This window comes from Ruminococcus sp. 1001136sp1, from assembly GCF_039841815.1.
GTDB lineage: Bacteria > Bacillota > Clostridia > Lachnospirales > Lachnospiraceae > Blautia_A > Blautia_A faecis.
The window spans coordinates 327,692-385,362 of record NZ_JBDPGY010000001.1 but is presented as its reverse complement, the minus strand read 5'-3'; the positions used below and the strand labels follow the sequence as shown (position 1 = coordinate 385,362).

At 44.3% G+C, this 57,671-nt stretch carries 47 protein-coding genes, 1 tRNA gene, 2 pseudogenes and 1 riboswitch (1 of these 51 cut by a window edge); of the genes and pseudogenes, 38 read left to right on the top strand and 12 right to left on the bottom strand.

The window, feature by feature from the left end; all coding sequences use genetic code 11:
• On the top strand, positions 1-1,522 hold the 3' portion of the coding sequence (locus ABHC48_RS01700; protein ID WP_148463459.1) for a sugar-binding domain-containing protein. The gene continues 665 nt to the left of window position 1, outside the view; the window shows 1,522 of its 2,187 coding nt (coding positions 666-2,187); its start codon lies beyond the left edge, outside the window; its stop codon occupies positions 1,520-1,522.
• Between the two features lie 157 nt (positions 1,523-1,679).
• Here ABHC48_RS01700 and ABHC48_RS01695 read toward each other — a convergent pair whose 3' ends face one another.
• Positions 1,680-2,174 carry a transposase gene (locus ABHC48_RS01695; protein ID WP_226837848.1) on the bottom strand — a complete coding sequence of 165 codons (495 nt, stop codon included), beginning with the start codon at positions 2,172-2,174 and terminating at the stop codon, positions 1,680-1,682.
• A 200-nt stretch (positions 2,175-2,374) separates the two neighbouring features.
• Here ABHC48_RS01695 and ABHC48_RS01690 point away from each other — a divergent pair, with 200 nt between their 5' ends.
• The 3 genes from ABHC48_RS01690 to ABHC48_RS01680 all read left to right on the top strand — a co-directional run bounded on the left by ABHC48_RS01690 (position 2,375) and on the right by ABHC48_RS01680 (position 3,455).
• Positions 2,375-2,662 (top strand): hypothetical protein, encoded by a 288-nt coding sequence (locus ABHC48_RS01690; protein WP_173772743.1) that lies wholly within the window; start codon positions 2,375-2,377, stop codon positions 2,660-2,662.
• 194 nt (positions 2,663-2,856) lie between these two features.
• Complete coding sequence (locus ABHC48_RS01685; RefSeq protein WP_173719200.1) at positions 2,857-3,135, top strand: type II toxin-antitoxin system Phd/YefM family antitoxin; 279 nt, start codon at positions 2,857-2,859, stop codon at positions 3,133-3,135.
• 2 nt (positions 3,136-3,137) lie between these two features.
• Entirely contained in the window at positions 3,138-3,455 is a 318-nt protein-coding gene (locus ABHC48_RS01680; RefSeq protein ID WP_173716955.1) for a type II toxin-antitoxin system RelE/ParE family toxin, read from the top strand.
• Positions 3,456-3,926: 471 nt separating this feature from the next.
• Here ABHC48_RS01680 and ABHC48_RS01675 read toward each other — a convergent pair.
• Positions 3,927-3,998: transfer RNA gene (locus ABHC48_RS01675), tRNA-Gln, on the bottom strand.
• Positions 3,999-4,428: 430 nt separating this feature from the next.
• Here ABHC48_RS01675 and ABHC48_RS01670 point away from each other — a divergent pair.
• The 6 genes and pseudogenes from ABHC48_RS01670 to ABHC48_RS01645 form a co-directional block, all read left to right on the top strand.
• Complete coding sequence (locus ABHC48_RS01670; protein WP_118583227.1) at positions 4,429-5,904, top strand: nicotinate phosphoribosyltransferase; 1,476 nt, start codon at positions 4,429-4,431, stop codon at positions 5,902-5,904.
• Positions 5,905-6,060: 156 nt separating this feature from the next.
• Entirely contained in the window at positions 6,061-11,280 is a 5,220-nt protein-coding gene (locus ABHC48_RS01665; RefSeq protein ID WP_195698872.1) for a leucine-rich repeat protein, read from the top strand.
• 29 nt (positions 11,281-11,309) lie between these two features.
• Positions 11,310-11,921 (top strand): type II secretion system protein, encoded by a 612-nt coding sequence (locus tag ABHC48_RS01660; RefSeq protein WP_195698873.1) that lies wholly within the window; start codon positions 11,310-11,312, stop codon positions 11,919-11,921.
• Positions 11,922-12,303: 382 nt separating this feature from the next.
• Entirely contained in the window at positions 12,304-13,710 is a 1,407-nt protein-coding gene (locus tag ABHC48_RS01655; RefSeq protein WP_195992616.1) for an MATE family efflux transporter, read from the top strand.
• Positions 13,711-13,716: 6 nt separating this feature from the next.
• Positions 13,717-15,030 carry an ATP-binding protein gene (locus ABHC48_RS01650; RefSeq protein WP_347505121.1) on the top strand — a complete coding sequence of 438 codons (1,314 nt, stop codon included), beginning with the start codon at positions 13,717-13,719 and terminating at the stop codon, positions 15,028-15,030.
• A 3-nt stretch (positions 15,031-15,033) separates the two neighbouring features.
• Positions 15,034-15,552: pseudogene (locus tag ABHC48_RS01645) on the top strand (GTP-binding protein); the annotation flags it as partial.
• A 335-nt stretch (positions 15,553-15,887) separates the two neighbouring features.
• On the opposite strand, the gene ABHC48_RS01640 reads toward ABHC48_RS01645, so the two are convergent.
• Positions 15,888-16,196 (bottom strand): DUF6783 domain-containing protein, encoded by a 309-nt coding sequence (locus ABHC48_RS01640; protein WP_334285139.1) that lies wholly within the window; start codon positions 16,194-16,196, stop codon positions 15,888-15,890.
• Between ABHC48_RS01640 and ABHC48_RS01635 the strand changes: the two genes are divergently transcribed.
• On the top strand, positions 16,095-16,412 hold the full coding sequence (locus ABHC48_RS01635) for a DUF6783 domain-containing protein (protein ID WP_334285138.1): 318 nt from the start codon (positions 16,095-16,097) through the stop codon (positions 16,410-16,412). The genes ABHC48_RS01640 and ABHC48_RS01635 overlap by 102 nt on opposite strands.
• Here ABHC48_RS01635 and ABHC48_RS01630 read toward each other — a convergent pair.
• Positions 16,297-17,445, bottom strand: a pseudogene (locus ABHC48_RS01630) (amidohydrolase family protein); the annotation flags it as partial. The gene ABHC48_RS01635 and the pseudogene ABHC48_RS01630 sit on opposite strands and share 116 nt — an antisense overlap.
• Before the next feature lie 308 nt (positions 17,446-17,753).
• Positions 17,754-17,850: riboswitch (purine riboswitch) on the bottom strand.
• A 229-nt stretch (positions 17,851-18,079) separates the two neighbouring features.
• Here ABHC48_RS01630 and ABHC48_RS01625 point away from each other — a divergent pair.
• The 3 genes from ABHC48_RS01625 to ABHC48_RS01615 all read left to right on the top strand — a co-directional run bounded on the left by ABHC48_RS01625 (position 18,080) and on the right by ABHC48_RS01615 (position 20,661).
• A complete protein-coding gene (locus ABHC48_RS01625) occupies positions 18,080-18,790 on the top strand; it encodes an acyl-ACP thioesterase domain-containing protein (RefSeq protein ID WP_187565832.1) in 711 nt (236 codons plus the stop codon).
• A 122-nt stretch (positions 18,791-18,912) separates the two neighbouring features.
• Positions 18,913-19,881: a Gfo/Idh/MocA family oxidoreductase gene (locus ABHC48_RS01620; protein ID WP_173716963.1), complete on the top strand. Its 969-nt coding sequence runs from the start codon at positions 18,913-18,915 to the stop codon at positions 19,879-19,881.
• A gap of 81 nt (positions 19,882-19,962) precedes the next feature.
• Positions 19,963-20,661: an L-ribulose-5-phosphate 4-epimerase gene (locus tag ABHC48_RS01615; RefSeq protein WP_118583558.1), complete on the top strand. Its 699-nt coding sequence runs from the start codon at positions 19,963-19,965 to the stop codon at positions 20,659-20,661.
• A 133-nt stretch (positions 20,662-20,794) separates the two neighbouring features.
• On the opposite strand, the gene ABHC48_RS01610 is transcribed toward ABHC48_RS01615, so the two are convergent.
• The 4 genes from ABHC48_RS01610 to ABHC48_RS01595 all read right to left on the bottom strand — a co-directional run bounded on the left by ABHC48_RS01610 (position 20,795) and on the right by ABHC48_RS01595 (position 26,321).
• Complete coding sequence (locus ABHC48_RS01610; RefSeq protein WP_347505120.1) at positions 20,795-22,957, bottom strand: glycoside hydrolase family 3 C-terminal domain-containing protein; 2,163 nt, start codon at positions 22,955-22,957, stop codon at positions 20,795-20,797.
• 99 nt (positions 22,958-23,056) lie between these two features.
• Positions 23,057-23,911 (bottom strand): carbohydrate ABC transporter permease, encoded by an 855-nt coding sequence (locus tag ABHC48_RS01605; RefSeq protein ID WP_173769643.1) that lies wholly within the window; start codon positions 23,909-23,911, stop codon positions 23,057-23,059.
• A gap of 12 nt (positions 23,912-23,923) precedes the next feature.
• Positions 23,924-24,811 carry a sugar ABC transporter permease gene (locus ABHC48_RS01600; protein ID WP_118583552.1) on the bottom strand — a complete coding sequence of 296 codons (888 nt, stop codon included), beginning with the start codon at positions 24,809-24,811 and terminating at the stop codon, positions 23,924-23,926.
• 217 nt (positions 24,812-25,028) lie between these two features.
• Positions 25,029-26,321: an extracellular solute-binding protein gene (locus ABHC48_RS01595; protein ID WP_195698878.1), complete on the bottom strand. Its 1,293-nt coding sequence runs from the start codon at positions 26,319-26,321 to the stop codon at positions 25,029-25,031.
• 420 nt (positions 26,322-26,741) lie between these two features.
• Here ABHC48_RS01595 and ABHC48_RS01590 point away from each other — a divergent pair, with 420 nt between their 5' ends.
• The 3 genes from ABHC48_RS01590 (at position 26,742) to ABHC48_RS01580 (ending at position 29,463) form a co-directional block, all read left to right on the top strand.
• Positions 26,742-27,626 (top strand): AraC family transcriptional regulator, encoded by an 885-nt coding sequence (locus ABHC48_RS01590; RefSeq protein WP_148463309.1) that lies wholly within the window; start codon positions 26,742-26,744, stop codon positions 27,624-27,626.
• A 228-nt stretch (positions 27,627-27,854) separates the two neighbouring features.
• Entirely contained in the window at positions 27,855-28,709 is an 855-nt protein-coding gene (locus ABHC48_RS01585; protein ID WP_118583547.1) for an alpha/beta hydrolase, read from the top strand.
• 259 nt (positions 28,710-28,968) lie between these two features.
• Complete coding sequence (locus ABHC48_RS01580) at positions 28,969-29,463, top strand: hypothetical protein (RefSeq protein WP_195698879.1); 495 nt, start codon at positions 28,969-28,971, stop codon at positions 29,461-29,463.
• A 444-nt stretch (positions 29,464-29,907) separates the two neighbouring features.
• Here ABHC48_RS01580 and ABHC48_RS01575 read toward each other — a convergent pair whose 3' ends face one another.
• Complete coding sequence (locus ABHC48_RS01575; protein WP_173719187.1) at positions 29,908-30,123, bottom strand: PTS ascorbate transporter subunit IIC; 216 nt, start codon at positions 30,121-30,123, stop codon at positions 29,908-29,910.
• Entirely contained in the window at positions 30,123-31,139 is a 1,017-nt protein-coding gene (locus tag ABHC48_RS01570; protein WP_173719186.1) for an SPFH domain-containing protein, read from the bottom strand. Before ABHC48_RS01570 ends, ABHC48_RS01575 begins: the two co-directional genes overlap by 1 nt.
• A gap of 200 nt (positions 31,140-31,339) precedes the next feature.
• Here ABHC48_RS01570 and ABHC48_RS01565 point away from each other — a divergent pair, with 200 nt between their 5' ends.
• The 18 genes from ABHC48_RS01565 to ABHC48_RS01480 all read left to right on the top strand — a co-directional run bounded on the left by ABHC48_RS01565 (position 31,340) and on the right by ABHC48_RS01480 (position 51,265).
• Positions 31,340-32,479, top strand: a complete 1,140-nt coding sequence (locus tag ABHC48_RS01565) for a helix-turn-helix domain-containing protein (RefSeq protein ID WP_173769637.1) — start codon at positions 31,340-31,342, stop codon at positions 32,477-32,479.
• A gap of 30 nt (positions 32,480-32,509) precedes the next feature.
• On the top strand, positions 32,510-32,614 hold the full coding sequence (locus tag ABHC48_RS01560; protein ID WP_295262299.1) for a glycerate kinase: 105 nt from the start codon (positions 32,510-32,512) through the stop codon (positions 32,612-32,614).
• On the top strand, positions 32,611-33,468 hold the full coding sequence (locus tag ABHC48_RS01555; protein ID WP_195698881.1) for a transporter substrate-binding domain-containing protein: 858 nt from the start codon (positions 32,611-32,613) through the stop codon (positions 33,466-33,468). Before ABHC48_RS01560 ends, ABHC48_RS01555 begins: the two co-directional genes overlap by 4 nt.
• 129 nt (positions 33,469-33,597) lie before the next feature.
• A complete protein-coding gene (locus ABHC48_RS01550; protein ID WP_195408907.1) occupies positions 33,598-34,389 on the top strand; it encodes an amino acid ABC transporter permease in 792 nt (263 codons plus the stop codon).
• Positions 34,389-35,132: an amino acid ABC transporter ATP-binding protein gene (locus ABHC48_RS01545; protein WP_118583574.1), complete on the top strand. Its 744-nt coding sequence runs from the start codon at positions 34,389-34,391 to the stop codon at positions 35,130-35,132. Before ABHC48_RS01550 ends, ABHC48_RS01545 begins: the two co-directional genes overlap by 1 nt.
• Positions 35,133-35,290: 158 nt before the next feature.
• Positions 35,291-36,130 carry a S1-like domain-containing RNA-binding protein gene (locus tag ABHC48_RS01540; RefSeq protein WP_173718338.1) on the top strand — a complete coding sequence of 280 codons (840 nt, stop codon included), beginning with the start codon at positions 35,291-35,293 and terminating at the stop codon, positions 36,128-36,130.
• A gap of 793 nt (positions 36,131-36,923) precedes the next feature.
• Positions 36,924-40,424, top strand: a complete 3,501-nt coding sequence (locus ABHC48_RS01535) for a DNA polymerase III subunit alpha (protein ID WP_195698882.1) — start codon at positions 36,924-36,926, stop codon at positions 40,422-40,424.
• Between the two features lie 206 nt (positions 40,425-40,630).
• Complete coding sequence (gene pfkA, locus ABHC48_RS01530; protein ID WP_118583954.1) at positions 40,631-41,620, top strand: 6-phosphofructokinase; 990 nt, start codon at positions 40,631-40,633, stop codon at positions 41,618-41,620.
• A gap of 197 nt (positions 41,621-41,817) precedes the next feature.
• The gene (locus ABHC48_RS01525; protein ID WP_173718341.1) at positions 41,818-43,209 is read left to right on the top strand and encodes a potassium transporter TrkG; all 1,392 of its coding nucleotides are present in this window, start codon (positions 41,818-41,820) and stop codon (positions 43,207-43,209) included.
• Between the two features lie 75 nt (positions 43,210-43,284).
• Positions 43,285-43,941 (top strand): TrkA family potassium uptake protein, encoded by a 657-nt coding sequence (locus ABHC48_RS01520; protein ID WP_118583956.1) that lies wholly within the window; start codon positions 43,285-43,287, stop codon positions 43,939-43,941.
• 15 nt (positions 43,942-43,956) lie between these two features.
• Positions 43,957-44,739, top strand: a complete 783-nt coding sequence (locus ABHC48_RS01515) for an RNA methyltransferase (protein WP_118583958.1) — start codon at positions 43,957-43,959, stop codon at positions 44,737-44,739.
• 88 nt (positions 44,740-44,827) lie between these two features.
• On the top strand, positions 44,828-45,262 hold the full coding sequence (locus ABHC48_RS01510) for an NfeD family protein (RefSeq protein WP_118583960.1): 435 nt from the start codon (positions 44,828-44,830) through the stop codon (positions 45,260-45,262).
• Position 45,263: 1 nt separating this feature from the next.
• Positions 45,264-46,205: a stomatin-like protein gene (locus ABHC48_RS01505; RefSeq protein WP_187565826.1), complete on the top strand. Its 942-nt coding sequence runs from the start codon at positions 45,264-45,266 to the stop codon at positions 46,203-46,205.
• Between the two features lie 23 nt (positions 46,206-46,228).
• Entirely contained in the window at positions 46,229-47,230 is a 1,002-nt protein-coding gene (gene argF / locus ABHC48_RS01500) for an ornithine carbamoyltransferase (protein ID WP_187565825.1), read from the top strand.
• Positions 47,231-47,277: 47 nt separating this feature from the next.
• Entirely contained in the window at positions 47,278-48,114 is an 837-nt protein-coding gene (locus ABHC48_RS01495; RefSeq protein WP_243243659.1) for a biotin--[acetyl-CoA-carboxylase] ligase, read from the top strand.
• 126 nt (positions 48,115-48,240) lie between these two features.
• Positions 48,241-48,591 (top strand): DUF6145 family protein, encoded by a 351-nt coding sequence (locus ABHC48_RS01490; protein WP_118583962.1) that lies wholly within the window; start codon positions 48,241-48,243, stop codon positions 48,589-48,591.
• 128 nt (positions 48,592-48,719) lie between these two features.
• Positions 48,720-49,724, top strand: a complete 1,005-nt coding sequence (gene dusB / locus ABHC48_RS01485) for a tRNA dihydrouridine synthase DusB (RefSeq protein WP_330608469.1) — start codon at positions 48,720-48,722, stop codon at positions 49,722-49,724.
• 176 nt (positions 49,725-49,900) lie between these two features.
• The gene (locus ABHC48_RS01480) at positions 49,901-51,265 is read left to right on the top strand and encodes a M20/M25/M40 family metallo-hydrolase (RefSeq protein ID WP_187565823.1); all 1,365 of its coding nucleotides are present in this window, start codon (positions 49,901-49,903) and stop codon (positions 51,263-51,265) included.
• A gap of 72 nt (positions 51,266-51,337) precedes the next feature.
• On the opposite strand, the gene ABHC48_RS01475 is transcribed toward ABHC48_RS01480, so the two are convergent.
• Together ABHC48_RS01475 and ABHC48_RS01470 are read right to left on the bottom strand one after the other, a co-directional pair.
• Positions 51,338-52,579 carry a hypothetical protein gene (locus ABHC48_RS01475; protein WP_187565822.1) on the bottom strand — a complete coding sequence of 414 codons (1,242 nt, stop codon included), beginning with the start codon at positions 52,577-52,579 and terminating at the stop codon, positions 51,338-51,340.
• 34 nt (positions 52,580-52,613) lie between these two features.
• Positions 52,614-53,699: a polysaccharide pyruvyl transferase family protein gene (locus ABHC48_RS01470; RefSeq protein ID WP_187565821.1), complete on the bottom strand. Its 1,086-nt coding sequence runs from the start codon at positions 53,697-53,699 to the stop codon at positions 52,614-52,616.
• Between the two features lie 181 nt (positions 53,700-53,880).
• Here ABHC48_RS01470 and ABHC48_RS01465 point away from each other — a divergent pair, with 181 nt between their 5' ends.
• The 3 genes from ABHC48_RS01465 to ABHC48_RS01455 all read left to right on the top strand — a co-directional run.
• Positions 53,881-54,117 (top strand): purine biosynthesis protein PurH, encoded by a 237-nt coding sequence (locus ABHC48_RS01465; protein ID WP_118583972.1) that lies wholly within the window; start codon positions 53,881-53,883, stop codon positions 54,115-54,117.
• Between the two features lie 263 nt (positions 54,118-54,380).
• A complete protein-coding gene (locus ABHC48_RS01460; RefSeq protein ID WP_195698883.1) occupies positions 54,381-55,586 on the top strand; it encodes a bacterial transcriptional activator domain-containing protein in 1,206 nt (401 codons plus the stop codon).
• 254 nt (positions 55,587-55,840) lie between these two features.
• On the top strand, positions 55,841-57,671 hold a 1,831-nt coding region (locus ABHC48_RS01455; RefSeq protein ID WP_195698884.1), incomplete at its 3' end, for a hypothetical protein.

Genomic DNA, 57,671 nt, shown 5'->3' with positions numbered 1-57,671 from the left:
AAAGAATCTGGAAACTGCGTCTTTGAAGTGGAGTATTACAGACTGCTTTACCGGAGCAGTAGTCTTTTTAAAGAATGAGGATCTGGTCGGCACACAGTCATGCAATGACCCTGAACCGACCGTTGCCAGCCTGGATGGAATACTCTCTCATGTCCGTCTCTGGAATACATGGGATAAAGGAACGCCTTTTGTCTACCGGGTAAAAGTTGCTCTCTGTGCAAAAGATGGCTCAGTAATGGAATCTTACGAGGAGACAACTGGTTTCCGGAAAATTGAGATGCATCGCACACCGGAAATGACAAAATTTATTTTAAATGGAAAAGATTTCTACATGAGAGGAACAGCCTATTTTCCAGATGCATATGTTTCTGCAATGAACGAAGAACGTTATCGCAGAGACTTGCTGCAAATAAAAAACAGCGGCTTTAATATGCTTCGTGTACACGTACACGTAGACCTTCCAGTTTTCTATGAGCTATGTGATGAACTTGGCCTTGGAATTATGCATGATTCTGAATATAACTGGATGCATCCGGTGGACGAAGCATTTGCAGACCGTTTTATCCATATTTACCTGGAAACTGTCGATATGCTAAAAAAACATCCTTCTCTGTTTTGCTGGATCTGCATGAATGAACCAGGTAATCTTACATTAAATCCAACTCCGGATATGGATCGGGCTGACTGTGATGCAATGAAGGTAAGCCCAGGTCCAAAGCTGTTTGCAGCAGTATGCGAGCATGATCCAAGTCGTCCGGTCATTAAAGGTTCCTTCTGCGTAAATGATCCAGACAGCGGAGACAGTCATAACTATACCGGTTCACTGGACGGTGCAGAGGGGCATTACAGTGATATCTATGGAACAACAGAAAAAATGAATACAGAGTTCGGCTTTGATGCACCGCCATGTATTGATAACCTGAAAAAAATGCCACCCGTTTACCGCCGTTTACAGCCAATACTGGAAAATTTGGATTCAATCGGACAGTATCAATATTATTTACTGAAATATTTTATTGAACATTACCGTATGCAGAAGTATAAACCAAACGCAGGCTATGTACAGTTCTTATTTAATGATATGTGTCCGCAAACATTTTACGGAATTTATGATTACTGGGGGCTTCCGAAAAAGGGTCTGCAGGCTGTGCTGGAAAGCAATATGCCAATTGGAATATTTTTAAAATTTAAAGACAAGCTGGATGCAATTTATGCAGTAAACGATTACAGTTATCCGCTTGGAACCTGCCAGGTAGGCTACAGCATTACTGACGAAACAGGCAAAGTAGTAGCTGAGGATGTGAAAAGCATTGTCATAGCAGAGGATTCTCTCACAAAGCTCTGGGATTTTGACGGAACGATTCACAGTGGAAACGTCTATAATGTTGCACTGTGGATAGAGCAGGATGGAAAGCTTCTGGCCAGAAACGAATACCATGATGTATTTTATATGCCAGAGCATACACCTGGCCATCCGGTTCATATGAGCCATGAAACTGGATGCAGAATTTACTGGGCGTAATGATGGAACGTAACGTGGTATAGGGAAAAAGGGGATGTGAAAAAACTCGATTGAGTTTTTTCGCATCTCCCTTTTTGTACCTGTTGTGTATAAATGATTGAAATCATGCGCAAAGAAAGCGCACTTCCCCTACCCCATAGAAATTCTTTTTTTGAATCTATGCGGCAGTTCTGTTTCTCATCTTTTTTTTCTGATATTTATATAGATTGTGGCCTATCGCCACAAGTAAAACTTCCAGTTTGACTGAATGAATACCTCTTCGGACAATTCTCTTGTACCAACGGTCGTTTTTCATAATTCCGAAAGTGCCTTCTGCTTGTATCGAACGGTTCATTCGTAATAATGCACCGTGGATACTTTCTAGGTTTTCGATTACTTCCTGATGCATGGAAGTTAATTCCTGATTGATCCGAACGGTTCGATTCTTATCTGTCTTCTTACATTTCTCTGCATATGGACATCCACTACAGTCTTCGCATTCATACAATTCTTCCTTACGTCCGTATTGATTTCCCCTCACATTTTTTCTGTATAAAAAATGGAATGCTTTATCGTTAGGACATCTCATGACACCTTGCTCATCAATTCTGAAGTTAACTGCACGAAATGGATCTTCATGATATTTCTCATCTTTAGTTTCCTTTTTAAACATTGGAAATTTCATGTACTTTTCAATTCCGTTCTGTTCACAGAAAATATAATTGTTGTATGAGCCATATCCAGCATCTGCCACAGGATATTTGGGATAGAATCCATAAGTTTGTTTGAAGTGCTCCATCAAAGGAACGAAACAATCCATTTGAAACAAGGGAAGCTGCGGAATGGTACAAAGATAATAAAGAGACTGCGGATTTGCAAAGAGATTTGGATGAACAAGGAATAGGTGATCTAATAGAAGATGACACAGAAGAGGCAAATTTTCAGGCTGTGTATAATGGGGAGTATTACGAAATAGAATGTATTGATATTTCTGGATTGGAAGAAGATGCAGAAGTGCATCTTAAAAATGGAGATGAAATTGAAGTTAAAGAGATAATAGATATATTGGAAAAGAGGAAAAATAGTAAGGCAGACAAAGAGTTCGAGGAGGAACTAGACAATTGCTTGTTAAGGAATGTGAAAGGCTATACGATTAGTTAAGTTAATTACAGATCAAGAGAAGTTATGTTCAATTACTACTGGGGATGTCGAAATGAGGTATTAATCGACATCCCCTTTTGGGGTGCTAGAACAAATGAAGAATTCTAAAATTTATGAATGGAATTGACTAAGAAGTTGAAAGTATAGACATTAAATGATATAATTTTCATATATAACAACAGGAGGTGCGTATTATGTTTGCTATGCAGGAAACTATCAGACCATCGGCGGATTTAAGAAATCATTATAATGAAATCTCAAAGCAGTGCCGTGAGGGAAAAGAAGCTGTTATCATAACTGTAAATGGAAGAGGTGATACGGTGTCTTTGTCCTATGAAGAGTATAAGAATATGAAATCAAGAATCGAATTGCTTGAAGTCCTTGCTGAAGCTGAAGACGATGTAAAGAATGGTCGTGTTGCGCCGATCAGTGAAACCTTTGATGATTTACGTGCTATGCTGCAGGAGGGCTGAGTTTGAAATACAATGTTGTTCGTACTGATACCGCAGATGCTGGTCTGCGAAAGATTGTATTATATATTGCACAAAATTTCGGCAATGATGTGGCATTGAAAAAGTTAGACGAAATAGAAGATCGTATACGACAGCTGGGAGAAAATCCAGATCTTGGAATTGATCCAAGATACCTGGTATTAAAGCGTCAGGGCTATAAGGTATTGATTCTTGAAAAAGACCTTGTATTTTATAAAGTTAATGAAGCCCGAAAGGAAGTTATTATATATGCTGTCGTAGACCAGAGACAGGATTATTTGAACATTATCCGAGGGCTGTGAGGCAAACGCCGAAATATAACTGACCAAGTAAGTCAATTAAGGTTCGCCTTCGGACAGAAGAATAAGCGGTGGGAGTACTAAAATGGATTTGTGCACTTGAAGCGTGGAAACTGTCTTGATTATGAGGCGAAAATATCACAAAAGTAAACATAATTTTTTGTGCAAAAGGTAGAAAAAGTAGAATTTTGTCGATTTTTAGCCGATTTTCTTCATTTTTCCTGTTTTCAGCACCTTTTGGCAGCAACGTCATTTTAAATTGACCTATAATCGTTCCAAAATTGACCTATCACATCTGAAAACCACCGAAAATGTAGTAAAAATCAGTAAGCCAAATAAGGAAAAAATCGCCTTTCAGAGCCACGAAAAAGCGTTTCAGAAAAAATTTTAAAAGTCCTGCAAAGCCAGTAAATACGCGGCTTCCGGAAATTTCATAATACGAAAAAAGCACCTCATCTGAGGTGCTCCACTTAGCAGGGCTACAAGGATTCGAACCTTGAAATGACGGAGTCAGAGTCCGTTGCCTTACCATTTGGCGATAGCCCTATGTGTCTTAGCAAGTCGTTTCTCGCTTGCGACATGTTGTATTATATATCAATGCATATATAAAAGTCAACCCCTTTTTTCAAATTTTTTTAAAAATTTATTCAATTTCTGTGAAGCCTTGATTTTTCGAGGAAAAATTAAGATTTCGCTTTTCTTTTTCCTGTGCATTTTGAGATGAATGTGTTATAATCAAGCAAAATATACGGAATCGCATAGGTCGTTGGCGGGACGCTTTTGGAGTTTTTTTCGACACACTCTAAGGTAGTAGTGCCAGAAACTTTTTTACTTTATAAGAAATTACTTCGCTTTGTTCCTGTGAGTCTATGGTTACCGTATAAAATTTTTATAATTAAACAGCCTGTCTGGAGCCTGTTTAAAATTATTCAGGTAATTGGTTCTCAGACTGGCCTCATTAATAAGGAGAATAAACATGAGAGCAAATAACCTGACTCTGCTCACGGATCTCTATGAACTTACCATGATGCAGGGGTATTTTAAGAACCCAACTGACCAGACTGTCGTATTCGACATGTTTTACCGTGATAACCCATGCGGAGGCGGTTTTGCTATCTGTGCAGGACTGGAGCAGGTAATTGAATATATTGAGAATCTGAGATTTACAGACGCAGACATTGAATATCTTCGCGGTCTTTCCATTTTTGAGGAGGATTTTCTGGAATATCTTCGCTCCTTCCATTTTACCGGCGATATTTATGCCATCCCGGAAGGCACTGTTATTTTCCCAAGAGAGCCAATGGTGAAAGTGGTAGCACCGATTATGGAAGCTCAGCTTGTGGAAACTGCGATTTTGAACATTATGAACCATCAGAGCCTGATTGCTACCAAGGCAGCACGTGTCTGCTATGCGGCGAAAGGTGACGGAATCATGGAGTTCGGTCTTCGCCGTGCCCAGGGACCGGATGCCGGTATTTTTGGAGCCCGTGCAGCTGTGATCGGTGGTTGTGTCGGAACATCCTGTGTGCTTACTGGTCAGATGTTTGACGTGCCAGTGCTTGGAACCCATGCACATTCCTGGATCATGAGCTTCCCGGATGAGTATACTGCATTCAAGACATACGCAAGAATGTACCCGGATGCATGTATCCTTCTGGTAGACACTTACGACGTGCTGAAATCCGGTGTTCCCAATGCAATCCGTGTATTTGAGGAAATGCGGGAGGAGGGAATCCAGCTGAAAAAATATGGTATCCGTATCGACAGCGGTGACCTTGCTTACCTTTCCAAAGAGGCATATAAAATGTTATCGGCAGCTGGTTTTGATGATGCGACCATTTCCGCATCCAGTGACCTTGACGAATATCTGATTGAGAGCTTGAAAGCCCAGGATGCCAAGATTAATTCCTGGGGCGTTGGAACACGTCTGATCACTTCCAATGATAATCCGGCATTTGGCGGTGTATACAAGCTGGCAGCAGTGAAAAATCCTGAGACAGGTGAATTTGTTCCGAAGATCAAGCTTTCTGAGAACACAGCTAAGGTAACAAACCCTGGAAATAAGACAGTATATCGTATTTACAGCAAGTCCACAGGCAAGATTAAAGCTGATTTGATCTGTCTTGCTGACGAGAAACTGAACCCAGATGAAACTATGGTAGTATTTGACCCGGTTGACACCTGGAAAAAAACTAAGATTCTGGGCGGTACTTACGAGGTTCGTGAGCTTCTGGTTCCGGTTATTAAGGAGGGAAAACGCGTTTATACGTCTCCTTCAGTAATGGAACTTCGCGCAATCTGCCAGAAAGAACAGAGCACTCTCTGGGACGAGTCCAGACGATTCTCCAACCCACAGAAGGTTTATGTGGATCTTTCTCCGAAGCTTTTTGAGGTGAAGAGAGAGCTGATTGAGGAGATGAGCCGTAAGGATCTGGAGTTTGAGGAAGAGTAATTTAATAAGAAAATAAATGGGGCAATGTATCAGCGGAAACGATACATTCGCCCCATTTTTTGTTGAAATTAACCAGAAAAGTGCAGAAAAAAACATAGTGTACAGAATGTAAAAATGGTAAACTGTAGGAAAGGAAATTTTTTACAGGAGGAGTGTATGAAAAAAAGAAAATCCATTGGTCTGTGGGTGGGAATCTGTCTTCTGTTTCTGGGAATATTTGGAAGTGTAAATGTTTTTGCTGCAGTGACAGAGGGAAAAGCCGGGGAAATACTTACTGGGGAGTATGCAGTGATTATTAATACAGATACATCTGATTCGAGGAGCGCAGGCACACTGATCTTTGATGACAGTGGAAGTACTGCGTCAGTTTCAAGTGGAAGTGAGCTTCCCGCAGCTCAAAGCCTGGCCGGGCTGAATGCAGGGAGCACCAGCTCAGTCACTGCGTTGAAGGAAAAAAGCGCTATTTCGTCCATTACATCAGCAGATGAGACTGACGATGGTATATCCGTCCAGGCAGCGACTACCACTTATGCAATAGGAGAAGAGAAATATATTTACAGAAGCAATGGCAGCGGCAAGACCTATATATGTATTGGGATTGGTGAACATTGCTATATCTGGATGGACAAAAATATGAAAGCGGATTATGATGCCGCTGGAAAAACATCTCTCATAGCATCAGACATGGCGAGCATTTATGACAGACAGCCCTATCAAATCCTGAAAACACTGGCAGGAGGCGATCTTCCCTGGGAAGATGGATCCGGCAAACTCTCTATTGTGCTGGAAACCTTAAGCGGCGCAAGTGGTCAGTTTCAGTATGATGAGGGAATTACAGCAATCCATATCAACACTCCGGCGGCAGCATCCTATGTTTCCGGTGAAATGACCAGAAGAAACGGTCTGCTGGTTCACGAGGGACAGCACGCAGTATTCTGGCTGAAAACAAAATTCAATGCCTCCGAGAAATATATGTGGATAAACGAAGGTCTTGCAGTAACGGTCATGGATTATCTGTGGGGCGGTACGGACACAAATGGCTGGATGAACGGAATTGCAGGAAGTACCGCTATTCGTAACGGCTCTTCCTTGATGTATAAGAGTTATCGCGATGATATTGCCCAGGACTATGGAATGCCATACCTGTTTGTCAGATACGTAATTGACCGTATGGTAGGAAGCTATGAGCCTATGGCTGTGTTGCCGAGATTTTATACAGTAGATGCTTCCTCCCTTACCTGTGAAGCTTATCTGGAGAAGGTAACAGGAATTCCGTTTAAAACACTTCTTTCAGATTTTTATACAGCTGTGGCAGCAGGAGAAGCTTCTGGTATATACAGTTTTCCAGGCGATCGGATAGCGGCAAAAAAGGCATCTGCATTTCCGGTATTTTCCGGAGACAGTGGCTCAAAATATTCCATTCCGGCAGCTTCCGCGATCCTTGTGAAACTGAAGGATGGAAAATTTACAGTCCCATCTGATGGGGAAAGCGGAATTGTTTATCGTGTAATAGGAAGCCGGACTTCATTTGTGAAACCAGCTGGCGGAAATGGTACAAGCAGCAGTCCTTATCAGATTGATTCTCTGGATGATCTGAATTTGATTGAGGAAAATCAGGGCGCATATTATCAGCTGACCTCAGATATCCAGACACAGGGAAGAATTAATTTTACCATCTCTTATTTTGGTGGAACGTTGGACGGAAACGGACATACAATCTATGGACTGAAGAAGCCTCTGATAGCCATGAATCAGGGAAAAATCAGGAATCTGCGCATAGTTGCAGATTTTAATGATGATATGCAGAACGTGCAGGGCATCATCACACAGTACAATGAAGGAAATATTGAAGACTGTATGGTGACAGGAACGATTAGCGGATATATGGGCGGAAACGGAGCTGTTGTATATCCGGAATTTGGCGGAATTGCAGGTGAAAATGCACTTGCCGGAATTATTTTTGGCTGCACATCAAAGCTGAATGTTAATTTGACAATAGCTCCTATGAAAAGCCGGGTAGGTGGAATTGCAGGTCTGAACATTGGTACTATAAGCAAGTGTGTCAGCACCGGTACGATTCGTGTTACCCAGACAAACGGAAACGAATATCCGGTCTATGTGGGCGGAATTGCGGGAGAAATCCAGAAGTTTGGGGGCATGGGTGGTGTGCTCAAAGAATGCCTCCATGCAGGAAAAATCACAGTAACTGCAGCAAACAACCGTGTAGGACAGATGTGTGGAACTGCTGCTGATAATGTACTCAGCTCTTCTTACGGTTTAAGCGGACATGTGCTGAACTGTTATGGAAAGAGTGGAGAGGGGAATCTTGTCGGCGGAACTGATGCTTCCATTGGAACAGGTGGACTTCTCACAGAGGCACAGATGAAAGATTCCAAATCTTACGTGGGCTGGGAGTTTGGAACTGACTGGAAGATTTCAGAGGATGGTTTGCCAGAGCGGGTGGAGAATCCGGAGATTACTTCATTGGAGGTAAAAAACAACTGGACTTCCTGCTACGTGGGAGAAAAACCCTGGTATTGGGGCAGGCTTTTGATAAATGGTACAACTTATTCTGAGATTACAGCCGATATGATAAGCGGCTTTGACAGTTCTGCTGAAGGAACTACTCATGTTTATGTAGAATATAAGGGCAAACAGGTTGCTTATTCAATGGAAGTTGTTGCGCCGAAAACCAGTGATATCAGCAGCATTGTAATATCAGGACAGCCGAAGAAATCTTATGTGGAAGGAGATGTATTCAATCCATCCAGAGCCAGCATGTATGCAACGATTGGTGGTCGTCCAGCTTATATTTACAGTGGATTTACCTATGACAAAACAGGTGCACTGAAAACCTCGGATACGCAGGTTACTTTTGATTACTTTGGAGCAAAAATACCGTGGACGATTACGGTTGCAGCGAATGCACCAGCAGCTTTGACTATGCTTGCAGCTCCTGAGAAACTGAATTATGTAGCTGGAGATAAACTCGATCTGACCGGAGTGAAGCTTCAGATTACATATAGCAATGGAAAAGTATCGCCGGTTATTACAAGGGCTGATCTGAATACTTATGGAATACATTTGGCGCTTGGAAGTGGAAGCGGTTCATCGGCAGTGATTGATAATGGCAGAATAACAGAGTCATCAGATAATGGAAAAGATCTTATTGCTTATGCGACTGATAAGCTGCCAGGAGAATATGGTGCCGTGATCGCTGTGCTTGGAACAATGAGCGTAACAGAACCATTGGCGATTACAGATACTGAGCTGTACGCGGTTACAGGAACTGGAAAAGAGCAGTGGATATATTCAGGCTTTGTTACAGGTGGAAGTGGTAAGTATGAAACTCAGGTTGTTTCTGAGAATTTACCAGCTGGTTTAACTGTTTTTGCGGTTCCTGGCGGAGGCTCTTATGGAAGCAAATACTTTACTTTTTCCGGAACTGTCACTGCACCAGTGGGAATTTATGAGTCACAGTATAAAATTGTGGATACAGGAACAAAGGCAGTTTTGCCAGTTACAATAAAAATTATAGTTACGGCTTCTAATGAGGCAAGATTTTATAGTTTTGTACTTAACAAGGCGTTTAATTCCCAATTAAAAGAGGATGTTGTTGGGGAAATTGATAATGAGAACCGTAAGATTACGCTGCGGTTGCCAAAAGGAACTGATGTTACCAGGCTGGCACCGAATATTGATTATGGTTCTGGTACAGGAACAGCGGTAGCAGATGAGTTTACCAGTGGAAGATCTCATGATTTTACAAATCCGGTACAGTATGTTCTGACAGCACCAGATGGTGTAACGAAGATAACATATACGGTTACAGTTGTTTTTTACGATGAAACGCAGGGTGGTTCCGGGGAAACTGAGCATACGCATACCTGGGATGCCGGAGTTATAACGAAAGAGGCTACCACTTCAAGTACAGGAATTAAGACATATACTTGTACTGTGTGCCAGAGTAAACGCGAAGAGGAAATTCCGAAGTTGGTTGTTTTACCGACGAATACGCCAGTACCAACGGCAACGCCGACGAACACGCCGGTACCGACAAACACACCGGTACCAACGGCAACGCCGACGAACACGCCGGTACCGACGAATACGCCAGTGCCGACAAACACGCCAGTGCCGACGAATACGCCAGTACCGACGAACACACCGGTACCAACGGCAACGCCGACGAATACGCCAGTGCCGACAAACACGCCGGTACCAACGGCAACGCCGACGAACACACCGGTACCAACGGCAACGCCGACAAACACGCCAGTACCAACGGCAACGCCGACGAACACGCCGGTGCCGACAAACACGCCAGTACCGACAAACACGCCGGTACCAACGGCAACGCCGACGAACACGCCAGTGCCGACGAATACGCCAGTACCGACAAACACACCAATACCAACGGCAACGCCGACGAACACGCCGGTACCAACGGCAACGCCGACAAACACGCCGGTACCAACAGCAACGCCGACGAACACGCCAGTACCGACAAACACGCCAGTGCCGACGAATACGCCAGTACCGACGAACACACCAATACCAACGGCAACGCCGACAAACACGCCAGTACCGACGAACACGCCAGTGCCAACGGCAACGCCAGTGCCGACGAATACGCCAGTACCGACGAACACACCAATACCAACGGCAACGCCGACAAACACGCCAGTGCCGACGAACACGCCAGTACCGACGAATACACCAATACCAACGGCAACGCCGACGAACACGCCAGTACCGACAAACACGCCAGTGCCGACAAACACGCCAGTACCAACGGCAACGCCAGTGCCGACGAACACGCCAGTGCCAACAGCAACGCCGACAAACACACCTGCGCCGACTGGATATAAAGTGGGCACAACAGTGAAACATCCAGCGACAAACGGATATTATAAAGTTACCGCCACAGACACGGTAGAATATATAAAACCGATAAAGAAAAAGGTAAGCACTGTCACAATTCCAGACAGCGTAAACCTGAAGGGCGCGAATTACAAAGTAACCTCAATAGCCGCCAAAGCATTCAAGAGCAATAAATACCTGAAAAAGGCTATCATAGGAAACAATGTAATCCAGATTAAAAGCTATGCCTTTTATAAGTGCACGAAACTCTCTTACGTACAAATTGGCGGCTCAGTAAAAGCGATCGGAAAACAAAGCTTTTATGGCTGCAAAAAGTTAAACGAAATGAGAATCTACACCTCCCGCCTGAAAGCCAAATACGTAGGCTCCAATGCCTTCAAAGGCACTCCATCCAGGATGAAAATCTACGTCCCCAGGAAAAAGGCAAAGAGCTACAAAACGGTTTTTGTAAAACGAGGCATAAGCAAAAAGATTGTAATAAAGAAGATGTAATATTTGTTTGCGTTATGGGGAGGTCTTGTATGAAATACCGAAGCAAAAACGGTTTTACACTAGCGGAACTATTGATTGTAGTTGCAATTATTGCGGTATTGGTTGCTGTTTCAATCCCGATTTTTAATGGACAGCTGGAAAAAGCACGCAGGGCAGTGGATATGCAAAATGCGCGAATTATTAAGTCGGCATTGACGAATGCATATAATGAAGGACGAATGGATATTCCAAAGAAAGCTGTAGGACAAGAAAATTCAGGCTGTGGTGTCTGGGTTGTGATATGTCGTAGCACAAGTGAACTGCCAGACGCATATACTTCAGCTATGTTAAATGGAAAAAGTATCTATTGTGGAGCAAATTCCGGAGTTACAGTAAACGGTGTAAAAAGCAATAATTGGAAGTCGTATAATACTGGTGTTGAAGCCGTATTAAAGGAGGCCGGTTTAAATTGTGATACTCTGAAAATTAAAAGCAGAAACGATAAGGAGAAAGGCTGGGATTGGATTGTTATAGAAGTCGGGTTTGCAAAGGAGCAGTTTTACTCACGTATTTATAGTGGCTTTAAAGGGGATAAATCGGGTATGGAAGTTGTAGAAGCTGGATCTTCAAACATCGAAAAAGCAATAGGCGGATCAAATTAATGTAACAAGAGAATATATAAGGGACTGTAATAGATGCGTGCTGCGTATGAAGTGACATTCATCTGTTATAGTCCCTTTTCTCTTGACATTTTTCCACGTAATGTGCAAAATAAACCTATAAAGTTCAAACAATTTCAGGAGAAATTATATCATGAGACAGGAGTTTTTACACTTAAAGGCACCGGAAAACTGGAGTTAGAAGACACTTTCCGGCCAGGATGCCCTACGCAGCAGTAACCCATTCTGCATAAAAACAACCTTCTAAAATGGGGACTGTCTGAATGTCGAAGATTACCAGATTTCCATAAGAAATGGAACAATTTGTACTGACAGAACAAGAGTATTATAAAAATATGAATTAAAAAGAAAGTTGTGAAACAAAATGAAACGAATTGATTTTGAAAATGGCACGGTAACCAGAAACATTTTCAGCGCTGCAATCCCCATGCTGGTGGCGCAGATACTCAGTCTTTTATATAATATTGTAGACAGAATCTATATAGCCAGAATCCCTGAAGTGGGAACTACGGCGCTTGGCGCAGTCGGTTTATGTTTCCCGTTAATCGTGATTATCACTGCCTTTGCCAATCTGTTTGGCAGTGGCGGCGCGCCTGTTTTTTCTATAAACAGAGGTATGAAAGACAACCAGAAAGCGCAAGAGGTGATGAATACTTCCTTTACTATGGTGTGCGGAAGCGGGATCATTCTGATGATAACAGGTATGCTTTTTGCAAGACCTCTGCTGGTACTTTTTGGAGCATCTGAGGATGCTTTGGTTTATGCATATCCCTACATGATGATCTACCTGATCGGAACGGTTCCATCCATGATCGCCACAGGAATGAACCCATTTATCAATGCACAGGGATACGCGACAACTGGCATGCTTTCTGTAGCAATTGGTGCAGTCGCCAATCTGATCCTGGATCCATTATTCATTTTTGTGCTTGGTTTCGGAATCAAAGGAGCTGCCATTGCGACTGTTCTTTCCCAGTTCCTATCAGCTGCTTATGTACTACTTTTTCTTGAAAAAAGAGCGGAAATGAAAGCTCGGCTTTTGAAAAAAACAGAGCTGAAAAGCTGCAAAGAGAATGCAAAAAACATTGTCAGTCTTGGTACTGCAGGCTTCATTATGCAGCTGACAAACAGCCTGGTAACCATCTGCTGCAACAATGTTCTGGGGGTCACCGGAGGGGATGTTTACATATCTGTTATGACTATCGTATCCAGTGTCCGTCAGATGGTAGAGACGCCGATTTATGCTATAAATGAAGGAACATCACCTATTCTGAGCTATAATTATGGGGCAAAAAGACCGAAGCTTGTCCGCAAGGCAATGGTCACTCTGGCAGTAATGGTTCTGGTTTATACAGCAGTAATGTGGAACGTGATTATCTTTGTTCCGGATTATCTGATTGCCATTTTCAGCTCCGATAAGCTCTTGATAAAGGATGCAGTTCCGGCACTGAAAACCTACTTTGCAGCCTTTATTTTTATGGATCTGCAGTACATTGGACAGACTGTTTTCAAGTCTTTAAATAAGAAAAAACAGGCCATTTTCTTCTCGCTTTTGAGAAAAGTTTTTATTGTAGTTCCGTTGACATACCTGCTTCCCTACGTGTTTAAAATGGGAACTCACGGAGTATTCCTGGCAGAGCCGGTATCTAATGTAATTGGCGGAAGCCTTTGTTTCGTTACAATGCTGCTGACTATATTGCCGGAATTAAAGAGGCTGGAAAAGAAAAACGGAGAGGCAGACCGCCTCTCGGGGGACTTTAAAACGAGGTAAAAATATATGGAAAATACAATTATAATCGCAATTGTAAGTTTTCTCTGTATCCTGGCTCATGTCCCCACTCTGATCCTGCGAATTGTTCCGTTTCACGAAAAAATCTCAGATAAAGACAGGATCAGACTGACTGTAATCTATGCAATTGGTCTGGCTGTGGACTTCGGAATCTGCATGTGGGTGGGAAATTACCGGGAAATTGACGTGCCGTTTTATAAGATAAATCTGATTGCTTTCTGTATTGTAATGGCTGCTGTAAATATCTGGCTTGTCCCTGGATACACCAAGGTGCATTTGTTTGTATTTGGAATTGTGGCAGATATTGTCATGATTGCACTGTCAATCGGAGCTTATGTCAGTTCACTTTTGGGAATGCAGGGAAATGCGATTGGAATTGCAGAAACCAGCGCAATTGCAATTGTAGTGTATGCGCTTCTATATCCGCTGCTTAGCAGCCTGCTCCGTTATACAGTAACACCATTCCTTGAAATTGAATGCCAAAATTATTGGGAGACCTTATGGTTCATTCCTATTGCCATGTTTTTTTCCAGTATATTTTCAGAAGGAGTGGATATCTACACTACCACTTTTCCCCAAATGTTGAGTAAATGTCTGATCGGCGTCGCCACATTGCTGATTTGCTTTGCGGTGTCTTATGATCAGCAGCATTTTCTGAATGAAAAAGAACTGAACCGGCAGATCGATCAGCAGAAAGGCTACTATCATGCGCTCACGGAGCAGGTTCTGGCAGAACGTGAAGCACGCCATAATTTTCGTCATCAGGTAGCAGCTATTAAAGGTTTTCTTGATAAAAATGATATGGAGGGCTTGCGGGGATATTGTGATGATCTGGAACTGGAAGAGATGGGAAAAGTAACAATTCCATATACAGGAAACGCTGCGGCAGACGGCGTCCTTTATCATTACGGCTGTATTGCCAGGGCGAAAAATATCGAGTTTTCCGTATGCTGCTATCTGAAAGATATTGCTGTTCCGGACACTGATTTTTGTACAATTCTGGGCAATGCCCTGGATAATGCGGTGACTGCCGCCGGTCAGTATGAGGGAAAACGCTTTGTTGAAGTTGCTACGGAGAAGAAACACGGCATGCTTCTGATTACGGTAGACAATTCTTTTGATGGAATATTATTCCAGGAAAATGGGAAAATTTACTCAAAAAAACGGCAAAACAAACAGGAAGGAATCGGCATTCTTTCCATGAAAAAACTTTGCGAAAAACATGGCGGAGCCAGTCGCTTCGAAGCGGTCGGCAACAGGTTCCAGGCCAGCTTTATATTGAAAAGTGAGGTTGAAGATTAAAAAATGGTTAAAGTTGATTTAATTACAGGCTTTCTTGGCTCAGGAAAAACGACTTTCATAAAGAAATATGCTGCATGGCTGATGAGTCAGGGGCAGAATATTGGAATTCTGGAGAATGATTTTGGTGCAGTGAATGTGGACATGATGCTGCTTCATGATCTGGAAGGTGAGAACTGCGAGCTGGAAATGGTTTCAGGTGGATGTGATGCGGACTGCCACAGAAGACGTTTCAAGACCAAGCTGATCGCAATGGGAATGTGCGGATATGACAGAGTTCTCATTGAGCCTTCCGGGATTTTTGATGTGGATGAGTTTTTCGATGCCCTTTATGAAGAGCCGTTGGATAAGTGGTATCAGATTGGAAATGTGATTACCATTCTGGATGCCAGACTGGAGGAGAAGCTGCAGCCACAGGCAGAGTATATTCTGGCTTCAGAGGCGGCTGATGCAGGTTGTATTGTTCTGAGCAAGAGCCAGGAGGCATCTGAGGAAGAGATTAGTGGAACTGTGAAACATCTGAATCGCGCACTGGAAAGCGTGAAATGCAAACGACGTTTTACGAAAAATGAGATACTGAATAAGAATTGGGAAAAGTTTACAGATGAGGATTTTCAGAAGATTTTCAACAGCGGGTATGTGATGGAAGATTTCGAGAAACAGTGTTTTGATGAGAAAGAAGGGTTCCAGTCATTGTATTTTATGGAGCTGAAGATTTCCGAGACACAGTTGGAGAAAGCAGCGCATCAGATTCTGGATGATCCGGAATGTGGGGATGTTTTCCGAATTAAGGGCTTTGTGAAATTAGAAGAAAATGCTGCCGCGGTAACCGAAAACGAAAAAATGAATTCGGGCTCCGCTCAGAAAGTGTCCGCCGACAATAACTGGCTGGAATTAAACGCCACCCGTAAAGAATTTTCCCTAAGGCCCATTTCCGCAGGCCAGGAAGTCGTGATCGTGATCGGGGAGAATATGAATGAGGCGCGGATACGGGAGTATCTGGGGACAGCGAATATTAAGTAACCGCCATATTGACTAGAGCGTGTTTGAAAAATTATTCCCGCAATCTGTACGCCCCACTTTGCGGGAGATTTCACCCGAATTCGGTTGCCGTAGCCCGCTACGGCGCCCTCATCCGAGCGAAATTTCCCACAAATTGTGACGCACATCTTGCAGAAAGCCTTTTTCAAATACGCTCTAGATTACCATTATTTAAGAAGATATCAAAGCGTAATTTTGAAAATCTGAAATTTAAATTACTTTCCGTCCCTGTACATATTTCCCAACCAAATTGCGGTCGTCGGACAGATAAACAAGCCTTTCCAGTCTGTCACGGGTGGAGATTTCCTGAGGATGACGGATATTGCTGTCGTCCAGAATCATAGCGTCGAATTCATAGCCTTTTTCGAAGCTGCCGACTTTTCCGAAGAAGGAGCCACCACCGATCGTGGCCATGTAAAAAGCTTCTTCCAGAGTAACCGGGGCCTGGGTCTGGTCCATCAGGCGCCAGCGGAGCTTGGAAACCTGGATGGCATCGGCAATTGCGCGGAACATGGAAAGGGAAAATCCACCGGCAACATCAGTTCCAAGACCTACGTGAAGTCCCATGTCAAGATAACGGCGGATGGGAGCGATTCCGGAAGCAATGTCGGTGTTGGATTCCGGGCAATGGGCGATGTAAACACCCTGGTCTTTGATCATCTGGATTTCCTCATCTGTGGAATGAACACAGTGGGCCATGATAGTAGGGCATGTATTGCTGCTTGCAGAAGCAGGATTGGAGACTTCTTCATTTGCTGCAGGTTTCGTTCCAAACAATCCAAACATATCATACGCATCCCCATAAAATCTGCTTGTGGGACAAAGCTCCTTTACCCATGCAATTTCCCCGAAATTTTCAGACAGATGAGACTGAATTGGAATGTGGTATTCCCGCTGGATTTTTCCCAGCTCGGTCATCAGCTCATCAGTACAGGATGGGGTAAAACGTGGGGTTAGGATCGGGTAGGTGTGGTCGTAACGTCCCTTGATCTCTTCCAGCCACTGGCGTGTATCCTGTGCAGAAGCCTGTGCGCTTTTCTCCTGAAGCTCCGGTGCTCCATTGCGATCCATATTTACTTTTCCAACCATAGTTGTCAGGCCGCTTTCCTCCAGCATGTCCATGAGAAGCTCCGTTGCCGGACGGTGCAAGGTGGCGAAAATGCAGGCTCTGGTGGTGAAGCTGTGCTTTAAGTCATCCACGAAAATGGAGTAAGCCTTTTTCGCATAGGACAGGTCAGCGTACTTGGCTTCCTGTGGGAAAGTGATGGTGTTCAGCCAGTCCAGCAGCTCCAGATCCATGCCGGTTCCGCGGTAAGCGTACTGGGGAGCGTGCAGATGAAGGTCAGTGAATCCTGGGATGATCAGTCGATCACCCATGTCTTCTACCGGAATGTCCTTATATTCTGCCGGAAGCTGGGAAAAAATACCAGCACAGAGACTGTTTTCACAGACTACATAAGAGTTTTCATGAAAAACAAGTTCTTTCTGATTCTTGCTGTAACAAATTGTACCTTTCAAAGCAAACAAATCTTTTTTCATATCAGACCATCCTTTCTGCCAGAGGCGAGGCAAAGTAAAACTCCGGGATAGTTTGCGGCTGAGAACGTACTGCCGGAAACATGCAAAATGTGATTTCGGGCTGATTCAGCAATAAAAAAACCACCCGGAAAATGCCATACCTGCATACCTCTTCGCATGCAGCTTATAGACAACTATTAGGGTAGTTGGTAGAAACGTCCAACCAGATTATGGACATATATAAGCGTTTGCTGTTTTTATTTTATACCTTTATTGTACATGGTAAAGGGTGCAGAATCAAGGGGATTTTCACAAAAAAAATCTACATTTTCATATCTTTATTGCTGGATTTGTTATATAATGAAGTAAAATTTGCGGACAAGAAATTAGAGCGTGTTTGAAAAAGGCTTTCTGCAAAATCTCCCACAAAGTGGGGCGTGCAGATTGCGGGAATGATTTTTCAAACAGGCTCTAGAATGGAGATTGACATAACATGAGTTACAGTTTTAAAGGCCGTGTCAGATACAGTGAAATAGGCGAAGATGGTTGCCTGACTCTTCCTGGAATTCAGAATTATTATCAGGATTGCTGCACCTTTCAATCTGAGAATATAGGGCAGGGAATGAAGGCGCTGGAGGAACGCCAGAGAGCCTGGGTGTTGTCATCCTGGCAGATTGTGGTGAACCGATATCCGGGATTGGGAGAGTCGATTGTGGCATCAACGGCGCCATATGGCTTCAAAGGCTTTCTTGGAATGCGTAACTTCACTCTGAAAACAGAAGATGGAGAGCTTTTATCCTATGCAAACAGTATCTGGACCAATATTGATACAGAGACCGGTCTGCCGGCCAGACTTACAGACGAAGACACCAGAGGATACGAACTGGATGAAAAGCTGGAGATGGATTATGCGCCACGTAAGATTGCCCTTCCGGAAGGGATGGAAGCTCAGGAGTCTTTTGCAATACAGAAACATCATCTGGACACCCATCACCATGTTAATAATTGTCAGTATATTCGCATGGGGGCAGACTATCTGCCAGAAGGCTTTGAAATCCGCCAGATGAGGGCAGAATATAAGAAGCAGGCACTGCTTGGAGACGTTTTTTATCCGGCAGTGAAGCTGGAAATGGGAAAGGTTACGGTTGCGCTTTCCACGGAGAATGGCGAACCTTATGCGATTGTAGAGTTTATGTCTGCATGAGGTGAGACTATATGAATATCATGTGAGCGAAATAACTGTATCGCTTTAGAGATATCTCCATACAGGGAGGTCAGTTGAGAATGGCGAAACAGGAAATTTTATTAGAAAGGCGGTTTACATAAATGAAAATTGGAATACTTGGAGCTGGAGGAATTGCAGTTCAGATGGCGAAAACAGTAGCTGGAATGAAGGATGTGGAGAATTACGCAGTGGCAGCCAGAAGCTTTGAACGGGCGCAGGCTTTTGCCGAGAAATACGGTTTTTCCAAGGCTTATGGCTCTTATGAGGAAATGCTTGCAGACCCGCAGGTGGATCTGGTTTATATTGCAACCCCTCATTCCCATCATTATCTTCATGCAAAGATGTGCCTGGAGGCAGGAAAAAATGTGCTTTGTGAAAAGGCGTTTACTGTAAATGCAGACCAGGCAAGAAAGCTTTTTGCCCTGGCGAAAGAGAAAAACCTGCTGATCACAGAGGCAATCTGGACCAGATATATGCCATCCAGAAAGATGATCGATGATATTATTTCAAGCGGTGTGATCGGTGAGGTGACAGCTGTTACAGCCAATCTGAACTATGCCATCAGTGAGGTGGAACGTATCCGTAAGCCGGAGCTGGCAGGCGGTGCGCTTCTGGATGTTGGTGTTTATACCATTAATTTCGCAAGCATGGTTCTTGGGGATAAGTTGAAGGATGTACAGGCAACTGCTATTTTCCGTGAAGGTGTGGATATGCTGGATACGATTGCTATGGTATTTGAAGGCGACCGCATGGCTACCTTGCAGTGTGGTGCCCGTGAAATTTCTGACAGAATGGGAAGTATTTTTGGAACCAAAGGTTATATTCAGGTGCAGAATATTAATAATCCGGAGAAAATCACAGTGTTTGACAAGGAGCATAAGGAGGTTGCAGCTTATTTGCCTCCGGCACAGATCACAGGCTATGAGTATGAGGTTGAGGCCTGCGCCAGAGCAATCGCACAGGGCGAAAAGGAATGCCCGGAAATGCCTCATGATGAGACTGTGCGTGTGATGGAGATCATGGATGGAATCAGGAAATCCTGGGGCTATGAGATTCCGCTTTATGAGTGATGAAATTTTATGAAAACTATAAGATACAAGTTTTTATGAAAAATATAAGATATTTGCATGTATAAAAAGGAGGATACAGCTATGCTTGAAAAATTAAAAGAAGAAGTTTACAAAGCAAATATGGACCTGCCGAAATACGGCCTGGTTACTTTTACCTGGGGAAATGTAAGTGGAATTGATCGTGAAAAAGGTCTTTTCGTAATCAAGCCAAGTGGTGTGGAATATGAGAAACTGACACCGGAAGATATGGTAGTTGTAGACCTGGAAGGTAATAAAGTAGAAGGTAAATATAACCCATCATCTGATACTCCGACCCATGTAGTTCTGTACAATGCTTTCCCGAAGATCGGTGGAATCGTACATACTCATTCCTCCTGGGCTACCAGCTGGGCACAGGCCGGCCGCGCAATTCCATGCTATGGAACCACTCATGCTGATTATATTTACGGTGAGGTTCCATGCGTCCGTAATCTGGATAAGAGTGAGATTGCGGAAGCTTATGAGAAGAATACTGGTATTCTCATTGCCGACTATTTCAAGAAGAGAGATTATGAGGCTGTTCCGGCTGTTCTTTGCAAGAATCATGGTCCTTTCACATGGGGCAAGGATGCGCACGAGGCAGTGCATAATGCAGTAGTTCTGGAAGAGGTTGCCAAGATGGCTTCCCGCTGCGAGCTGATCAATCCGAATGTGAAACCTGCTCCGCAGGAGCTTCAGGATAAGCATTACTATAGAAAACATGGTGCAAATGCTTATTATGGACAGGAAAATATTGAGTGAAAACTGAGATGAATTGCGTGACCGCTGTTTGTACCTTGAGATAGGTATGAATGGCGGTTACTTAATATTCGATGCTTTTAAAGGAGGAAAAATATAAGACGAACAACTAAGATAGTAGTTCGCCTTATAAAGATTATTTACTATATTCAATTTCCACTGGTTTCACACCTGCAAGTTCCATACTTCTCTTGTCCGGCTGCGTACAGCCAACGTAAATATGGAAGTGGCTGCCGTCCTCTGTTCTTGCTCCAGTTTCATCTACTACGGTGAAGGCCTTTGGAGCAATGGAAAGTGTGACGGTTTTTGTTTCGCCTGCTTTCAGGAAAACAGGAGTGAAAGCAGCAAGCTCCGGGTTTGGAACGGCCAGAGAAGAATCTGCATTCTTTATGTAAACCTGAACCACATCCCGGGTATCAATTGCGCCCTGGTTGGTGACAGTGGCCTGGATTGTAACTGGTGCTGCTGTGGTATTAGTGCCGCTTTCGAAACCTGCCTTGCCGGAAACACTTGTACCATTTGTGTCGGCTGCGCTGTTTTCACTGACAACTGCATCTGTCACTACTACCTTCCCATAAGTCAATCCATATCCAAATGGGAACTGCGCCTTATTCTCCATATAGCGGTAAGTACGTCCCTTCATGGCATAATCTGTAAAATCCGGAAGCTCTTCCAGGGTATTGTAGAAGGTCACTGGTAATTTGCCGGATGGGGAGACATCTCCGAACAGTACTCTTGCGGCGGCTTTTCCACCTTCAGCACCTGGGTACCACAGAACCATCACTGCATCAAAATGTTCTTCTGCATAAGAAAGATCAATGTCACTTCCTGCCATCAAGCAAAGAACAACCGGTTTGCCGGATTCAGCCATGGCTTCCATCAGATCCAGCTGAACCTGTGGAAGCTGCAAGGTCTCTTTGTCACCGGAAGCATAGCTGTTTCCGGTATCTCCTTCTTCACCCTCCAGTGTTTCATCAAGCCCCACGCAGAGAATTACGATATCGCTGTTTTCTGCAACGATTTTCGCTTCCGCAAGTCTGTCCTGAGTAAAAGCAAGATGCTCGGTGCGGTCGCGGAAAAGGTCACATCCTACAGAGGCAAGCACACGTACATCATCTCCAAGGTAATCCTGAATACCTTCCTGGATCGTGCAGTAGCGGGAAGCTGTACCGTGATAATTGCCTACCAGAGCCTTACGGCTGTCTGCATTTGGTCCAACGATTCCAACTGTTTTGATCTTCTCTTTGTTCAAAGGCAGGATCCCATTGTTTTTCAGAAGTACAAAGCTTTCTTCAGCAGCCTTTTGGGAAAGTGCCAGATGGGCAGGTGACTCCACCTCAGAATAAGGAATTTTGTCGTATTCTGTTTCTTCAAATAATCCCAGCAGATATCTGGTAGTGAAAAGGCGGATGGCGGATTCCGTGATGGTATCCTCGGAGATCAGTCCTTTTTCATAAGCTTTCAAAATGTGAAGATAAGTGTTTCCGCAGTTCAGATCGCAGCCATTGTTCAGTGCTAATGCAGCCGACTCTGCCGGGGTGCTGGTTACCATATGATGCTCGTGGAAATCCTTGATGGCCCAGCAGTCGGAAACGAAATATCCCTGGAAGCCCCAGTCGCCGCGAAGTATTTTCTGAAGGGAAGGACTTCCGCAGCAAGGCTCTCCGTTGGTGCGATTGTAGGCACCCATGAAGCCTTCCACGTCCGCTTCTCTGGTTAAAGCTTCAAATGCTGGGAGGTAAGTTTCTTCCATATCCTTCGGAGTTGCGATTGCGTCAAATTCATGGCGGATGGCCTCCGGACCGGAATGGACTGCAAAGTGCTTGGCGCAGGCAGCGGCTTTCATAACTTTGCCATCGCCCTGGAGCCCTTTTACAAAAGAGACTCCCAACTCTTTCGTAAGGTAAGGATCTTCACCGTAAGTTTCATGTCCCCGTCCCCATCTTGGATCACGGAAAATATTTACGTTTGGCGACCAGAAGGTAAGACCTTTGTAAATGTCACGGTCTTCTTCCTGGGAATATGCATTGTATTTGGCACGACCTTCGGTAGCAATGGTATCTGCAATCTGTCCCAGAAGTTCGGTGTCAAAAGTGGCGCCAAGTCCAATTGCCTGCGGGAAAATTGTGGCCTGTCCGGCGCGGGCAACTCCGTGGAGCGCTTCATTCCACCAGTTGTAGGCGGGGATGCCAAGCCGCTTGATTGCAGGTGCGTCATAGCGTAGCTGACTTGCTTTTTCCGCTAAGGTCATCTGGCTGACCAGTTCGGTCGCTTTTTTTCTAGCCTTTTTTCTATCCATAATGTTTCTCCTTGTTGCAAAACATTGAGCCATATAAGGTTTGTGACCCACAAATAGCAGGTTACGTTGTAAAGCGAGTGTGAGTTTTCGGGCTGCATATCATCCTTTTACTGCACCTGTGGTAAGACCTTCTACGATCTGGTTACTGAACAGTGAGTAAACAACAACGGTAGGTGCGATTGCGATAATGATCGCAGCAAACATCTGCACATAGTTGGTTGCGTAAGGACCAACGAAATAGGTCAGTGTAACCGGCAGTGTCTTTTTCATAGGATCAGAGATAAATACCATGGCAAGAAGCAGCTCGTTCCAGTTGTTGATGAAGGTCATCAGACCGGATACGAAGAAACCGGTTCTGCAAAGTGGCAGTGCGATCCGGAAAAAGCATCCGTAGATTCCGCAGCCGTCAATGGCAGCAGCCTCGAACATTTCTCCTGGCATGGAACGGAAAAATCCGGTAAGCAGGAAAATGGTCATTGGCAGGGAGAAGGTAATATAAGGAATCATCAATCCGCCCTGGGAATTGGTAAGACCAAGTTTCGCAAATCTTACAAAAAGAGGAATCAGAACACAATGTACTGGAACCATCATTCCGATGAGGAAGAAGGTGTGCATGAATTCCGATAATTTCCAGCGCATTCTGGCGATGGCAAAAGCTGCCATAGCGCCGAAGAAAAGACTGACAATCAGGGTAGCGCCGCAGACGATGACAGAGTTTATAAGGGCGGTGCCAAGTTTTCCCATCTGCCATGCCTGCGCATAGTTTTCAAAATGAAATACCTCTGGCAGGGAAAATGGTGCGGACATAACACCAGCGTTATCTTTCAGAGATACGGACAGCATCCACAGAAGCGGAGCCAGATAAATAACTGCCAGGATCACCAGCAGGATATAAATCACTACGATTACCGGTTTTACCGGCTTTTTCGGAGCTTTTACTTTTACGTTGCTCATTTTCCCACCTCCTTATGACTCGTAAGTTTCAACTTTGATGACTTTCTTTACCAGAAGGGTTACAAGCAGGCAGAGCACCAGGAGAACTACGGAAATGGCGCTGGCGTAGCCGTATTTGAAATAGTTGAAACCTTCTGCATAAAGTTCAGTTGCAAGGACTTCTGTTCTGTGGTTCGGACCACCCTGAGTCATGTTGTAAACCAGGTCGAAGAACTTCAGAGAACCGATACAGTTCAGGGAAAGTGATGTGATCATCATTGGTTTGATCAGCGGAAGGGTAATGTAGCGGAATGCTTTTACCTTTGACGCACCGTCTATATAGGAAGCTTCATAAATGTCACGGGAAATTCCGGTGATCTGTGCCATATAAAGCATCATGTTCTGACCAAGGTACTGCCACAGGGCAACAAATGCGATAACCCACATGGGAAGTACAATAAATCCGGTAGAGTCCATCAGCCACAGAGGTCCTTCAATGCCGAATTTGGCAAGAAGATTGTTGATACCGATTCTCGGATTGAAAAGGAAAGACCAGAGAAGTCCAAGTGCTGCGGAGGAAAGTACGCATGGAAGATAATAAATGTTCTTGAAAATGTTACGGCCTTTCGGGATGTTGGTGAGCATAACAGCAAGTAAAAGACCGAAGATCTGCTGTGTGACTGCTGAAAAGATCATGAAAAAGATGGAGTTTTTCAGGGCAATACGGAATGTGGCGTCACCGAAAAACAGTTTCTTATAGTTTTTTAATCCCACAAATTCAGGGGGTGTAAGTGCTGCGTAATCGCAGAGTGAGTAGTAAACCATTTGTATCGTCGGGATGATCAGGACCAGAAGGAACATGATCAGCGCCGGGGCGATAAATACGAAAATGGCTTTTTTGTCGCGCAGAATTTTATCCATAATATCTCCTTCCGTCAAATGTGTGCGGTTTTACTACTAAAGAAAACCGAATGATAGCAAAGAATAAGCCGTTGTCTGCATGAGTATTGTATTGATTTTGGTGGGCTCGCTGACTGGCGATAACCTTTTTAGTAAAAAGACTGCCGCGGAACATGCCTTAGTCCGTTCCGCGGCAGCCATGTGCCTGGGTTTATAACTTATTTTTATAAGGGAGGATTTATTCCCAAACGTTCTCCTCATAGAATGTCTGTACGGTCTGGAATGCTTCTTCAGGTGTCTGGTTTCCAAGGAAGATGTCAACCATTGCGTTATCAAAGCAGTCACCAGCTTCTACAGATGCAAGGGACTCATTGTAGAATCCGAATGTACCAGTTGCTTTGGCCATGATATCCTGAACATATTTCAGCTGTGCAGGAGCTTTGTCATAGTCGATCTCAAGGTCTTTGACGATTGGGAATTTGCCGCCGACTTCTGCTGTGTATTTCTGAGCTGTCTCGTCTGTGAACATTTTCATAAGAGCGATAGCTGCGTCCTGATGCTCTGTTGTGGAGCTCATAAGAAGGTTATCAGTCTTAACAATCATACGGTTCGGGTCATTTGCACCGTCGATTCCAGGGAACTGGAATACACCACATTTGGACTCGAAATCCGGGTTGTTACCATTGATCTGTGCGATTGCCCAGGAACCCTGAACCAGCATAGCTGCTTCGCCGTTATAGAAAGCTGCTGTAGCCTGGTCGTTGGAATCTCCGGCTGCTGTAGCCTGGAAATACTGGGAAAGGTCTTTTAACTTGGTGCCTGCTTCGATACAGTTCTCGTCTGTCCAGTTAGCGGTATGGTCTGCGATAGCTGCAAGGTCAACGCCTTGACGGTCACACAGATAACCGGCGATCATGGATAAGCACCATGCGGTACCAGCGGAGCAGGAGATTGGTGTGTAGCCGGCATCCTGAAGCTTCTGGCATGCAGCAATCAGTTCGTCGTATGTGGTAGGAACTTCTACGCCAGCATCTGCAAACATCTCGGTGTTGTAGTAAACGCAGGCTGCTGCGAAGTTGGTAGGAACTGCCATGATCTTTCCGTCATAGGTCATTCTTTCGAAGATACCATCTGTAAAGGATGCGTACCAGTCTGCTTCCTGATTCTCAAGGATATCGGTAAGATCAGCTGCTGCGCCTGCATTTACATATACGTCCATGTTTGGACCAGGGTTACAGATGTAAACGTCCGGTGTCTGTCCGGCTGCGATCAGTGCGTTCAGCTTGCCATCATACTCTTCCAGGTTGGTGGTGATCGGAGTTACGTGATATTTGCCATCGTACTCTTCGTTGAAACGATCAATGACTTCTTTGTAACCTTTGGAAATAAGATCTTCCGTAGCTTCCAGGTCATCCCAGAACATCCATGTGATTTCTTCAACATCATCAGCATAAACCGGTACAGATGTAACCAGTGTTCCAGCTGCCATTGCTGCAGCTACTAATATTGAAAGTGCTCGTTTCTTGTTCATATTGAACCTCCTTTTAAAAATTTAGATCTCGTATTTGGTAATTCTTACTATAGCAGAGATTGCCTGGGTTTTCTTTCTAATTCTTGTTTGTTTACTATCAATTATTGCTATCTAAAATTGTACAAAAACAAGTACATGTCAAAGTATATAATTTAAAACATAGAAAATTATGCAATATAGACAAAGATAAACGATACTTATTTAGATTTAAAATATAAATTTGGCTATATATTGATAAAAAAAGCAATATTTGATACAATACAAACATATTGAAAAACGCAATATTTGAGAACTGAATGACAATATTTGATACTGACCGTCGGAAAATGATATATGTTGGGAAAATTCAAACATGCTCTGGTAAAAGGGTGAAACTCAGGAGCATTATAATAAGAATATACAGGGAAGGAGCATGGGGAAATGATACATAAGCTTAGTGGAATACATGAAACAGTAGATTTCCGGGAGGATGAGCAGGTTTGTCTCTATTATAATGATGAATACGAGAATTACCCACCGCACTGGCATACCTCCTTCGAGGTACTTATGCCAATCGTAAATGGCTATAAGGCACTGTGCGGTGGAAAGGAATACAATCTGCGTGAGGGGGATGTGCTGATTATCGGTCCGTGTATGCTTCATGAGCTTTTTGCTCCGGAAAGCGGAGAGCGGATTATTTTTCAGCCGTGTCTGAACAATATTTCTACCAAGGAGCTGAACTTGCTTACTATGATTATAACCCCGGCTACTTTGATTACACCGGAGGGGTATCCGCAGATTTATGAAAAAGTAAAAACGCTTATGCTGGAAATCAAAGAGGAATATTTCGGTGAGTCTCCCTATCTGGAAACTATGATTATTTCGAAATTCCTTGAGATTCTTACATGCGTTGGAAGACAGCGTGTAAATGCACATACTGTAGCGGGACAGCAGAAAGAAAACGGAGCAAACAGCAGGCAGAAGGAATATGTGGAGAAGTTTATCCTGGTTACAGATTATATTAACAATCATTTTGCGGAAGATTTGAGCCTGGAGGGAGTGGCTTCCCAGGCAGGATTCAGTAAGTATCATTTTTCCAGGTTGTTTAAGCAGTATACAGATTCTACGTTTTATAAGTATTTGAATCAGAAGAGAATTGAATTTGCAAAAACGTTGCTGCAGGATCCGGGAGTGAGTGTGACGGAGGTGGCATTTAAGTCAGGCTTTTCCAGTCTGTCGGCGTTTCTTAGGATGTTTAAGCTGATGAATAATTGTACGCCTACGGAGTTCAGGGAGATGTATGACAGGACGAAGATGGGGAACTAGAGCGTGTTTGAAATAGCAGGTGTCAATTTTATTTAGGTATTGATTTCTTATAGGAAGAAAATTATTATGGCATTAGAGCCTGTTTGAAAAAGCATTATTGCAAACTGCACGCCAAAATTGTGACGCACGTCTTACAGAAAGCTTTTTTCCAAACATGCTTTAGGGGATAAGCTGGTTATTCCTGACATTATAAAATGAACGAAATATATACAACAGGAGGCTCGCGAAATGATTCACGAAAAAATAGAAATCCAATTGAAAGATTCTGAGTTTAAAGCAAATTTATTTACATATTTCCTGGATAATTCCCCGGAGATCGAGCCGGAGAGAAAGAGATCGGTTGTGCTGATCTGTCCTGGCGGCGGCTATCAGATGACTTCTGACAGAGAGGCAGAAGCTCTTGCTGTCAGATTTATGGCAATGGGCTATCATGCTGCGATTTTGCGCTACAGCGTTGCTCCGGCACGTTTCCCGGAGGCGCTTCTTCAGCTGGCTACAGCAGTTGCAATGCTCCGTGAAAATGCAGAAAAATGGCATATTGATACAGAGAAGATCGTAGTCCAGGGTTCTTCTGCTGGTGGACATCTGGCGGCAAGCCTTGGTGTATTCTGGAACAAGCCCTTTGTTGCAGAAGCTTTGGGCATGGACTCCGAAAAGTTTCGCCCCAATGGGCTTATGCTCAGCTATCCGGTAATCACTTCTGGCGAGAAAGCACATAAGGGTTCTTTTGAAAGCGTTCTGGGAGAGGATTATGCAGATGAAGAGAAACGCAGATTCCTGTCCCTGGAATATAATGTTACGAAGGATACCCCGTCGACTTTCCTGTGGCATACAGCACCGGATGATACTGTACCGGTAGAGAACTCCCTGCTGTTTTTCCAGGCACTTCACGCTCTGGATATTCCGGCAGAATTGCATATTTATCCAGTGGGCAGTCATGGTCTGGGACTTGCCACTGCAGAAACAGCATGCCCCAATGGCTATGGAATCCAGGCAGAATGTGAGAGCTGGATTCAGCTTGCCGGTGACTGGATGAAGCACCTGTTTGAAGCGAAGGAAGTCGTAAAGGCACCTTGGGAATAAAAAGATGGGGTGTTGGTGAAATTTCCACAGTTGGTAAGAATATGAAAGTAATAGAAAATATAGATTAGGTGAGTAGAAGCTTTAAAGTCCGTTGCCTTGGGGATTCCCAGACAGTGGACTTTTTTCCTGTTCTGAAATGTGTTGCTGCAAATCATGCGTGGCGTGATTATAGCACAGAACAAAATGTACTTCAAGTATTGTTTTTACATTATTTTGCTGATATACTTTTTTTATCTTAAATATACGGGAGGTGAAAGAAATGTTGACGAAAGAAGATCTACAGGCGATTGCAGGATTGCTGGTGCCCATTGAGACACGGATTGGGAATTTGGAAAGCCGTTTCGATAATTTGGAAAGCCGTTTCGATAATTTGGAAAGCCGCTTCGACAAGTTGGAAAGCCGCTTCGATAATTTGGAAAGCCGCTTTGACAGCTTAGAAACTCGCGTTGACAACTTCGAAAGCGAAACCAAGAGGCGCTTTGAGAATCTGGAAGCGAACTTGCGCAGCGTAGACAAGCATGTATGTGAATTGGATGCATCAGTATCAGAATTGCAAAGAAGTGTAAAAGAACTCTGGCTTCATGTGGAGAACACTACAGACTGGAAGCTTCAGGTTGTAGCAGAGAATCATTCCAATCTTTTACAAAAGCTGGAAGAACAACAAAAGAGATGGGAAACGCAGGAAAGACTTTTATTTTACGTGAACAAACATGAGAAAGACATCACCGCGATAAAGCAGAGGCTGTGTATGTGATTGACAGAACCATTCATACATAAGAATGGCTGTAGAAATACTCTCAAAAAAATGAAATATAAAATGCATCAGAAAAACGTAATAGAAAAACAAAATAGAAAAACGAAACAGAAAAATACATATAGAGAAAGCAAATTGCAAGTAATATATCATTTTATAGAATTATAGAAATACTAAAATACAAAAGATAAATTAACACAAAGAACGAAGAAAATAAGCTTAACAATTATAATTATAAGCGTTAAATACCATACAAAACAGAATTGGTGTTCAGAGCATTCAGAAAGTCATTACCCTCTGTGCACGAATAGATAAAAGCGGGGAGTACAGCACTGTTGTTATAACATCTGTACTCCCTGATTTGTTTAAAATGTGAAAAATTTGTATTGTTTTATAATTGTCGATAGTGGGTTTGGCAAGTAGAAGGGCTTTTTATGCTGGAAATCATGAGATATCCAGTTCCGGCGGTTTATCCATCGTGTCGGAAACGTATTTCCCATTTTTCTTGCGCTGGCGGACACATTCGGTGAGCAGATATTCAATCTGCCCGTTTACGGAGCGGAAATCATCCTCCGCCCAGGCTGCAATCTGGTCATAAAGCTTGGCAGAAAGCCTGAGCGGGATCTGTTTCTTAGGCCGGGTATCTCTGGTTTCAGCCATTAGTACAGACTGCCGGAATTAACCACCGGCTGGGCATCGTGATTGCCGCACAGCACTACGAGAAGATTGGAAACCATGGCAGCCTTCCGCTCCTCGTCAAGTTCTACCACATTGTTTTCATTCAATCGCTCTAATGCCATTTCTACCATACCAACAGCACCGTCTACGATCATCTTTCTTGCGTCGATGATAGCGGAAGCCTGCTGTCTCTGCAGCATAACCGCTGCAATCTCAGGTGCATAAGCAAGGTAGGTGATGCGGGCTTCAATAATTTCCAGACCGGCATCTGCTACTTTCTGCTGGATTTCATCACGGATGCGTCCGGCTACGATTTCACTGGAACCGCGAAGACTTCCCTCATCTGCTACACCATCCCCAGTGGTATCTACATTGGGTGCTACGTCATAAGGGTAAATTCTCACGATATTTCGTAGCGCGCTGTCACACTGCAAGGAAAGATATTCCTTATAGTTATCTACGTTGAAAACAGCTTTCGCAGTATCTGTTACACGCCACATAACGGCAATTCCGATTTCTACCGGATTTCCCAGGCAGTCGTTGATCTTCTGACGGTTGTTATTTAAGGTCATGATCTTCAGGGAAATCTTTTTGTTTACATATGTACTGCTTGTGGAAGCGGAAGTTCCGGTGGCCAGTGTGAGAACGGATTTGGCGGCATTTCCTCCATCTACGTCACCGCTCTGGTTCAGTCTCGTCTTTGCAGCCGGGTTTACAGCTGTACAAAAAGGATTTACCCAATAGAAACCGTCATTCTTTAAAGTTCCCACATATTTGCCGAATAAGGTGAGTACAAGGGCTTCCTGCGGCTTCAGCACTTTAAGGCCAAGGAACGGGATCCATCCAAGTGAAGCCCAGATGATACCGATGACCATAAGGGGAATCTGTTCGAAGGCTGCGCCGAATATTACAGCGGCTGCGGCCACGGCATAGAGCAGAATAAACAGCACCATCATTCCCATACCATTTTTCTTGTTGTCCAAAACTTTTTCTTTCATAGCAATCCTCCTGATAATGAAAATTATCTTTTACGAGATATAAATATGATATCATTTAGATATCAAAATGTCAATACATACAAGAGAGTTATAGAAAATTTTTCGTTTTTTTCCAGGTAAACAAATCGTCGATTGACGAAAATCCACATTTTAGTGTATATAAGAGAGTAACGCAAAAGAATTATGGAGGATATCATATAGTGGACACAAAAAGGTTTGGGGCATTTATTTCGGAAAGAAGAAAAGAGCATCATATGACACAGGCCGATCTTGCCGGAAAAGTCGGAGTGACGGATAAGGCGGTCAGCCGTTGGGAGCGGGGACTTGGATTTCCGGATATTAATACAATGGAACCATTGGCTGAGGCACTGGATGTATCGCTTTTGGAGCTGATGCGATCAGAAATGCAGACAACCGAAGGGGCTAACGTGAAAAAAGATGAGGCAGCAGAAAAAGATGGGACAGTAGAAATGAATGAAGCAGCAGAAAAAAACGGGATGGCAGAAAAGAGAGAGAAAGCAGAGAAAAAATACACGTCTGCAGAGGTGACTGAGATGATGCAATCAATGGAAGAAATACGAAAACAGCAACAGCATCAGGATAAAATCGCAGGCTATCTTGCGATACCGGTAATTCTGCTCATTGTGGCTGTGTTTAAATTCTCTGGTCATGCAAACCTTGGCGGTGCGTTATTTGCCGGGCTTCTTGGCGCGGGAGCTGCTGTGAGTGGATATTATCTGTGGGTGAATCGGGAAGATAAGGAAAGCAAAAGAATTTATGGATTTTTTACAATCACTCTGACCGGCATATTTTTCACAATATGTTCTTTCCTGGTTCCTGACGGATTCTGGGAACAACATAGACAGGAAGCAAGTCTCATCACATGTCTGGTGAATCTGGCGATTGTGATATACGCATTTGGATTTGCAGTAAAGAGAATGTGCAAGGAAAAAAAGAACCCGGTACTTATTGCTGTTGTGGTGGTTCTGGAGATTTTGATAACGGCGTGGACTTTACATGGCTTTGCTGCCAGGTCCATAGAAAATGCCATGGGAACCAGCAAGGGGGATGTGGCAGAACAGTACGCAACACAGCTGTTGCTCAATGAAAAAAATCTTGAAGAAGACTGGATACGGGGATATAGTTATGTTCAGATTGATCTGCATCCGGATATCTACCGTGTAGGTTTTTCCTATTATGCAGATCAAAAAGACGCAGAAGTGGGAAAAGAAAGCATATATGGCTATGATATTCAGGTGGATTCTGATTATAAAATTACGATAAAAGAAGGAAGTTCTGCAATTGGAATGGATTTGTGGAGTGAAAAAATAGAAGGGTAGATCGTATTTGAAAAAACGGGAGAAAAGAACATGAAAGTAGTAATTGCAATTGATTCATTCAAAGGGAGCATGAGTTCTATAGAAGCGGGTGAAGCTGCCGCAGCAGGCATTCGGAAAGTATATTCGGAAGCATGAAGAAGAGCTATTTATGGAGAAAAATGACAAGTGGTCTTATGGCAGCAGCTGTTACCGTGACAGCAATGCCGGGACTTGGACTTACAATGGTACAGGCAGAAGAGAAGAAAACATTAAAGGTAGCAATGGAGTGCAGCTATGCACCATACAACTGGACACAGCCAGATGATTCCAACGGAGCCGTTCCCATTTCTGGAAGCTCAGATTATGCATATGGTTACGACGTTATGATGGCGAAAAAAATCTGTGACGAGCTGGGATACGATCTGGAAATCGTGAAACTGGACTGGGATTCCCTGGTACCGGCTGTCCAGTCTGGAAAAGTTGACTGCGTAATCGCAGGTCAGTCCATTACATCCGAACGTCAGCAGATGGTAGATTTCACAGAGCCATACTACTATGCATCCATTATTACCCTGGTAAAAAGCGACGGCGATTATGCAGATGCAAAAAGTGTGGCAGATCTGAAGGGCGTTACCTGTACTTCCCAGCAGAACACTATCTGGTATGATTCCTGCCTGCCGCAGATTGAGGTCGCAAACATTCTTCCTGCACAGGAAAGTGCGCCTGCCATGCTGGTTGCCCTGGAATCTGGAAAATGTGACGCTGTTGTAACTGATATGCCTACCGGAATGGCTGCCTGCGTAGCTTACCCGGATTTCAAACTTCTTGATTTCTCTGGCACAGACGGAGATTTTGAGGTATCAGATGAGGATATCAACATTGGTATTTCCGTACAGAAAGGCAATACAGAGCTTCTGGATGCCCTGAACAGCGTACTGGATAAAATGACAGAGGATGATTACAAAGAAATGATGGACGAAGCAATTTCCGTACAGCCGCTGTCAGAGTAAGGGTTACAGTGATTTCGCTGCATTTGAGTCTGTTTGAAAAATCATTCCTGCATTTTGTAAGATTCACTTTGCAGGATATTTCGCAGACGGTCTTTGTAAATAAAGTCGAGAGAGATAGGAGAGAAAAATATGCTTCCTGAAACCTTCTGGGGCCGGATCCAGTATCTGCTCCAGCAATACGGCTCCTCCTTTTTGTCAGGAGCCGGAAATACAATGATCATAGCCATTGTAGGCACCTTTTTAGGGTGCCTTATTGGCTTTATAGTTGGAATTATTCAAACAATTCCTGTAGATAAAAGAGACTCCGCCGTTAAAAAGACACTGGTTGGATTTTTCAAATTTATTATGGCATGCTACGTGGAATTTTTCCGCGGCACCCCAATGATGGTACAGGCCATGTTTATCTATTACGGAAGTGCTTACCTGTTCAATATCAACATGTCCATGTGGTTTGCGGCATTTTTCGTAGTATCTATCAATACCGGAGCCTACATGGCAGAAACCGTCCGAGGCGGAATCCTTTCTGTTGACGAAGGTCAGACAGAAGCTGCAAAAGCAATCGGAATGACGCATGTACAGACTATGATGAACGTAATCCTTCCACAGGCATTGCGCAACATCATGCCTCAGATTGGCAACAACCTGATCATCAATATCAAGGATACCTGCGTTCTTTCCATTATTGGAATTGTAGAACTTTTCTACACAACAAAAGGCGTAGCCGGAGCCTATTATACTTACTTTGAATCCTTTACCATCGCTATGGTAATGTACTTTATCCTTACTTTTGTATGCTCCAGACTGCTCCGCCTGCTGGAACACAAGATGGAAGGTCCGCAGAATTATGACCTTGCCACAACGGATACACTGGCTCACACAAGTGGTCTGTATTCCTACCCTAAGAAGAAGGAGGAGAAATGATCATGAGTGAAAAAATCCTTGAAGTCAAGCATCTGGGAAAAGCATTTGGCAGCAATCAGGTACTGAGAGATATTGATTTTTCCGTAAGTCCGGGAGACGTGACGTGCATTATCGGACCGTCCGGTTCTGGTAAATCCACGCTTCTTCGCTGCCTGAATATGCTGGAAACTCCATCCACCGGAGAAATCAATTATCATGGAACTGACATCACCAGTAAGAACGTAAACGTTCCGGAATACCGTTCAAAGGTAGGTATGGTGTTCCAGAATTTTAACCTTTTTAACAACATGACTGCTCTGAAAAACTGCACCGTAGGTCAGGTAAAGGTTTTGAAAAAGAGCAAAGAAGAGGCAGAGAAAAAAGCTTTGTATTATCTGGAAAAAGTAGGTATGGCGCCGTACATCAACGCCAAACCCAAACAGCTTTCCGGAGGTCAGAAACAGCGTGTGGCAATCGCAAGAGCCCTTGCCATGGAGCCGGAAATTCTTCTTTTCGACGAGCCAACCTCCGCGCTGGATCCCCAGATGGTAGGCGAGGTTCTGGAGGTTATGAGAGACCTTGCACACGAAGGCCTGACCATGATCATCGTCACCCATGAGATGGCATTTGCCCGTGACGTTTCCAAGCGTGTAATCTTCATGGCAAATGGCGTTATCGTAGAAGACAGACCGCCGAAGGAACTGTTTGAGAATCCGAAAGACCCGCTGACAAAAGATTTCCTGAGCCGCTTCCGCAATGCATGAGCCGGAAAGTCGCTTTGCAGATGGGGATTCTGCATTTTTTATCCTTACTTCAATAAGTTAATGTTCACAGTGGCGGTAAATGTGTGCTATACTGGACAATAGATTGGGAAGCTACTGAGAAATTTTATATTTAACCGTAATTGAATTAAGGAGAATCCATGATTGAAATAGGAAAAAAACAGAAGCTTATTGTGGCAAAGACCGTAGATTTCGGTGTTTACCTTGCAGAAGATAAAAATGCAGGCCAGGAAGACAGAGTACTTCTTCCAGCCAAACAGGTTCCGGAAGGAACCAGAGAGGGCGATGCACTGGATGTATTTATTTACAAGGATTCCAGGGACCGTCTTATTGCAACCACCAGAGAACCACTTCTTCAGGTTGGACAGACTGCTGTTCTGAAAGTCCTTCAGGTAACCAAGATCGGTGCATTCCTGGATTGGGGCTTAGAGAAAGACCTGCTCCTTCCATACCATGAGCAGACCAGCCGTGTGCGGGAAGGACAGGAGTGCCTGGTAGCCCTTTATGTAGATAAGAGCAGCCGTCTCTGCGCCACCATGAAGGTATACCATTACCTTTCTACCAGAACCCCATATGTAACAGGTGATTCCGTAAAAGGGCGTGTCTACGAGATCAGCGATCGTTTCGGTGTTTTTGTAGCTGTTGATGACAAATATTCCGCCCTGATCCCAGCCAGAGAAGCCAGCGGCAAATACCGCCCGGGCGAAGTCCTCGACCTTCGCGTTTCCGAGGTGAAAGAGGATGGCAAGATGAACGTCACAGACCGTCAGAAAGCCTACATCCAGATTAACGAAGATGCCGAGAGCGTCCTTAGCATAATCGAAGAATTCGCCGGCGTCCTCCCCTTCGATGACAAAGCCTCACCAGAAGTGATCAAACGCGAATTCGGACTCAGCAAGAATGCCTTTAAACGTGCTGTGGGACACCTTCTGAAAGAAGGGAAGATTGAGATTAAGGACAAACGCATCTACAAGAAATAATGGAATCTGATACACCCTTTATTGGAAAATAATAAAACCTGCATACCATATTGGAATACCCAAAATATGGTATGCAGGTTTTTTCTCTAAAACACGAACGGGTGTTTACCGGGGCTTGAACTTGTGTTAAACTATTTATTAATCATACTTGCTATTTAATGTGTTGGTCGTTATTCCGGACGCGATTTCACAATGTATATTCACCGCCGCGCGTCGCAACGTTTCGGCAAGCTAATGACTAACTACGACTAAGACGCTCAGGAAAGCCTTCGCGCCTAAGTCTCCGTAAGTCATGGATCTCGCCTCCACTAAAACCGCTCCTAAAATGCGCGGCTTGCGAATATACATTGCAAAATCGCTGGTTACTGGAAAGGGAAGAAAGAAACAGTAACGACAACAACGCGGGTGGGGTGAAGTAGTTGGTATCCCGCAACTTTATTGTTTTTTGCCAATCTATCATTGCCAAGAAAGTATCGGGAAACCAATCACTCCCCCTCCCCCTTCGTAAAAAGTTCTTATATAACATCAGTCCCAGCCAGTACATAGCATTTGGGCAATGTGTATTACTCCAGCGAGCCATTTTAGGCGCGTTCTTAGCGGAGGCGAAATCCAGCGCTTACGGAGACTTATGCGTGAGGGCTCTCCCGAACGCATTAGCCGCAGTTAGCGATTAGTTCGCTGGAGCGTTGCGCCGGCGAGTGAGTAATACACATTGCCCAAATGCGTCCCTCCTGAAAAACTTTTCACCCTCCCAACACACTAAATAGCAAATTTGCGAAGAAGGAGACACACAATGGCTTTTACCCACCTCCACGTCCACACCGAATACTCCCTGCTGGACGGTTCCAATAAAATAAAAGAATACGTTGCCCGTGTAAAGGAGCTTGGGATGGACAGCGCGGCCATCACAGACCATGGGGTCATGTACGGCGTCATCGATTTTTACCGGGCAGCGAAAGCAGCCGGAATCAATCCGATCCTTGGCTGCGAAGTCTATGTAGCCCCTGGTTCCCGCTTCGACCGCGAGATCGGCAGTGGCGACGACCGTTACTACCATCTGGTACTTCTTGCCGAGAACAACCAGGGCTACCAGAACCTTATGAAAATTGTATCCAAAAGCTTTAAAGAAGGCTTTTACTATAAACCACGAGTAGACCTGGAGCTTCTCCGGGAATATCACGAAGGTCTCATCGCGCTGAGCGCCTGCCTGGCCGGTGAAGTAGCCCGGTTCCTTAACAGAGGAATGTACCCGGACGCTAAGAAGGCGGCCCTCCGCTATCAGGAAATTTTCGGCGAAGGCAATTTTTTCCTAGAGCTTCAGGATCATGGAATTCCGGAACAGCAGAATGTAAACCAGCAGCTTCTGCGCATGCACCAGGAGACTGGAATTGACCTGGTAGCCACTAACGATATTCATTACACCTACAAAGAAGATGCTGATCCTCACGACATTCTTCTGTGTCTCCAGACAGGGAAGAAGCTGTCCGATACAGACCGTATGCGCTACGAAGGCGGTCAGTACTACGTGAAATCCGAGCAGGAAATGGCGGCACTTTTCCCATATGCACTGGAAGCCTTGGAGAACACACATAAAATAGCAGAGCGCTGCCACGTAGAAATTGAATTCGGAGTTACCAAGCTGCCAAGATTCGACGTTCCCGAGGGCTACACCTCCTGGGAATACCTGAATAAGCTCTGCTTCGAAGGTCTGGAGCGCCTGTACGATCCGGTTACCCCAGAGCTACGGGAGCGACTGGAATACGAGCTGAACACTATCAAAAACATGGGCTATGTTGACTACTTCCTCATTGTGTGGGATTTCATCCATTATGCCCGCAGTAATGGCATTGAGGTAGGCCCCGGACGAGGCTCCGCAGCCGGAAGTATTGTTGCATATACCCTTGGAATCACCTTACTCGATCCAATTAAATACGACCTTCTGTTTGAACGTTTCCTGAACCCGGAGCGAGTATCCATGCCTGATATTGACGTGGATTTTGGATTTGAGCGAAGACAGGAAGTAATCGACTATGTTGTACGGAAATACGGCAAAGACTGTGTGGTTCAGATTGTTACATTCGGTACTTTGGCAGCCCGCGGTGTTATCCGTGATGTAGGCCGTGTCCTCGATATGCCATATGCCCAGGTAGACTCCATTGCGAAAATGGTTCCTGCCAAAATACCGAACGTGAAGCTTGTCACAATTGACAAAGCCATGGAAGTAAACCCGGAACTGAAAAAAGCATACGACGAGCAGCCGGATGTGCATCATTTGATTGACATGGCTAAACGTCTGGAAGGTCTTCCAAGACATACCTCCATGCACGCTGCCGGAGTTGTAATCAGCCAGAAAGACGTCTCCGAGTATGTGCCCCTTTCACGCGCGCAGGACGGAACCATCGTCACCCAGTTTGTCATGACAACTCTTGAGGAGCTGGGACTTTTGAAAATGGATTTCCTTGGCCTTCGAACCCTGACTGTAATCAACAACGCAGTAAAAAATGTAAAGAAAAATTACGGCATATCCCTTGATATGCAAAAGATAGATTATAATGACCAGAAAGTGCTGGATTCTCTTGGAACAGGTCGTACTGACGGTGTGTTCCAGCTGGAGAGCGGCGGAATGAAAGGATTCATGAAAGAACTGAAGCCACATAGCCTTGAGGATGTAATCGCCGGAATTTCCCTGTACCGCCCAGGCCCTATGGACTTTATTCCCCAGTATATCCGCGGCAAGAACCGTCCAGACACCATCCACTATGATTGTCCTCAGTTGGAGCCAATCCTGAAAGCGACTCACGGTTGTATCGTGTACCAGGAGCAGGTTATGCAGATCGTACAAAGCCTTGCCGGATTTACCTTGGGACGAAGCGATCTTCTTCGCCGAGCCATGTCCAAGAAGAAACTTAACGTTATGGAAAAAGAACGCCAGGCTTTTGTCTATGGAAATGAAGCAGAAGGTGTTCCTGGATGTATTAAGAATGGAATTGACGAGAAAATCGCAAATAAGATTTATGACGAAATGATCGATTTTGCACAGTATGCATTTAACAAATCCCATGCGGCGGCATATGCCTATGTTACGTATCAGACTGCCTTTCTGAAATACTATTATCCGGTAGAATATATGGCTGCGCTGATGACCTCCGTAATCGACAAGCCTACCAAGGTTGCCGAGTATATTCAGGTCTGCCGTCAGATGAACATTCCAATCCTGCCGCCGGACATCAACAAAGGCGAGTATGGCTTTTCCGTATCAGGAGGCTCGATCCTCTATGCGCTTTCCGCAATCAAGAGCGTAGGGCGTCCGGTCATCGAGGCTATTGTTGCAGAGAGAAAAGAACATGGCGTGTACCTTTCCGTGAAGAACTTTATTGAGCGGAATATTGAAGCTGTGAACAAACGTGCCATTGAGAACTTTATTAAGGCAGGCGCCCTGGATTGTCTGGAAGGAAACCGTCATCAGAAGATGGTCGTTTTTGGTCAGATCGTAGATGACATTTCCCGAAACAAGAAGCAGTCTATGGCAGGGCAGCTCAGCTTATTCGACATTGCCAGCGAAGATGAAAAAAAAGAATTTGAGATTCGTATGCCGAATCTGGAAGAATATGACAAAGAGACGGTTCTGTCCTATGAAAAAGAAGTCCTTGGCATATACCTGAGCGGTCATCCTCTGGATCGCTACCGTAATATGATGGAAAAAATGATTTCCGCAAGAACTATCGATTTCCAGCCATCAGATGAAGATGACCGTGAAGGTGGTGAACCGGATGAGTCAAAAGTACGGGACAATCAGAAAGTCATCATCGGAGGCATGATCACAGAGAAAAACGTGAAGTATACCAAGACAAACAAAGTGATGGCGTTTCTTACCGTGGAGGATCTGGTTGGAACTGTAGAAGTCATGGTTTTTCCAAGAGATTACGAGAAATGGCAGAATATGATCAATGAGGACGCCAGGGTATTCATCCAGGGACGCGTATCTGCCGAGGATGACAAGGCCAGCAAGCTGATCCTGGAAAAGGTACGGCCTTTCTCCGATATTCCGAGAGAACTCTGGATCCAGTTTGAAAGTAAGGACGATTACAGCCAGAAAGAAAAAGGGCTTCTGGAGGATCTACGGAATTCTCAGGGTACAGACACTGTCGTTATTTATCTGAAAGATGTAAAAGCAATGAAAAAACTGTCTGCTGCATACCATGTAAATCTGCAGGATGAATGGCTTGCACAGATGAGTAAAAAATATGGTGAAGGCAATGTCCGGGTTGTAGAAAGAGCTCTGAAGACGCTTTAAAGTGAAGAATCAGACAAGCATATGGAAAATTATGGTAAAATCACGGAAAACAGAGTGTAATTTCGGCAATTACTTAAGGAAAGAGTCTTGAAAAACCTTTGAAAATGCTATAAACTAATGCTGAATATGTGTATAGAAAAACGAGGGCGTTTCCACTGAAAATGGAGACACAGCTCCCGACGATTCATAAGATGGAGGAGATTATTATGGCAGAAAACAAAGTTAAGACCATTGGTGTCCTTACCAGCGGCGGTGACGCTCCTGGAATGAACGCTGCAATCCGTGCAGTTGTAAGACGTGGACTTTCCAGCGGACTTAAAGTAAAAGGTATCCAGAAGGGCTATAACGGCCTTTTAAACGAAGAGATCATCGACATGACAGCAAGAGATGTATCCGACACCATCGAGCGTGGTGGTACAATTCTTTACACTGCAAGATGTGCTGAGTTCCGTACAGCGGAAGGACAGCAGCGTGGTGCAGAGATCTGCCGCAAGCACGGTATTGACGGACTTGTTGTAATCGGTGGTGACGGTTCCTTTGCCGGAGCCCAGAAGCTTGCCAACCTTGGAATCAACACAATCGGAATTCCAGGAACCATCGACCTTGACATTGCATGTACAGAGTACACCATTGGTTTTGATACCGCTGTAAATACTGCTATGGAAGCAATTGATAAGGTTCGTGATACATCTACTTCCCATGAGAGATGCAGTATCATCGAGGTTATGGGACGTGGAGCCGGCTGGCTTGCACTGTGGTGCGGTATTGCCAACGGAGCAGAGGATGTTCTGATCCCTGAGAAGTATGACTATGATGAGCAGAAGCTGATCAATAACATTATTGAGAGCCGTAAGATGGGTAAAAAACACCACATCATCATCAATGCAGAGGGTATCGGTCATTCACAGGCTATGGCAACTCGTATCGAGGCCGCTACAGGAATCGAGACACGTGCTACTATCCTTGGTCACATGCAGCGTGGTGGAAGCCCAACATGTAAAGACCGTGTATATGCATCCATGATGGGTGCTATGGCAGTAGACCTTCTTCTGGAAGGCAAGAAGAGCCGTGTTGTTGGATACCGCCATGGTGATTTCGTTGATTTCGATATCAATGAAGCTCTTGCAATGGAGAAGAGCGTCACTCCATATATGTGGGAGGTTTGTGAGTCCCTTTCTCATAACTATAGGAAATAACAGTGATAATACGGTTCACTTGTCTCAGGGCATATTTCCGACTGGGTTTTACAGTATGTGATACACATTTTGCAGAAATCCTTTGAGCTATGTGCCGACGGCAGGTGAACCGTAATTATAAAAGAGTCATTGTTCCTGACATTCTGCAGCAGAATATTTTGCAAAAGATGCTGAGGGCAGTGGCATAAAGGAAGCTTATGTTCATTCAAAACCTGCAATATAAATTGCATAAACTGAATACGGCACAGATCATTACCCTCAGCTTTGCGGGGGTAATTTTTGTAGGAGGATTAATTCTGTGGCTGCCTTTCTGTACGGCAGCAGGCCAGACCACTTCGTTCTCCGATGCTATGTTTACAGCCACCACCTGCGTATGTGTAACCGGTCTTGTGACTGTGACCACAGCCACTCACTGGAGTCTGATTGGCAAACTGGTGATCCTTTTGCTCATACAGATTGGCGGAATTGGACTGATCGCACTTGCAAGCGTTATTTTTATTTCCCTGAATAAGAAGATCAGTCTGAAGAACCGCAGAATGATCCAGGAATCCTATAATCTGGAGCAGATGTCCGGTCTGGTAACAGTGGTGAGAAAAGTGGTTCTCTGTGTGTTTGCAGCAGAAGGAATCGGAGCCGTCGGCTATGCATTCTGCTTTGTACCAGAGTTTGGACTGGTGAAAGGTCTGGGACAGGCTGTTTTTACAGCGGTTTCAGCCTTTTGCAATGCAGGAATCGATCTTTTGGGAGAGAACAGTCTGGCAGACTATGTAACCAATCCTCTGGTGAATGTGACAACTATGGGATTAATTATTGCTTCTGGACTTGGCTTTAACGTATGGTGGGATCTTGGAGAAAGAATAAAGCTGGTTTTTCAGAAGAAGCTTTCTCCTGGCAGATTATTCCGGACCCTTCGTCTGCAGAGCAAGCTGGTTTTGACTACAACCGGGATTTTGCTCCTTGGTGGGACAATCTGTATTTTACTGTTTGAGTATAAGAACCCGGACACACTGGGAAGTCTGTCCTTTGGACAGAAGCTGATGGCAGCGGCATTTCAGTCTGTGACCACAAGAACTGCAGGGTTTTTTACAGTTGCTCAGGGGGCGCTGACCAGCGGAAGTGTAATGATCTGTCTGTTTCTTATGCTGGTTGGAGGTTCTCCTATGGGGACTGCCGGCGGAGTGAAGACGACTACACTTGCAGTGCTTGTGATGAGTATTATTGCCAACCTTCGGGGAAAAAAGGATGTAGAGGTTTATGGGAGAAAGATTCGCAGCAGTTATATCCGTTCTGCGCAGGTAGTTGTGGGAATGGCGGTTAGTGTGCTGCTTATTTCCGTGCTGGGGATTTTTGCAATTATGCCGGATGCACCTTTTGTGGATGTGCTGTATGAGCTTACTTCTGCAATTGGAACCGTAGGTCTTTCCAGAGGACTGACCGCGGTCCTGAATACACCGGCCAAATGGATCGTTATTTTTACCATGTATCTTGGAAGAATCGGTCCGCTGACACTGGGCGCGGCAGTTGTATCCCGTGCGCAGAAGCGAACTAAAGATGTACATCTGGCAGAAGAGAATATTATGATAGGATAGAAAATGGCGTCTGTGGACGACATTATCCCGCATGAAAGTCCGTTGCTTTCATAGCAGATTTTAAAGGAGATTAGAATGAGCGGAAAATCCTTTGCAGTCATTGGATTGGGGCAGTTTGGAATGACCCTGGCGAAAGAGCTTGCGAATGCAGATTATGATGTTTTGGCAATTGATGATAAAGATGAGAATATTCAGGAAATTGCAGATACTGTCACTTATGCAGTTCGTGCAGATGTGCGCGAGCCTGGAATTCTGAAATCCCTGGGCGTGCAGAACGTAGACGTTGCGATTATTGCGGTTGCAGAAAATATGGAAGCCAGTATTACAGCTACCATGCAGGTGAAGGACCTGGGCGTCCCGCTTGTTCTGGCGAAGGCAATGAATTCCCTTCATGGCCGGATCCTGGAGAAAATTGGTGCTGATCAGGTAATATATCCGGAGCGTTCTATGGGAATCCGCGTTGCCCGTAATTTTACAGCCAGTGGATTTGAGGATGTGTTTGAGCTTTCTACGGAGTTCAGTATGGCAGAATTCCGGATCCCGGGTGAATGGGTGGGGAAAAGTCTTTCAGAGATCAGGCTCCGTGAGCAGCATCATATAAATCTGGTTGCAGTGAAGCATGGAGATTCTGTAAATGTAAACCTGAATCCTGCGGAGAAGCTGGAAGCGGGTTGTATTCTGGTTGCAGTAGGAAAGAACGAGGATTTGAATAAATTCCGAAAGCCGCTGTAACAGGGAGGATAATTTATGATAACCAGTGCAAATAATACACAGGTAAAAAATATCATACAGTTAAACCAGAAGGCCAAGGCCCGCAGGGAACAGGGGTTGTTTGTGGCTGAGGGACGGAAAATGTTCGGGGAAGCTCCAAAGGACTGGATTTCCAGGGTTTATGTGACAGAATCCCTGACTGCAGATGAGTCCCTGATGAAGCAGGTCATGGAGCTTCCGGAAGAAAAAAGAGAAATCGTGGCAGATAATGTTTTCCGCCAGATGTGTGATACCAGGACTCCACAGGGAATTCTTACAGTTCTGAAGAAACCGGTGTGGACTGTGGAAGATATTTTAAAAGGAGATGCTCCTTTGGTAATGGTTCTTGAGGATCTTCAGGATCCGGGAAATGCAGGGACTATTTTCCGAACAGGTGAGGGTGCTGGTGTTTCCGGTGTTTTTCTTACGAAAACCTGCGTAGACATTACCAATCCAAAGGTCATCCGCTCAACAATGGGATCTGTTTACAGAATGCCTTTCCTATATGTGGAGGATGTGGTATCATTAAAAGCGGAACTGGAGCAAAAAGGTATCCGTACCTTTGCAGCCCACCTGAAAGGAAAAAATTCCTATGATCAGGAGGATTATCAGGGCGGCACAGCATTTCTTATTGGAAATGAAGGAAACGGGTTGACGGAAGAGGCAGCAGAAGCTGCTGATTGTCTCATCCGGATCCCCATGTGCGGCAAGGTGGAGTCCTTGAATGCAGCTATGGCTGCAGGAATTTTGATGTATGAGGCTGCAAGGCAGAGACGGTAGGGTTAGCTGATCTGGAATCTGTCTGCTGAAGTATATCTGATGACGTATGGCAGATTTTGACAATCGCTTATCTGAAAGGGGGAGTCTTATGGAACCAATTATCTGGCTGGGAGTCCTGGCTGTGCTTCTGGTTATTGAAGGGCTTACCACGGCACTTACTACGATCTGGTTTGCAGGAGGCGCACTTGCTGCCGCTATTGCAGCCGGCATTGGAATGGGAATCGTGCCGCAGCTTCTTCTGTTTTTCTGTGTTTCACTGGTGCTGCTGTTTTTTACAAGACCGGCAGCTCTGAAGCTTATGAGAAAAGACACAGAGAAAACAAATGTGGAAGGTCTTCTTGGAAAAAAGGCTGTCGTGATCCAGAAGATCAATAATCTGGCCCAGACAGGTCAGGTCCGCATCAATGACATTGAATGGATGGCCCGGACATCCGATGACAGCGTAACAATTCCGGTTGACACTGTAGTAATCATAAAAGCAGTCCACGGCGTTAAATTGATCGTGGAGTCAAAGGAGGCGTAATATGGGAAGTATCTTATTTTTGCTGATCGTCATTATTCTGGTGCTGTGGATCCTGGCATCCTGCATCCGCATCGTACCCCAGGCATATGCGATCGTACTTGAGCGTTTAGGCGCTTACCAGGCAACATGGGGAACCGGCGTACACTTCAAACTTCCATTTGTAGAGCGTGTGGCAAGAAAAGTCAATCTGAAAGAGCAGGTTGTAGATTTCCCACCACAGCCGGTTATCACAAAAGATAACGTAACCATGCAGATTGATACTGTTGTATTTTTCCAGATCACAGACCCGAAGCTGTACGCATACGGCGTTGAGAATCCGATCATGGCTATCGAGAATCTTTCCGCGACTACATTGCGTAACATTATCGGTGATATGGAACTGGATGAAACCCTGACCTCACGTGAGGTGATCAATACCAAGATGCGTGCTTCCCTTGACGTGGCAACTGATCCATGGGGAATCAAGGTAAACCGTGTAGAGCTTAAAAATATCATTCCTCCGGCCGCTATTCAGGAAGCCATGGAGAAACAGATGAAAGCAGAGCGTGAGAGACGTGAGGCAATTCTGATCGCAGAAGGTGAGAAGAAGTCCACCATCCTTGTTGCAGAGGGTAAAAAGGAATCTGCAATTCTTGATGCCGAAGCTGAGAAGCAGGCTGCTATCCTTCGCGCGGAAGCGCAGAAAGAGCGCATGATCAAAGAGGCAGAAGGTCAGGCAGAGGCAGTTCTGAAGGTTCAGAAGGCGAATGCAGAAGGTCTTCGTATGATCAAGGAGGCAGGTGCTGACAATGCAGTTCTTACCCTGAAGAGCTTCGAAGCTCTTGCGAAAGTGGCAGACGGCAAATCTACCAAGATTATTATCCCGTCAGAGATCCAGAACCTGGCAGGACTGGCAGCTTCTTTGAAGGAAGTTGTTGTGGATGAGAAGGATAAAGAAAAGTAAGAGGAAGATAGAGGAGGATTATTATGAACTTAAAAGGCAGAAATTTTTTGACCCTGAAAGACTTTACACCAGAGGAAATTCTGTATCTTCTTGATTTATCCGCTGAGTTAAAGGCAAAGAAAAAAGCCGGTGAGCTTACCGAGTATTACAAAGGCAAAAATATTGCCCTGATCTTTGAGAAAACCAGCACCAGAACACGTTGTTCCTTCGAGGTGGCAGCCCATGATCTTGGAATGGGAAGCACCTATCTGGATCCAACTGGCTCCCAGATCGGCAAGAAAGAGAGCATTGCAGATACTGCGAGAGTTCTTGGAAGAATGTATGATGGTATTGAGTACCGTGGATTTGGTCAGGAAATTGTAGAAGATCTTGCAAAATATGCAGGAGTTCCGGTTTGGAACGGTCTGACAAACGAATATCATCCAACACAGATGTTAGCAGATATGCTTACCATTCGTGAGCATTTCGGATATCTGAAAGGAATCAAGCTGGTTTACATGGGCGATGCCCGTTACAATATGGGTAACTCCCTGATGGTAGCCTGCTCCAAGCTTGGTATGCATTTCGTAGCCTGCACAAGTAAGAAATATTTCCCGAATGAGGAGCTGGTTGCTCAGTGCAAAGAGTACGCAGCAGAGTCCGGCGCAACCATTACTCTTACAGAGGATGTAGAGACTGGAACGAAGGACGCAGACGTTATTTACACAGATGTATGGGTATCCATGGGTGAGCCGGATGCAGTATGGGAAGAGAGAATCCATGATCTGACACCATACAAGGTAACATCTGCAGTTATGAAGAATGCAGGGGAGAAAGCAATTTTCCTTCACTGTCTGCCAGCATTCCATGATCTTAAGACAAAGATTGGAAAGGAAATGGGTGAGCGCTTCAATCTGACTGACATGGAGGTAACAGACGAAGTATTCGAGTCTCCGGCTTCTAAGGTATTTGATGAGGCTGAGAACCGTATGCATACCATTAAAGCGGTTATGGTTGCTACACTGGGAGAGCCTGAGAATAAATAATTCGGCTTCCAGATAACAATGAATTAATGAAAGAAAGGGTATCTGAAATGATTTCCGAAAAAGAATCATATGAAGAAATTGTTACAGACGGTATCTATAACGAAACCACAATTGCAGATCAGATACATACAAAATGGGCGGGCAAAACCGTCCATTTTGCAAGAGAAACAGATTCTACCAATTTGTGGATCAAGCGTCTGGCGAAGGAAGGCGCATCAGAGGGAACTCTTGCACTGGCAGAATTTCAGTCGGCAGGAAGAGGAAGACTTGGCAGATCCTGGGAGGTACCAGAGGGTACGTCGGTTATGATGAGCATTCTTCTCAGACCGAAATTTGAACCTCAGTATGCACCAACCCTTACCCTTGTAATGGGTATGGCTGTGGCGAAAGCAGTGAAGAGTCTTGGATTTGATGTAAGTATCAAATGGCCCAATGATGTGGTGGTTTCCCACAAAAAAATATGCGGAATCCTTACCGAAATGGGGGTTCGCGATGGAAAAATTGACTATGCAGTCATCGGAGTGGGAATTAATGTAAATATCAAAGAGTTTCCGGAGGAGATGGCAGACAAGGCTACATCCCTTTATCTGGAGAGCGGCAAGGAATTTGACAGAAGCCAGATTCCCGGGCTTGTGATGGAAGCTTTTGAGGAATACTATGAAAAATTTGCAGCGACCTGTGACCTCAGTGGGCTGAAAGAGGAATATGAAAGTATTCTTGCTAATTACAATCAGCCGGTGCGTGTGCTGGCGAAAGAGCCGTACGAGGGCGTGGCCAGAGGGATTACAGATGGCGGAGAGCTGTTGGTAGAGAAAACTGATGGAACGATTGTAGCTGTCAGCGCCGGTGAGGTTTCGGTTCGCGGGCTGTATAGCTATGTGTAAGGCTATTGTTTAGGCACATTTTCGCAAATGATATTCCCCACTGATTGCGATAATCCTACAGTGAATGGGGCATATCACTTGCGAAAATGTTGTTGACACAGATGAAAACAGAAAGGTGGGACTTAATTGTATCAGGAGAATGTAGTGCTTTGCGGCGCAAGCGCCTATGAACAGAAATATTACTTTAATAAAGACTTTGATTCTCTGCCTGATCATGTGAAGAAGGAACTGCAGATCATGTGTGTTCTTTTCACAGAAGAGATTGGCGGAATTTTCACACTGGAATTTGATGATCACGGAAACCTGCAGTTTAAAACAGAGGCTACGGAAGCTGATGGATTTTATGATGATATTGGCGGTGCACTGAAGATTAAAAAGCTGCGTGTGGAGAAAGAGGAGCTTCTGGAATCTCTGGAAATGTATTATCGTGTGTTCTTCCTTGGGGAAGATGTGGATAAAGAGAAGACAGAAGAGTAAGCTGTGTGGATAAACTGATAAACAGGGAAAATAGCAGCTCATCAGATGTGACATTTGAGTTCACGAAGCGAGTAATTGTTGAAAGGATTGAATAGTTACACATCAAATATGAAAGTAATTAAGGTGATATGAGTAGTAATTTAGATTCTAAGTTGAGATATGAGCTTCCAAAGAAGATGAAGTGGAAAGTTGGAAATGTAGAGATCCCTAACCGGTTCGTCCTGGCACCAATGGCGGGCGTTACCGACCTGGCTTTTCGCAGGCTTTGCAAGGAGCAGGGCGCTGGGCTTCTCTGCATGGAGATGATCAGTGCCAAGGCTATTTCCTATAAGAACAAAAATACCAGGGCTCTGATGGAAATCGACCCGGTGGAGCATCCTATTTCCATGCAGCTCTTTGGAAGTGAGCCAGAGCTGATGACGGAGGTGGCGAAGGAAATCGAGGAGGAGCCTTTTGACATTCTGGATATCAATATGGGATGCCCGGTGCCGAAGGTGGTAAATAACGGTGAGGGTTCAGCTCTTTTGAAAAATCCGGAGCTGATCGTGAAGATTGTGAAAAGCATTTCTTCTGCCATTCAGAAGCCATTGACAGTGAAAGTTCGTATCGGTTTTGAGAATGAGCCGGTGGATATTGTGGAGATTGCAAAGCGCGTGGAGGATGCCGGGGCAGCAGCTATTGCAGTTCATGGACGGACACGGCAGCAGTATTATTCCGGGATAGCAGACTGGGAGACCATTGCCAGGGTTAAAGAAGCAGTTTCCATTCCGGTGATTGGAAATGGGGATGTGGATTCGCCGAAAAAGGCGGAGAAACTTTTCCGGCAGACCGGATGTGATGCGGTGATGATCGGGCGTGCTGTGGAAGGAAATCCATGGATATTTCGGGAGATGAATCACTATTTTGCAACAGGGGAAGAGCTGGCAAGACCTTCTCTGGCAGAGGTGAAAGCGATGATTCTGAAGCATGCACGGGCTCAGATTGAAATGAAGGGTGAATTCATCGGGATCCGGGAGATGCGCAAGCATGTAGCATGGTATACAGCAGGGATGCCCCACAGTGCAGGGCTTCGCAGGGAGTCCAATAATATTGAGAGTTATGCGGATCTGGAGAAGCTGCTGGAGAGATTATAATTATGTTCAGTGGATCCGATTCTGCAAAAAATCATTTCAAATGTAGTGTTGACCAGATGAGTGGAAAACCGCTGTATGGTGATAAAAAGATAATAATCAGACGTATGAGAGTCAGGAGGTTTGGGCTGGGAAGGCTGGAACTTGCTGACTTTTTCTATAGTTGAAAGGGAAAGATTATGGATAAATTACTGAGATATAACGGTGTGCAGGAAGCACTAAAATTTCTGCGCGAAGATGATGAAAGAACTTTGCAGGAGCACCTGGAAATGTGCCAGATTCCTGCGCCTTCCTATGAAGAAGGGGAGAAAGCGGAATATGTCCGAAAGAAGATGGTGGATGCCGGTCTTTCAGAGGTGCACGTTGATGAGGTGGGAAATGTGCTGGGAACCTGGAAAGGGACTGGGAATGGACCGCGAATTATGGTTGCGGGACATACAGACACTGTTTTCCCAAGGGAGACAGACCTTACTTTGAAGAAAGAAGGCGAACGCTACAGCTGTCCGGGAATCGGAGACGATACCAGGGCGGTAGCGGAGCTTCTCAGTCTTGCAAGAGCAATGAATGCTACAGGCATTCGCGGCGAGGGAGATATTGTGTTCTGTGCAAATGTGTGCGAAGAGGGACTTGGTGATCTGAGGGGAATTAAGCATGTATTTAAGGATATGGCAGACACAGAAGGGCGCTACGACGGTTTCGTTTCCATTGATGATAAAAAAACCTCTGGAATCATTTACCAGGCAGTAGGCAGCGAGCGCTATCTGGTAACTTTCCACGGAACCGGCGGACACAGCTTCACCGGCTTCGGAATTCCCAACCCGATTCACGCAATGGGAAGGGCGATTGCGAAAATCAGCGATTTCCAGACACCAAAGAATCCGAAAACTACTTTCAGTGTAGGCGTAGTAAACGGCGGCACGTCTGTAAATGTAATCGCGGCAGAGTGTTCTATGCTGGTGGATCTGCGCTCTGTGGATGCAGGGGAACTTGAGAAATTATCCGCAAAACTCCACCAGGCAATAGAAGAAGCCGTGAATGAGGAAAACGCCCGCTGGGGATATGGAACTTTAAGGTCTGAGAGTACAGGAATCCTTGACGACAATAATATGACAGCGAAAAGCAGTGTGGGAGATACAGCTGGCGCAGTGCCAGTGAATGCTGATAATGGAGACAGGGAAACCTCAGCAGAAGATGACCGCATTACAGTCACCTTCGAACAAAAGGGCAGGCGCCCTGCTGGTACCCAGGAAAAATCCTGCCAGATTGTCCAGGCTGCAAATGCTGCAAATCAGGCCATTGGCATGGAAACCCTGTACATCGGTGCCGCCAGCACAGACGCCAACATCCCCATCAGTCTTGGAATCCCTGCCATCACCGTGGGCTGGGGAGGAAAAGGCGGTGGAGAGCATACCATCCACGAATGGTACGAACCTGCAGAATCCTGGAAAGGACCACAGCGTGACTTGCTGTTGCTGTTGGCGTTATCGGGCTATGAAAATATACGAGAGTATCAGCTTCCACGCATAAATCCGAAAGGAAAATAAAAAAACATCCCCCGGAAAGAATAGTCCCAATAAACGGACATTTCCCTTCCGGGGGATGTTGTATTAACTGAATTAGTTCTGATGTTTTTTTCGAAGAATTACATAAACCAGAATCAAAGTAAACAGCACAAACAAAATGGAGCAGGACAGTACATAATTCAATGCTGCGCCCATAATTCCCCACTGCTGCACCAGAATCCGGGCAGCTGTGATGGTAATAATTGCGGTTATGGAATAAACTGGAAGCAGGCATTTTCCCCAGCGGATAGCGATAAGGATATTGTAGATCATGTAGACTTCCGCGCTGATTCCTCCGCCGATAAGCAGAACTACGAAATGCAGCTTATATGGGGAAAGATCCACGCCGTAAATAATCTCCAGCAATGTTCGACCGATGAGATGCCCTCCAGCCACAACAGCTACACAGCAGACCAGGATGATGCCAATGATCCGCAGTATGTACAGTGTGAACTTTTTCACATTATTTTCCCACCATAATTCTGCGATGGTGGTGATGGTAGGCTTAAACACGAACTCGCACATCAGCGAAATCACAAAAGAAGGCATAAACAGAATGCTATAGTAAGTCTGATATTCATCTGTCATAACGCCAGCCATTGCGTATTTTGGAATGTTGTAGAGCAGCAGGGAAAGAAAAGTACCGATAAACATAGGGGTACAGGTTCGAAGTAACTCCCACACATGAGACATCTGAAGCTTGCGTCCATCCTCTTCATGACCAACGTATTTTCTGGTCATCTGTGAGTTAATGATAAGACACAGAATAAGGGAGGTTGTAGAAGTAGCAACACAGGTGCAGTACAGGTTCTTGGTGATAATAAGCATAGCGGTGAAAAAAACTGCGGAATACAGATTTCTCGCCGCCAGCATTTTTCCCATCTGCTCAACATGGTACTTTTGCTGAAGATTTCCGTGGAAAACATCCTCCACCGCATCAATCATCTTCATCATAATAATAAAAGTGCTGATGATAATATATTCGCCTTTGAAGCTGAAGGAACTGTAAATAATTCCAAACAGCATCATCAGTGCACAGGTGATAATGCGGGAAACCTTATACTCGGAAAAAATATATTTGTGCTCCAGATCCGTGGCCTGATAGGTGCGGACACCATAGCGTCCCACCTGCAGAAGCAGCTGTGCAGTAGCGTAGCTTAAGGAATAAAACCCTGCCAGCTGTGCGCCACACACACGAGTTACCACCAGGAGATACAAAAAGGAGGAGCCTGAGTAACAGGTACTTCCGATCATATTCCATAAAAAGGCTTTTTTTACATTTTTTTCTTTATTCATTTGCTAAAAATCTCCATTTATTGGTAATCGCTGCTTAATCCTCAGATGTCATCTGGCGCAGCTGTTCCATAGAGTGCTCACGGAAGCGGGCAATCTGCTCATTTGCATAAGTAAAATCAATTTCTTCGGTAAGCTTCTCGTAAGAAACATCATCCATAGTTCTATCGGTAAGCTTCACCAGATTAAGAAGCTGCTGAACACGGCGGTTCATGTGATGACCGTTTACCTTGGCGAAGAATTTGCGGTTAAAAATAAGGGCAAAAACAACACCATGGAAAGAATCAGAAACTACATATTCTGCATTTTTGAAAAGTCCCATCCACTCTGCAGGACCAACTGTGATCTTGCAGTCACATTTCAGAAGTCCGACTAATGGGAAAGGAATGTATACAATACGGTAGCCGGTCTTATTGTGGAGTCGGCGGGCGAAGTCTACGATTTCTTTGTTAATTCCCAGCTGGTAAACCAGAATGTATTTTTCTTTATATTTTGGCTCAACCAGAAGCTTATCCCACTCTTCCGCAGTGAGAAGAAGGGTAGGATCGCAGACCACTTCAGGACGCTTCTCTGTGAGATTCTCTACAATGTCAGCCCCATAGTCTTCACGAACCAGAATTTCATCAAAATCGGAAAGCAGTTCTTTGTATTTCTGCTGGTATTCTTCCGGCGGAAGATTTTCACCGATACTTGCGGCATAGCTGCATTTCTTTTTTCCCTCTTTTACAAAATCAAGGAAATAGGTAGTGTCAAAATTGGTAAGCTTGTAATCCCAAATCTGGTCGCTTCCAGCAATATAAATATCGTATTTGCCAGCTACCGGCTGCATTTTACCCTGAATGACAGGCTGGCTGTAGCGCATATGCTTACGGAATTTGTTGCATTTGAAACGGCGGGGAATGTAGCAGATATGGCCGATTGCCCCGTAAATATAGTTAAAAAGTCCTTTCTTTTTCAGGTTTACAAGGCGGAAAGGATTGCTGATATAGTCGCAGCGGTAATCAATAATTTCCGGCTGAGTGCCGATTTCTTGCAGCTTTTTCTGAAGCGCATAGCTCTGCAGGATGGCACCGTAATTGTCGTAGTTATGGAAGGTAATCACACCTACTCTTTTTTTCTGCATAAAGTCCTCCTGACTAATATAAGGTAGATATAATATAACACATAAACGAGAAAATAAACAGTTTTTGCAGGTGGATTTATCAATTAATTCTAAAGTGGTTATGGAAGTTAAAGTTGAAATTGTTAAGGAGTACGCTATAATAGAGATAATGAAATTTACCTGAGAAAGTGGAGGCGTAAAGATGGCGGGATATTTAATCGCAGAAACTACCCGTGAGGAGCGGGAGAAGATTGTTGCAGAATCCCTTGGAAATATTGAGGCGAACTGTGACGGCTGTATGGCAGGGCTGGCTGAGATGTATCAGGAATACATTGATGGGAAGAAAGAACTTCGCCAGATCAATATGGAATTTAATGCAAGATACGTAAAAAGCGAGGACATGCCGGTGAGAAGCCGGTGCCCGGAGTCCTTTTGCTAATAGAAATCAAAGAGGGCACCAAACTGAAATATGAATTGAGGCAGTACGAAGTAACAGAATAAAGAAGCAGTAAGAGCAGAAGTTTTCAGTACATGTAACGAAAACTTCTGCCTTTTTTTAACCAAATGTTAATAGTTCTTTTTTTATTCTGGTGTTATTATGTAAAAAAGTCGTATTATAATTAATAAGGAAATAAAAGGCTATTGCTAATTACGTCTGCAATAAATACGTTCTAGAATTATTTTAGTTATGGAGAAAAGTATATGGAAAAAAACGTATTAAAGGTTCGCATGCTTGGAACCTTTTCGTTGGAATATAAGGGAAAAGAACTGGTACTGGATCGAAATAAAGCATCGAAGACTACACAGCTTTTTCAGCTGCTTATGTTTCATACCGAAGACGGCGGAATTTCCAAAGCTGCTATGATAGATGCCCTTTATGGAAGAGTTGAGGTGGAGAATAAGAACGGAAGCCTGAACAACACCATTTTCAGACTTCGTAAACAGCTGAAGGATATTGGACTTCCAGATAGCAAATACATAAATATCCAGTCCGGAATGTGCTGTTGGGACGGAAATATTGAAGTTCAGGTTGATGTAAATGAGTTCCGGAAACTGATAGAGAAAGAAAAAAAGGAGAAACGGGAAGAGGACAAGCTCCATCTCTGGATGCAGGCCTGGAAAATTTATAAAGGTGAATTTCTCCCGGATATGATCGGGGAGCAATGGGTCGCTGTGGAGAATGTCCGGTGCAGAGATGAGTACTTCCGTGTTACAGAGGAGCTGTGCCGCTGGCTGAAGGGGCATGAACGGTATGAAGATCTGCATAAAGTGGCGCACAGAGCCGCCGAAATTTATCCCTTTGACGAGTGGCAGGTCTGGGAAATCGACAGCCTGATCGGAATGTCCCGATATAAGGAAGGCCTTGAAGTTTACCAAAGCACCGAAAAGCTTTTATTCGATGAAATGGGAGTGGCCCCTTCGGAGAGATTGTTAAAGCGTTTCAAGCTGATGGGAGAACGGACTTCACAGGCAGCAGGTGCCCTTAGCGATATCAAGGAAAGACTTCGGGAAAAGGAGGCTGCAGTAGGAGCATATTTCTGTCCGTTTCCCAGCTTTGTTGACATCTATCATGTATTCAGCCGTATGGTGGAGCGCTCCGGTTTATCCGTGTTTGTTATGCTTTGCACACTGGACTATAAGGCGGATCATGTTTCGGAGGAGAAGGAACGTGAAAAGTCCGAGCTTCTCAGACAGGCTATCCAGTTATCCATACGAAAAGGTGATTTTTACACCAGATACAATGTCCGGCAGTACATCGTCATGCTGATCGAAATCAGCCAGGAGAACTGCCCCATCGTTTCCAAACGAATTGCAAAAAAATTCAATAAGCTCTCTGGCGATAAGAAATTCACTCAGGTTGATTTCTATGTGGCATCCATTGGAGAGATGTGTGAAATGGAGGTATAAATTATGGTCTACGATGTGATTTGTGATGAGTATGAACTCATTTGCTCCTGATTTATGGAAAAGACTTGAAAAATGCTAAAAATGCCATAGAAAATCGCTCGTTTTTGCAACTCTTTCGGAAAATGAAAGAGTTGGAGAAAGAGGCAAAGTGATAGAATATATTTAAAAATCATATACTATCTATCATGCAACCGAAAATAATTCCCGATTCGGTTAAAATAAATCTACATATCCAAAGAAAGGAATGAGACATTATGAAAAAGAATGGGTATTTAAGAAGATTTCTGGCACTGTTTCTCGCTTTCGTGATGATTATGGCTGATTCATCTGTGACGACGTTTGCGGCGACGGTGGGAATGGTAAGTCAGCAAAATGCGACAGTGATTGATGTCACTGTCAATGCACCGGATGGTACATATTATCTGGCAGCACTAGAATCATATGGTTCTTGGTATGCGGCAAGATCCAAAGTTGTTAAGGCAGAGGTGATTGGCGGTAGCACAACAGTGTCTCTGCAACCTTCTTCGGATATAAGCAATGCTCAGATTGTATTGTTGGCGTTAAAACAGGGCGGTTATAGAGAAGACTACGATGGTAGTGTTTATAAGGTTATACCGAACAACAGTATATTAGATTATACAAAAAAAGTATCATGTGGAGAAATTATTAATAATAGCGCTGAGATAAATGTTACTGAATTAGGAAACAAGACGGTTTCAAATGTATTTGGCTCGTTAGGTTCTGCGACAAATTATGCAGTATTTGCCGGTGAGTTCCATAACGATGGCGATATGGAAGGTAATATTGCAACTGATTTATTTTATTCAGATGGTGGTGACATCGGCGACAGTGGAAATGTAGGTAAGTATACAGACGCATTAATGGTTCATGTGACTAAAAGCGTTTCTGGGTTAAAATCTGCTGAGACGTTTAATTTTGGACTGTTTGATAATAGCGATAAATTAATTGAGGTAAAATCACTTACATTTAGTAGTAATGGAACAAGTTCCTTTGACTTTACACAGATAAACACAAAGGATTCAAACGGAACGGGTGCTTCTTCCTATAAATATGCAGTATATGAACTTGAAGAAAATGCTAACGGAAATTATGCATATGGTAGCAAGAAATATAATAAAGTAGCTGACAAATATAAAGATTTTTCTGTTTCTTATAACGAAAATACTGCAATTGAAATTTTTAATAATGATAACTTTGTTGGAACTGCAAATGGTAAGGTTAAATTAAGAGATGGAAATCTGTATACGAAGGCGAAGGTGGGTGAGCTCACTGTAGAAGGTCAGATAAATAATGTAAAGTACAGTTTATCTGACAGTGATTTTACTTCAATGGTTACCAATGGTGAGTATACCTCCGGTGGAGTAAGTGCTATGATTTCTGGAAAGTTAAAAACGTTGGCTGATGATTTAGGAAAGGCTAAAACAGGTGATGGAAATCAGGTTATTTATATTACACCAGATGTTTTAACAGGAAATCAGGTTGATTTGCCATATAATGGTGATATATTATCTGATTCTGCACAAACATTAGTAATAAATGTGGTTGTTCCGAATGGTACATCAGAGCTTAATTTATTCGGTTCCACTATTGGACAATTAAATGTTGGCGGAACCAATATTATGAATGAGAAAGGGTGGTCTAAAGCCGGACTTCATATTATATGGAATTATATTGATGAAGCTGGAAATTCGTTTACTGGAACTGTTAAGCTGCACGGTGGTCAGGCTCCTGGTATTCAGTTATTACCTGCTGGTACATTATATTCTGGAAATAATATTTCTCAGTTGGATATTGCGAAGGTTTTACATCAGTTTGGTGGAGAAATTCATAAGGCTCCTATTCAGGGAAAACATCATGCTTATGTAAGAATTTCCAATGCTGCAAAGGAGAAGAATGGAACATATATTCCAGTTGTTAAGAAAGTACTGAATGGTCGTGGATTAAAAGAGGGCGAGTTCAGCTTTACCATTACGGAAGTGGATAAAGATGGAAAAACGGTAGACGGAGGCTATACCGATACAGCAGCCAATGCGGCAGATGGAACCGTAAGCTTCCAGGAGATCA

Bases quoted from the DNA above. Each gene is read 5' to 3' on its own strand.
- ABHC48_RS01520 (WP_118583956.1), top strand. From the start codon at position 43,285: ATGAGCGGAAAATCCTTTGCAGTCATTGGATTGGGGCAGTTTGGAATG.
- ABHC48_RS01480 (WP_187565823.1), top strand. From the start codon at position 49,901: ATGGATAAATTACTGAGATATAACGGTGTGCAGGAAGCACTAAAATTT.
- argF (WP_187565825.1), top strand. From the start codon at position 46,229: ATGAACTTAAAAGGCAGAAATTTTTTGACCCTGAAAGACTTTACACCA.
- ABHC48_RS01470 (WP_187565821.1), bottom strand. From the start codon at position 53,699: ATGCAGAAAAAAAGAGTAGGTGTGATTACCTTCCATAACTACGACAAT.
- ABHC48_RS01495 (WP_243243659.1), top strand. From the start codon at position 47,278: ATGATTTCCGAAAAAGAATCATATGAAGAAATTGTTACAGACGGTATC.
- ABHC48_RS01505 (WP_187565826.1), top strand. From the start codon at position 45,264: ATGGGAAGTATCTTATTTTTGCTGATCGTCATTATTCTGGTGCTGTGG.
- ABHC48_RS01560 (WP_295262299.1), top strand. From the start codon at position 32,510: ATGAAAGTAGTAATTGCAATTGATTCATTCAAAGGGAGCATGAGTTCT.
- ABHC48_RS01510 (WP_118583960.1), top strand. From the start codon at position 44,828: ATGGAACCAATTATCTGGCTGGGAGTCCTGGCTGTGCTTCTGGTTATT.
- ABHC48_RS01540 (WP_173718338.1), top strand. From the start codon at position 35,291: ATGATTGAAATAGGAAAAAAACAGAAGCTTATTGTGGCAAAGACCGTA.
- ABHC48_RS01670 (WP_118583227.1), top strand. From the start codon at position 4,429: ATGAGAGCAAATAACCTGACTCTGCTCACGGATCTCTATGAACTTACC.
- ABHC48_RS01535 (WP_195698882.1), top strand. From the start codon at position 36,924: ATGGCTTTTACCCACCTCCACGTCCACACCGAATACTCCCTGCTGGAC.
- ABHC48_RS01515 (WP_118583958.1), top strand. From the start codon at position 43,957: ATGATAACCAGTGCAAATAATACACAGGTAAAAAATATCATACAGTTA.
- ABHC48_RS01620 (WP_173716963.1), top strand. From the start codon at position 18,913: ATGAAAATTGGAATACTTGGAGCTGGAGGAATTGCAGTTCAGATGGCG.
- ABHC48_RS01695 (WP_226837848.1), bottom strand. From the start codon at position 2,174: ATGTTTAAAAAGGAAACTAAAGATGAGAAATATCATGAAGATCCATTT.
- ABHC48_RS01600 (WP_118583552.1), bottom strand. From the start codon at position 24,811: ATGGATAAAATTCTGCGCGACAAAAAAGCCATTTTCGTATTTATCGCC.
- ABHC48_RS01660 (WP_195698873.1), top strand. From the start codon at position 11,310: ATGAAATACCGAAGCAAAAACGGTTTTACACTAGCGGAACTATTGATT.
- ABHC48_RS01525 (WP_173718341.1), top strand. From the start codon at position 41,818: ATGTTCATTCAAAACCTGCAATATAAATTGCATAAACTGAATACGGCA.
- ABHC48_RS01650 (WP_347505121.1), top strand. From the start codon at position 13,717: ATGGAAAATACAATTATAATCGCAATTGTAAGTTTTCTCTGTATCCTG.
- ABHC48_RS01555 (WP_195698881.1), top strand. From the start codon at position 32,611: ATGAAGAAGAGCTATTTATGGAGAAAAATGACAAGTGGTCTTATGGCA.
- ABHC48_RS01465 (WP_118583972.1), top strand. From the start codon at position 53,881: ATGGCGGGATATTTAATCGCAGAAACTACCCGTGAGGAGCGGGAGAAG.
- ABHC48_RS01595 (WP_195698878.1), bottom strand. From the start codon at position 26,321: ATGAACAAGAAACGAGCACTTTCAATATTAGTAGCTGCAGCAATGGCA.
- ABHC48_RS01625 (WP_187565832.1), top strand. From the start codon at position 18,080: ATGAGTTACAGTTTTAAAGGCCGTGTCAGATACAGTGAAATAGGCGAA.
- ABHC48_RS01550 (WP_195408907.1), top strand. From the start codon at position 33,598: ATGCTTCCTGAAACCTTCTGGGGCCGGATCCAGTATCTGCTCCAGCAA.
- ABHC48_RS01655 (WP_195992616.1), top strand. From the start codon at position 12,304: ATGAAACGAATTGATTTTGAAAATGGCACGGTAACCAGAAACATTTTC.
- ABHC48_RS01605 (WP_173769643.1), bottom strand. From the start codon at position 23,911: ATGAGCAACGTAAAAGTAAAAGCTCCGAAAAAGCCGGTAAAACCGGTA.
- ABHC48_RS01590 (WP_148463309.1), top strand. From the start codon at position 26,742: ATGATACATAAGCTTAGTGGAATACATGAAACAGTAGATTTCCGGGAG.
- ABHC48_RS01575 (WP_173719187.1), bottom strand. From the start codon at position 30,123: ATGGCTGAAACCAGAGATACCCGGCCTAAGAAACAGATCCCGCTCAGG.
- ABHC48_RS01615 (WP_118583558.1), top strand. From the start codon at position 19,963: ATGCTTGAAAAATTAAAAGAAGAAGTTTACAAAGCAAATATGGACCTG.
- ABHC48_RS01665 (WP_195698872.1), top strand. From the start codon at position 6,061: ATGAAAAAAAGAAAATCCATTGGTCTGTGGGTGGGAATCTGTCTTCTG.
- pfkA (WP_118583954.1), top strand. From the start codon at position 40,631: ATGGCAGAAAACAAAGTTAAGACCATTGGTGTCCTTACCAGCGGCGGT.
- dusB (WP_330608469.1), top strand. From the start codon at position 48,720: ATGAGTAGTAATTTAGATTCTAAGTTGAGATATGAGCTTCCAAAGAAG.
- ABHC48_RS01460 (WP_195698883.1), top strand. From the start codon at position 54,381: ATGGAAAAAAACGTATTAAAGGTTCGCATGCTTGGAACCTTTTCGTTG.
- ABHC48_RS01640 (WP_334285139.1), bottom strand. From the start codon at position 16,196: ATGTGCGTCACAATTTGTGGGAAATTTCGCTCGGATGAGGGCGCCGTA.
- ABHC48_RS01580 (WP_195698879.1), top strand. From the start codon at position 28,969: ATGTTGACGAAAGAAGATCTACAGGCGATTGCAGGATTGCTGGTGCCC.
- ABHC48_RS01685 (WP_173719200.1), top strand. From the start codon at position 2,857: ATGTTTGCTATGCAGGAAACTATCAGACCATCGGCGGATTTAAGAAAT.
- ABHC48_RS01570 (WP_173719186.1), bottom strand. From the start codon at position 31,139: ATGAAAGAAAAAGTTTTGGACAACAAGAAAAATGGTATGGGAATGATG.
- ABHC48_RS01475 (WP_187565822.1), bottom strand. From the start codon at position 52,579: ATGAATAAAGAAAAAAATGTAAAAAAAGCCTTTTTATGGAATATGATC.
- ABHC48_RS01585 (WP_118583547.1), top strand. From the start codon at position 27,855: ATGATTCACGAAAAAATAGAAATCCAATTGAAAGATTCTGAGTTTAAA.
- ABHC48_RS01610 (WP_347505120.1), bottom strand. From the start codon at position 22,957: ATGGATAGAAAAAAGGCTAGAAAAAAAGCGACCGAACTGGTCAGCCAG.